General features: G+C 64.5%; 51 protein-coding genes and 1 pseudogene (1 of these 52 only partly in view). 30 read left to right on the forward strand and 22 right to left on the reverse strand.

The features are described 5' to 3' along the window. Positions 1-181 (forward strand): hypothetical protein (locus AC629_RS47825; protein ID WP_210419117.1); only part of this gene is annotated, 181 nt, incomplete at its 5' end. Between the two features lie 209 nt (positions 182-390). Here AC629_RS47825 and AC629_RS27270 read toward each other — a convergent pair. The 4 genes from AC629_RS27270 to AC629_RS27285 are packed head-to-tail and all read right to left on the reverse strand — an operon-like array spanning position 391 to position 5,948. Next, the gene (locus tag AC629_RS27270; protein ID WP_084807994.1) at positions 391-1,128 is read right to left on the reverse strand and encodes a response regulator; all 738 of its coding nucleotides are present in this window, start codon (positions 1,126-1,128) and stop codon (positions 391-393) included. A 24-nt stretch (positions 1,129-1,152) separates the two neighbouring features. Beyond that, the gene (locus AC629_RS27275; RefSeq protein WP_084807995.1) at positions 1,153-2,898 is read right to left on the reverse strand and encodes an ATP-binding response regulator; all 1,746 of its coding nucleotides are present in this window, start codon (positions 2,896-2,898) and stop codon (positions 1,153-1,155) included. Further along, complete coding sequence (locus tag AC629_RS27280) at positions 2,868-4,898, reverse strand: sensor histidine kinase (RefSeq protein ID WP_084808103.1); 2,031 nt, start codon at positions 4,896-4,898, stop codon at positions 2,868-2,870. Before AC629_RS27280 ends, AC629_RS27275 begins: the two co-directional genes overlap by 31 nt. Before the next feature lie 54 nt (positions 4,899-4,952). Further along, entirely contained in the window at positions 4,953-5,948 is a 996-nt protein-coding gene (locus AC629_RS27285) for a TRAP transporter substrate-binding protein (RefSeq protein ID WP_084807996.1), read from the reverse strand. 225 nt (positions 5,949-6,173) lie between these two features. Between AC629_RS27285 and ugpB the strand changes: the two genes are divergently transcribed. From ugpB to AC629_RS27335, 10 genes are all read left to right on the forward strand, one after another. Beyond that, on the forward strand, positions 6,174-7,499 hold the full coding sequence (ugpB, locus tag AC629_RS27290) for a sn-glycerol-3-phosphate ABC transporter substrate-binding protein UgpB (protein WP_168195595.1): 1,326 nt from the start codon (positions 6,174-6,176) through the stop codon (positions 7,497-7,499). A 6-nt stretch (positions 7,500-7,505) separates the two neighbouring features. Continuing rightward, a complete protein-coding gene (locus AC629_RS27295) occupies positions 7,506-8,456 on the forward strand; it encodes an aminoglycoside phosphotransferase family protein (protein WP_084807998.1) in 951 nt (316 codons plus the stop codon). Between the two features lie 278 nt (positions 8,457-8,734). Next, entirely contained in the window at positions 8,735-10,357 is a 1,623-nt protein-coding gene (locus tag AC629_RS27300; protein ID WP_084807999.1) for an ABC transporter substrate-binding protein, read from the forward strand. Between the two features lie 256 nt (positions 10,358-10,613). Next, positions 10,614-11,627 carry an ABC transporter permease gene (locus AC629_RS27305; protein WP_084808000.1) on the forward strand — a complete coding sequence of 338 codons (1,014 nt, stop codon included), beginning with the start codon at positions 10,614-10,616 and terminating at the stop codon, positions 11,625-11,627. Between the two features lie 92 nt (positions 11,628-11,719). Beyond that, a complete protein-coding gene (locus AC629_RS27310) occupies positions 11,720-12,619 on the forward strand; it encodes an ABC transporter permease (protein WP_084808104.1) in 900 nt (299 codons plus the stop codon). A 291-nt stretch (positions 12,620-12,910) separates the two neighbouring features. Next, a complete protein-coding gene (locus tag AC629_RS27315) occupies positions 12,911-14,749 on the forward strand; it encodes a dipeptide ABC transporter ATP-binding protein (protein WP_084808001.1) in 1,839 nt (612 codons plus the stop codon). A gap of 19 nt (positions 14,750-14,768) precedes the next feature. Beyond that, positions 14,769-14,948: a DUF4089 domain-containing protein gene (locus tag AC629_RS27320; RefSeq protein ID WP_084808002.1), complete on the forward strand. Its 180-nt coding sequence runs from the start codon at positions 14,769-14,771 to the stop codon at positions 14,946-14,948. Positions 14,949-14,955: 7 nt separating this feature from the next. After that, positions 14,956-16,350, forward strand: a complete 1,395-nt coding sequence (locus tag AC629_RS27325; RefSeq protein ID WP_084808003.1) for an AtzE family amidohydrolase — start codon at positions 14,956-14,958, stop codon at positions 16,348-16,350. 1 nt (position 16,351) lies between these two features. Beyond that, positions 16,352-16,744: an oxalurate catabolism protein HpxZ gene (gene hpxZ / locus AC629_RS27330; RefSeq protein WP_084808004.1), complete on the forward strand. Its 393-nt coding sequence runs from the start codon at positions 16,352-16,354 to the stop codon at positions 16,742-16,744. A gap of 4 nt (positions 16,745-16,748) precedes the next feature. Further along, on the forward strand, positions 16,749-17,471 hold the full coding sequence (locus tag AC629_RS27335; RefSeq protein WP_084808005.1) for a GntR family transcriptional regulator: 723 nt from the start codon (positions 16,749-16,751) through the stop codon (positions 17,469-17,471). A 177-nt stretch (positions 17,472-17,648) separates the two neighbouring features. Here the strand turns inward: AC629_RS27335 and atzF are convergent, their stop codons facing one another. Further along, complete coding sequence (atzF, locus tag AC629_RS27340) at positions 17,649-19,457, reverse strand: allophanate hydrolase (protein WP_084808006.1); 1,809 nt, start codon at positions 19,455-19,457, stop codon at positions 17,649-17,651. 195 nt (positions 19,458-19,652) lie between these two features. Next, on the reverse strand, positions 19,653-20,159 hold the full coding sequence (locus tag AC629_RS27345) for a MarR family winged helix-turn-helix transcriptional regulator (RefSeq protein ID WP_084808007.1): 507 nt from the start codon (positions 20,157-20,159) through the stop codon (positions 19,653-19,655). 148 nt (positions 20,160-20,307) lie between these two features. On the opposite strand from AC629_RS27345, the gene AC629_RS27350 reads away from it, so the two are divergent. Both AC629_RS27350 and AC629_RS27355 read left to right on the forward strand, forming a co-directional pair. Next, positions 20,308-22,155 (forward strand): feruloyl-CoA synthase, encoded by a 1,848-nt coding sequence (locus AC629_RS27350; protein WP_084808008.1) that lies wholly within the window; start codon positions 20,308-20,310, stop codon positions 22,153-22,155. Between the two features lie 229 nt (positions 22,156-22,384). Next, positions 22,385-22,855, forward strand: a pseudogene (locus tag AC629_RS27355) (ABC transporter substrate-binding protein); the annotation flags it as partial. A 153-nt stretch (positions 22,856-23,008) separates the two neighbouring features. Here the strand turns inward: AC629_RS27355 and AC629_RS27360 are convergent. Continuing rightward, positions 23,009-24,274 (reverse strand): NAD(P)/FAD-dependent oxidoreductase, encoded by a 1,266-nt coding sequence (locus tag AC629_RS27360; RefSeq protein ID WP_084808105.1) that lies wholly within the window; start codon positions 24,272-24,274, stop codon positions 23,009-23,011. Positions 24,275-24,574: 300 nt separating this feature from the next. On the opposite strand from AC629_RS27360, the gene AC629_RS27365 reads away from it, so the two are divergent. Continuing rightward, positions 24,575-25,747 carry an ABC transporter substrate-binding protein gene (locus tag AC629_RS27365; protein WP_084808009.1) on the forward strand — a complete coding sequence of 391 codons (1,173 nt, stop codon included), beginning with the start codon at positions 24,575-24,577 and terminating at the stop codon, positions 25,745-25,747. Between the two features lie 311 nt (positions 25,748-26,058). On the opposite strand, the gene AC629_RS27370 is transcribed toward AC629_RS27365, so the two are convergent. From AC629_RS27370 to AC629_RS27405, 8 genes are all read right to left on the reverse strand, one after another. Further along, positions 26,059-27,930: a bifunctional sugar phosphate isomerase/epimerase/4-hydroxyphenylpyruvate dioxygenase family protein gene (locus AC629_RS27370; protein WP_084808010.1), complete on the reverse strand. Its 1,872-nt coding sequence runs from the start codon at positions 27,928-27,930 to the stop codon at positions 26,059-26,061. Then, positions 27,927-28,664 carry an ABC transporter ATP-binding protein gene (locus AC629_RS27375; protein ID WP_084808011.1) on the reverse strand — a complete coding sequence of 246 codons (738 nt, stop codon included), beginning with the start codon at positions 28,662-28,664 and terminating at the stop codon, positions 27,927-27,929. The genes AC629_RS27370 and AC629_RS27375 overlap by 4 nt, the downstream gene beginning before the upstream one ends. A gap of 12 nt (positions 28,665-28,676) precedes the next feature. Further along, positions 28,677-29,420, reverse strand: coding sequence for an ABC transporter ATP-binding protein (locus tag AC629_RS27380; RefSeq protein WP_084808012.1), 744 nt, complete (start codon positions 29,418-29,420; stop codon positions 28,677-28,679). Then, positions 29,417-30,415: a branched-chain amino acid ABC transporter permease gene (locus AC629_RS27385; RefSeq protein WP_084808013.1), complete on the reverse strand. Its 999-nt coding sequence runs from the start codon at positions 30,413-30,415 to the stop codon at positions 29,417-29,419. Before AC629_RS27385 ends, AC629_RS27380 begins: the two co-directional genes overlap by 4 nt. Then, on the reverse strand, positions 30,412-31,287 hold the full coding sequence (locus AC629_RS27390) for a branched-chain amino acid ABC transporter permease (RefSeq protein WP_084808014.1): 876 nt from the start codon (positions 31,285-31,287) through the stop codon (positions 30,412-30,414). Before AC629_RS27390 ends, AC629_RS27385 begins: the two co-directional genes overlap by 4 nt. Positions 31,288-31,463: 176 nt before the next feature. Beyond that, entirely contained in the window at positions 31,464-32,594 is a 1,131-nt protein-coding gene (locus tag AC629_RS27395; protein ID WP_084808015.1) for an ABC transporter substrate-binding protein, read from the reverse strand. A gap of 56 nt (positions 32,595-32,650) precedes the next feature. Then, positions 32,651-33,529 carry a shikimate dehydrogenase gene (locus tag AC629_RS27400; protein ID WP_084808016.1) on the reverse strand — a complete coding sequence of 293 codons (879 nt, stop codon included), beginning with the start codon at positions 33,527-33,529 and terminating at the stop codon, positions 32,651-32,653. 144 nt (positions 33,530-33,673) lie between these two features. Further along, positions 33,674-34,603, reverse strand: coding sequence for a LysR family transcriptional regulator (locus tag AC629_RS27405; RefSeq protein WP_084808017.1), 930 nt, complete (start codon positions 34,601-34,603; stop codon positions 33,674-33,676). Between the two features lie 202 nt (positions 34,604-34,805). Between AC629_RS27405 and AC629_RS47110 the strand changes: the two genes are divergently transcribed. From AC629_RS47110 to AC629_RS27440, 8 genes are all read left to right on the forward strand, one after another. Then, positions 34,806-35,072: a hypothetical protein gene (locus AC629_RS47110; RefSeq protein WP_168195594.1), complete on the forward strand. Its 267-nt coding sequence runs from the start codon at positions 34,806-34,808 to the stop codon at positions 35,070-35,072. Positions 35,073-35,199: 127 nt separating this feature from the next. Continuing rightward, positions 35,200-35,928: a LuxR family transcriptional regulator gene (locus AC629_RS27410; protein ID WP_084808018.1), complete on the forward strand. Its 729-nt coding sequence runs from the start codon at positions 35,200-35,202 to the stop codon at positions 35,926-35,928. An 85-nt stretch (positions 35,929-36,013) separates the two neighbouring features. After that, on the forward strand, positions 36,014-36,670 hold the full coding sequence (locus AC629_RS27415; RefSeq protein WP_084808019.1) for an acyl-homoserine-lactone synthase: 657 nt from the start codon (positions 36,014-36,016) through the stop codon (positions 36,668-36,670). Position 36,671: 1 nt separating this feature from the next. Beyond that, a complete protein-coding gene (locus tag AC629_RS27420; RefSeq protein ID WP_084808020.1) occupies positions 36,672-36,890 on the forward strand; it encodes a hypothetical protein in 219 nt (72 codons plus the stop codon). Positions 36,891-37,194: 304 nt separating this feature from the next. After that, the gene (locus AC629_RS27425; RefSeq protein ID WP_084808021.1) at positions 37,195-38,112 is read left to right on the forward strand and encodes a branched-chain amino acid ABC transporter permease; all 918 of its coding nucleotides are present in this window, start codon (positions 37,195-37,197) and stop codon (positions 38,110-38,112) included. Next, entirely contained in the window at positions 38,109-39,053 is a 945-nt protein-coding gene (locus AC629_RS27430) for a branched-chain amino acid ABC transporter permease (protein ID WP_084808022.1), read from the forward strand. The genes AC629_RS27425 and AC629_RS27430 overlap by 4 nt, the downstream gene beginning before the upstream one ends. Beyond that, the gene (locus AC629_RS27435; RefSeq protein WP_084808106.1) at positions 39,046-39,813 is read left to right on the forward strand and encodes an ABC transporter ATP-binding protein; all 768 of its coding nucleotides are present in this window, start codon (positions 39,046-39,048) and stop codon (positions 39,811-39,813) included. The genes AC629_RS27430 and AC629_RS27435 overlap by 8 nt, the downstream gene beginning before the upstream one ends. Further along, positions 39,806-40,534 carry an ABC transporter ATP-binding protein gene (locus AC629_RS27440; protein ID WP_084808023.1) on the forward strand — a complete coding sequence of 243 codons (729 nt, stop codon included), beginning with the start codon at positions 39,806-39,808 and terminating at the stop codon, positions 40,532-40,534. The genes AC629_RS27435 and AC629_RS27440 overlap by 8 nt, the downstream gene beginning before the upstream one ends. Before the next feature lie 116 nt (positions 40,535-40,650). Here AC629_RS27440 and AC629_RS27445 read toward each other — a convergent pair whose 3' ends face one another. The 3 genes from AC629_RS27445 to AC629_RS27455 all read right to left on the reverse strand — a co-directional run bounded on the left by AC629_RS27445 (position 40,651) and on the right by AC629_RS27455 (position 44,238). After that, positions 40,651-41,013: a hypothetical protein gene (locus tag AC629_RS27445; protein ID WP_084808024.1), complete on the reverse strand. Its 363-nt coding sequence runs from the start codon at positions 41,011-41,013 to the stop codon at positions 40,651-40,653. Positions 41,014-41,312: 299 nt separating this feature from the next. Then, positions 41,313-42,749, reverse strand: a complete 1,437-nt coding sequence (locus tag AC629_RS27450) for a glutamine synthetase family protein (protein ID WP_084808025.1) — start codon at positions 42,747-42,749, stop codon at positions 41,313-41,315. A 130-nt stretch (positions 42,750-42,879) separates the two neighbouring features. Continuing rightward, positions 42,880-44,238 carry an aromatic ring-hydroxylating dioxygenase subunit alpha gene (locus tag AC629_RS27455; RefSeq protein WP_084808026.1) on the reverse strand — a complete coding sequence of 453 codons (1,359 nt, stop codon included), beginning with the start codon at positions 44,236-44,238 and terminating at the stop codon, positions 42,880-42,882. Positions 44,239-44,571: 333 nt separating this feature from the next. Here AC629_RS27455 and AC629_RS27460 point away from each other — a divergent pair, with 333 nt between their 5' ends. The 5 genes from AC629_RS27460 to AC629_RS27480 all read left to right on the forward strand — a co-directional run bounded on the left by AC629_RS27460 (position 44,572) and on the right by AC629_RS27480 (position 50,307). Further along, on the forward strand, positions 44,572-45,357 hold the full coding sequence (locus AC629_RS27460; protein ID WP_084808027.1) for an IclR family transcriptional regulator domain-containing protein: 786 nt from the start codon (positions 44,572-44,574) through the stop codon (positions 45,355-45,357). A gap of 183 nt (positions 45,358-45,540) precedes the next feature. Then, on the forward strand, positions 45,541-47,763 hold the full coding sequence (locus tag AC629_RS27465) for a putative bifunctional diguanylate cyclase/phosphodiesterase (protein WP_084808028.1): 2,223 nt from the start codon (positions 45,541-45,543) through the stop codon (positions 47,761-47,763). A 178-nt stretch (positions 47,764-47,941) separates the two neighbouring features. Then, positions 47,942-48,274, forward strand: a complete 333-nt coding sequence (locus AC629_RS27470) for a PRC-barrel domain-containing protein (protein WP_084808029.1) — start codon at positions 47,942-47,944, stop codon at positions 48,272-48,274. Between the two features lie 85 nt (positions 48,275-48,359). After that, positions 48,360-50,093 (forward strand): YbaL family putative K(+) efflux transporter, encoded by a 1,734-nt coding sequence (gene ybaL / locus AC629_RS27475; protein ID WP_084808030.1) that lies wholly within the window; start codon positions 48,360-48,362, stop codon positions 50,091-50,093. Continuing rightward, positions 50,047-50,307 (forward strand): hypothetical protein, encoded by a 261-nt coding sequence (locus AC629_RS27480; RefSeq protein WP_143199482.1) that lies wholly within the window; start codon positions 50,047-50,049, stop codon positions 50,305-50,307. Before ybaL ends, AC629_RS27480 begins: the two co-directional genes overlap by 47 nt. Before the next feature lie 102 nt (positions 50,308-50,409). On the opposite strand, the gene AC629_RS27485 is transcribed toward AC629_RS27480, so the two are convergent. Together AC629_RS27485 and AC629_RS27490 are read right to left on the reverse strand one after the other, a co-directional pair. After that, complete coding sequence (locus tag AC629_RS27485) at positions 50,410-51,090, reverse strand: transglutaminase-like domain-containing protein (RefSeq protein WP_084808032.1); 681 nt, start codon at positions 51,088-51,090, stop codon at positions 50,410-50,412. Positions 51,091-51,195: 105 nt separating this feature from the next. Then, positions 51,196-52,260 (reverse strand): aromatic ring-hydroxylating dioxygenase subunit alpha, encoded by a 1,065-nt coding sequence (locus AC629_RS27490; protein WP_084808033.1) that lies wholly within the window; start codon positions 52,258-52,260, stop codon positions 51,196-51,198. Between the two features lie 101 nt (positions 52,261-52,361). Here AC629_RS27490 and AC629_RS27495 point away from each other — a divergent pair, with 101 nt between their 5' ends. Continuing rightward, the gene (locus AC629_RS27495) at positions 52,362-53,267 is read left to right on the forward strand and encodes a LysR family transcriptional regulator (RefSeq protein WP_084808034.1); all 906 of its coding nucleotides are present in this window, start codon (positions 52,362-52,364) and stop codon (positions 53,265-53,267) included. Positions 53,268-53,281: 14 nt separating this feature from the next. Here AC629_RS27495 and AC629_RS27500 read toward each other — a convergent pair whose 3' ends face one another. Both AC629_RS27500 and AC629_RS27505 read right to left on the reverse strand, forming a co-directional pair. Next, the gene (locus AC629_RS27500) at positions 53,282-53,674 is read right to left on the reverse strand and encodes a group II truncated hemoglobin (RefSeq protein WP_084808035.1); all 393 of its coding nucleotides are present in this window, start codon (positions 53,672-53,674) and stop codon (positions 53,282-53,284) included. Positions 53,675-53,815: 141 nt separating this feature from the next. Beyond that, positions 53,816-54,724 (reverse strand): helix-turn-helix transcriptional regulator, encoded by a 909-nt coding sequence (locus AC629_RS27505; RefSeq protein WP_084808036.1) that lies wholly within the window; start codon positions 54,722-54,724, stop codon positions 53,816-53,818. A 136-nt stretch (positions 54,725-54,860) separates the two neighbouring features. On the opposite strand from AC629_RS27505, the gene AC629_RS27510 reads away from it, so the two are divergent. Then, positions 54,861-56,402, forward strand: coding sequence for a benzoate-CoA ligase family protein (locus AC629_RS27510; protein WP_084808037.1), 1,542 nt, complete (start codon positions 54,861-54,863; stop codon positions 56,400-56,402). 304 nt (positions 56,403-56,706) lie between these two features. After that, positions 56,707-57,252: the 5' portion of an alpha/beta fold hydrolase gene (locus AC629_RS27515; protein ID WP_143199483.1), read on the forward strand. Its footprint extends 270 nt past the window's final position; the window shows 546 of its 816 coding nt (coding positions 1-546); it begins with the start codon at positions 56,707-56,709; the stop codon falls past the right edge of the window.

The raw sequence follows: 57,252 nt of genomic DNA on the forward strand, positions 1-57,252 counted from the left end.
CGGCGTTTCCTTGGACCAAAGTGTTAATGAGCCAACGTTTCGGGACGTCTGCACGAAAAGCGGAAAATGGTTTCGTGCGCTGCTGAATTGTTTCGTCGGACAAAATGCGACGAAACATTCGGAGCAAAAAAAGCGTGGAATTTCAATGTGCGGACAATGCGGTACCGGCGACTTGGACTAGACGGAACGAATTTCGGGCTGCCGCGTTCGGTCGCGCCACACGCTCAGCTGTCGTCCCGGGGCGCGCGCAGCGCGAGCCCGGGACCCATAGCCACAGGGAGGGGTGTAGCGCGGGCTAACCACCACGAGCCTTCGCCAAACCACACCCTGCGGTTATGGGGCCCGGATCGGCGCTCCGCTTGCCCGGGACGACAGCGGGGCGTGACGCGCCTAAGCCTTCTCGCCGGCCGGTGAGAACAGATAGCCGCCGCCGCGGATGGTGCGGATCACGGCGGGCTTGGCCGGGTCGGGTTCGATCTTGCGGCGGATGCGCATGATGCGGAGGTCGACGGCGCGATCGAAGGCTTCAGCGTCGCGCGCATTGGCCAATTCGAGCAGGCGCTCGCGCGACAGCACGCGCTTCGGATTGGCAGCAAACACCTTCAGCAACCCGAACTCGGAGGCGGTCAGCGGATGCTCGTTGCCTTCGTCGTCGCGCAGCGCCTGCGCTTCGAGATCGAGCCATTTGGTGCCGAAGCGGACCAGCTGATCCTTGTCGGATTTCGCACCTGCTGCTTCCGGCGCGGCGGCCCTGGCCGGCGCGCTTCGCCGCAGCACCGAGCGAATGCGCGCCATCAGCTCGCGCAGCTCACAGGGTTTTGCGACGTAATCGTCGGCACCGAGCTCGAGTCCGACGACGCGATCGATTGGACTCGCGGTCGCCGTCAGCATGATCACCGGCACGTTGATGCGGCTCTTGAGGTCGCGGATGATCGAGAGCCCGTCTTCCTCGGGCATGTTGAGGTCGAGCACGACGAGATCGGGCATGCTGCCCTGGATCGCGGCGCGCAAGGACTTGCCGCCGTCGCACAGCGTCACGGTGAAGCCGTGCATCTTGAGGTAATCGCCGACCATCTCCCTCGCAGGAGCCTCATCGTCGACAATCATGATGTGCTGGCTTTGGGTCATATCACTCAGATCTCGGCACTCGGATCATGGCAGTTCGGTCGCGGGCAGCGCGATGGTGAAGGTCGATCCCTTGCCGGGGCCGTCGCTCTCGGCAGTGATCTCGCCTCCATGCATGTCGATAATACGCTTGACGATGGAAAGCCCAAGCCCCGTCGAGCTCTCGCCGGCGGTCGGCTTGGCCGAGAGCCGCTGGAACCGGCCGAACAGGCGGCCGAGATCTTCCGGCGACAGGCCGGCGCCGTCGTCGCTGACACGGACGATGGTGTCGTTGCCCTCATGCGTGACCGCGACGCCGATCTTGCCGCCGATCGGGCTGTATTTGATGGCGTTGCTGATGAGATTGTCGATCGCTTCCCGGATGCGGTCGGTGTCGCACATGGTGACGATGTTTGGCGGCGCGGTGACGCTGATCGCCTGCTGCTTGTTGACGGCGAGCGGCTGGTTGGCCTCGGCGACCTCTTTCACCAGGGCCGCGACATCGACCGGCTCGCGGCGGATGGTGATGTCGAAGGCGTCGGCCATTGCGTCCGAGATCAGATGATCGACCATCGTGGTCAGGCGCTTGGTAGCGTCGCGGATGTGGTCGACCTGGGAGACCACGCCATTTGCCGACGCGCCGGTCGAGATCAGCTCCTTCAGCATCTCGGTGCGGCCGAGGATGACGCCGAGCGGGTTCTTCAGGTCGTGCGCGACGGTGCCCAGGATCTCGTTCTTGAAGCCGTTGGCGCGCTGCAGCCGCAGCCATTGCGCAGAGAGGCGGCGGTTGGCCTGCATAAGTGCGCGGGTGCGCTGGGCGACGCGGTCCTCGAGCTGCGTGTTGGCGTCCTGGAGCTGCTGGTAGAGAATCACGTTGTCGAACGCGATCGAGAGCCGGCTAGAGAAGATCTCGACCAGCGAGCGGTCGGTTTCCGACAGCTCGCGCTCGGCCTGGAGCAGCACCACGACCTCGCGTCCGCTGCCGGTGCGCAGATAGATCACGCTGCGATGGTCGACGAATTCGTTCTTGCGGCGCTGGAAGGCGGCTTCGACCAGCTCGCGCAGATCCGGATCGAGCGCCCGTGACGAGGTCGTGCCGATGAAGCGGCTGTAGCAGCCGCTGCAGGCGAGCACCGCGAGTTCAGGGTCTACGCCGCCGCTGTCGCGCAAAACCAGTATACCGGCGCAATCGACATTGAGCAGCGAGGCGAGCTGGGTCAGCACGCCCTCGGCGAGCCGCTGCATCGACTTGAAGTCGTACAGCGTCGAGGCCGCGTCGATGATGATCTCGAGCCCGCGGCGCGTCTGCACCATGCGCTCGAGCTGCTGATAGGAGCGCAGCGCCGCGGTCAGCGAGGTGAACAGCTTGTCGGCGGTGAGCTCGGTCTTGGCCTTGTAGTCGTTGATGTCGTACTGCACGATCACGCGCCGCTCGGGCGCCTGGCCCGGCTGGCCGGTGCGCAGGATGATGCGCACGGTCTCGTTCTTGATCTCGTTGCGGATGAACTCGACCAGCTCGAGGCCGGCGACGTCGGTCTCCATGATGACGTCGAGCAGCACGGCGGCGATGTCGCTGTGCTCGGCCATCAGCTTGCGACCTTCTGCCGCGGAATAGGCCGAGAGGATCTCCAGGCTCTGGCCGTTGAGACTGTAGTCAGACAGCGCAAAGCGCGTGCCGTCATGCACGGCCGGATCGTCGTCGATAACGGCGATCTTCCATTTCCGGGCGTTGGTATCCTCCGACGCGGCGCCGGTGTCGTCGATCAGGTGGAGGACATCGTCCTGTTCGGCCATTGAGAAGTCCCGTCAGTCTCTGTGCTTTGCGCGCCGCCCTTGGCGATCCGGGGCATGATAATGCGAAAAGTGGTGCCTTGTCCCAGCTTGGATTCCAGCATCATCCGCCCGCCGAGCTGCTGGGTCACCAGATTATAGACGATATGGAGGCCGAGACCGGTGCCGCCTTCATTGCGCCGCGTGGTAAAGAAAGGGTCAAAGGCTTGGCGCTGCACGTCGGGGGTCATGCCTGCCCCGTCATCGGTGAAGATGATCTCGATGTCGTCGGTCCCGCGCGGCCGCGCCGAGATCGTGATCGTGCCGGCGCGACCGTCGGCGAAGGCGTGGTTGGCGGCGTTGAGGAAGAGGTTGGTCAGGATCTGGCCGTAGGAGCCGGGATAGCCGTCGAGCAGAAGCCCCTCGGGCACGTCGACCTGGAGCGTGATCGGCGATCGCTTCAGCACGGGACGCAGGCTTGCGATGATCTGGTCGGTGGCTTCGCTGAGTGAGAATTGCCGCCGCTCGGCATGCGAGCGGTCGACCGCGACCTGCTTGAACGACTGGATCAACTCGCCGGCGCGCTGCAGATTGGCGACGAGCTGCTGCGAGGCATCGCGCGAGGACTGCACGAACTCCTCGAGCTGCGAGCGGCGCAAGCCGCCTTCGCCCTTGAGCTGGGCCTCGAAGATCTCGGTGCGCCGGGCAAAGCTGGACGCAACGGTCAGGCTGATGCCGATCGGGTTGTTGACCTCGTGCGCGACGCCGGCGACGAGTCCGCCGAGCGCGGCGAGCCTCTCTGCATCGATCAGATTCTGCTGCGCCGTGTTGAGCTCGAGCAGCGCGCTCTCGGCCTTCTCCTTGGACGCGCGCAGCTCGTCCTCGGTCTGGCGCTTGGCGATCGCGTTCTCGCGGAATACTTCCACCGCGCGCGCCATGGCGCCGACCTCGTCGCGCGCCTTCGTGCCCTGCACCTCGCGGTCGAGGTTGCCGAGCGTGATCGCGCGCATCGCGGTCATGATCTGCTGCAGCGGCAGCCGGATCGACAGCGCGATCAGCACGCCGGCGGAGAGGATGATGCCGAGGAAGATCACGGCGATCGAGAGCACGCGCCGCGAAATATTCGCCAGCGTGTGGTCGAAAGTCTCCTGCGCCTTCTGCTCGCGCTGGCGCATCTTGGTGGAGAGATCGTCGATGGCGCCAATCGCCTCGGCCTGGCTCGCGTCGATGGTATTGCGCAGCAGTTCGGTGCGGTTCATGAGCTGCTCGGAAAGCTTTGCGAAGCCCTCGCGCAGCGCCATGGTGCGGGCGCGCAGCCGTTGCAGCGCCATGCGCTGGAGATCGTTGTCGGCGAGATCGATCATGACCGGAATGGTCGTCTCGATCGTCTCGGTGTTGCGGCGCGCATCGTCCGCCGCGCCCGGCGACAGCGACAGATAGTAGGAATTGGCCGCGACCAACATCGCGGTAAAGGCCTCGCGGGATTTGCCGAGCGACGGCCAGATCAGCGCGTCGCGATGGCCGGTGGCGCCTTCGATGATGGAATAGAGGCCCGCCATGTCCTTGGCCGGACCCTGCACCTGCTCCTCATAGGTCTTGGCGATGGTGGCCTGCACGCTGCGCAGTTCGCCGAAGCCGTTGAGGAAGCGGTCGGTGGTGCGCTCGAGCTCCTCGACCGAGCCCGATAGCATCGGGTCCTTGGCGGCACGGTCGGTCAGCGTGCCCAGCACCGCCTCGCGCAGCAGGAGGATCTCGGCGAACAGGTCCGGGCTCGGCTGGTTGATGTAGCGGTGGATAAGGTTCTGCAGCCGCCCGGTCTCGCTTTCGAGCAGCGCCAGGATCCGGTCGGACTCGCGCACCTGACGCACGTCGTCCCACGCAGAGCTCAGCACCTGCGTGCCGTTCCAGATCAGCGCCACCAGCACCACCACCACGGCGGAGTTCAGCGCTGCGATCGACAGGATGCGCCAGCGGATCGGCACGGCCCGGAGCACGCCGACGAGCCGCGCGCGCAGCCGCCCGATCGGGCTGGCCTGCCGCTCTGCGTGCTCGCTGTGTCCAGGCGTCGTCAACGCAACTCACTCCACCTTGCGAATGCGTTCGATCAGCGCGGCCGCGGCGGGATTGCGCCCGGCCTTGGCATAGATCGCTGCCATCGCATCCTCGAACGGTTTGCGGTCGACGTTCCTGATGATGGTGACGCCAGCGACTTCCGCCTTGCGCTGCGACTGTTCCTCGAGGTCGCGCCACTTCTCGCGCATGAACCGGCTGGAGCGCTGGGCGGCCTCCCGGAACGTGGTCTGGTCGTCTGCCGACAGGCTCCGCCAGGCCTTGAGCGAGATCACAAGCACCTCGGGGCTCATCGTGTGCTCGGTGAGCGCAAGGTAGCCGGCGTATTTGTAATGGTCTGTCGTCACGAAGGATGGCCAGTTGTTTTCGGCGCCGTCGATCAGATGGTTGGCAAGCCCCGTAAGCACTTGCCCATAGGGCAGCTCCACCGGCTCGGCGCCGAGCGAGCGAATCATTTCGCTCATTAACTCTGACTGTTGCAGCCGGATCCGCAACCCCTTGAGGTCGGCGACGCTCTTCACGGGGCGGACGGCGTTGTAGATGGACCGGGCACCTGAGTCGTAAAAGGCGAGCCCGACGAAGCCGTAGGGCTCGAAGCTGCCAAGGATCTCGCTGCCGATCGGCCCGTCCAGCACCTTCTGCATGTGCTCGATGGACCGGAACAGGAACGGCATGGCGAGCACGCTCATCGCCGGAACGAAGTTGCCGATCAGCGCCACATTGGTGCGGTTGAGGTCGATCGCACCGGCACGAGTCTGCTCGATGGTTTCCTTCTCCTCGCCGAGCTGGCGGGAGTGAAACACCTTGATCTCGTGCCGGCCGCCGGTGCGCTCGGCGATCAGGGCGCCCATGTAGCGTAGCGCTTGGACGGTCAGGTAATCCTCGGACTGGGTGTCAGCGGCGCGGAATTCGCGAGCAACGGCGGCCGTCGCGCACATCATGAACAGAAGCGCGACGAAAATCACCCCGGTCCGCGAGAGTTCGGCACGGTTCAACACTGGCACACTCAACCCCTCAGTGGTGAAGTCTATGGCGGGGACCAAAAGGTTCAACGCAATCTAACAAATGATTAAGAGAAGGCCATCCCGACGGGGCCGGCACCGATTGTGCGGCGCGGCCGAATCCCATTCCTGCGAATTTCATTCCTGATTGAATCCGCGAAGACGGCGTTTTAAGCAGGTAACAGGCAAGGATCGCCTTTTGTTCGCGCGAGACGGGATTCTTCGATCGTGACTTCAGCATGGCGCCTTTTGCAGATCGTTGCGGCCGCCGCGGCCCTCACATTCACCGGGCGGGCCAGCGCCGCCACCGACATCGCGCTGTGGCACGCCATGTCAGGCGAGCTCGGCCGGCAGCTCGACAAGCTCGTCTCCAATTTCAACGCCTCGCAATCCGATTACCGGATCGTGCCGAGCTACAAGGGCAACTACACCGAGACGGTGACGGCTGCGATCTTCGCCTTCCGCTCGCGCAGCCAGCCCGCCATCGTCCAGGTCAACGAGGTCGCCACCGCCACCATGACCGCGGCCAAGGGTGCCATCTATCCGGTGTTCAGCCTGATGCGGGACCAGGGCGAGCCGTTCGCGCTCAATGATTACCTTCCCGCCGTCTCCGGCTATTACACCGATGCTGCCGGCAATCTGCTGTCCTTCCCGTTCAATTCCTCGACGCCGATCCTCTACTACAACAAGACCATGTTCCGCGATGCGGGCCTCGATCCGGAGCAGCCGCCAAAGACCTGGCCCGAGCTTGGTGCCGCCGCAAAGCGCCTGCGCGAGCACGGTGCGGTGTGCGGCTTCACCACCTCGTGGCCGTCCTGGATCCATGTCGAGAACCTGTCGGCCTTCCACAATCTGCAGCTTGCGACTCGCGCCAACGGCTTTGCGGGGCTCGATGCCGAGCTGACCATCAACAACCCGGTCGTTGTCAAACACATCGCCCAGCTAGCTGAGTGGCAGAAGACCAAGGTGTTCGACTATAGCGGCCGCGGCCAGTCGGCCGAGCCGCGCTTCCAGAACGGCGAATGCGGCATCTTCATCGGCTCGTCGGCCACGCGTGCCGACATCAAGGCGAATTCGAAGTTCGAGATCGGCTACGGCATGATGCCGTACTGGCCCGATGTGAAGGGCGCACCGCAGAACTCGATCATCGGCGGTGCCACGCTGTGGGTGCTGCGCGACCGCCCGCGCGAGGAATACAAGGGCGTGGCGCGGTTCTTCGCCTATCTGTCGCAGCCCGGCGTCCAGGCCGCCTGGCACCAGAACACCGGCTATTTGCCGGTCACCCGCGCCGCCTTCGAGCTCACGCGCGCGCAGGGCTTCTACGAGCGCAATCCGGGCTCGGAGATCTCGTTCGAGGAGATCACGCTGCATGCGCCGACGGCGAATTCGAAGGGCGTCCGGCTCGGCTCCTTCAATCTGATCCGCGGCGCGATCGAGGAAGAACTCGAGCAGGCCTTTGCCGGCCAGAAGAGCGCACAGGTCGCGCTCGATTCCGCGGTCGAGCGCGGCAACAAGCTCTTGCGCCAGTTCGAGCGCGCCAGCCCGGAACGGTAGCAGGCGATGACCAGCGCTGCGTTGCCGGCTTTAGCCGACGCGGAAAGCTTTCGCGCCTGGCGTTCCGATCCGCCCCGATGGTTGCCGATCGCGCTCGATATCGCGCGCGAGCACGGCCTCGATATCAGCTCGCCGCAGGTGTTTGCGATCGGCACCAATCTCGTGGTTGGTCTCAGTGAGCGCCTGATCCTGAAGATCTTTCCGCCGCTGCTGCGTGCGCAATTCGTCTCGGAGCGCGGCTCGCTGATGCAGCTCGCAGGCCGCCTGCATTTGCCGATCCCCGGGATCGTCGCGGAAGGGATGCGCGACGGCTGGCCCTATCTCGTCATTACGCGCCTTGCCGGCACGCTCGGCTCGGACGTGTGGCCGTCATTGCCGGAAGAGCAGAAGGAACGCCTGCTGCGCCAGATCGGCGAGACCATCGTGGCCGTGCAGCGCGCCCCGCTCGGACCGCTCGCAAGAATCGAGCCGCGCTGGGACGCATTCATGCGCCAGCAGATGGAAGGCTGCCGCGCGCGGCATGAGCGTCTCGGCCTCGCGCCAAAATTCCTCACCGGCCTCGACGATCTCCTGCGCGAGGCCGCCGACCTCATTCCGATGGATGCGCCGCCGGTGATTCTGGTCGGCGAATACATTCCGCAGAACTTTCTGCTCGGCTGCCACGACGGCGAGTGGTCGCTCACCGGCCTGTTCGACTTCGGCGACGTCTTGGCAGGATGGCGCGACTACGATCTGCTCGGTCCCTGCGCGTTCATGGCTGCGGGCCGGCCGGGCCGGGTGCGCAGCCTGCTCGAAGGCTTTGGCTATGCGAAGCTCGATTTCGCGCTCAAGCGCCGCTTGATGGCCTTGATGCTGCTGCATCGCGCCAGCGACCTCAACAGCCACCTCTGTATCGAGGGCTGGCAGCAGCAGGCGAACGATCTCGTCGAGTTGCAGGACCTGATCTGGCCGGGGTGAACGGTCATCTGGTCGGGGTGGGCGTTCGGCCGTTCGATTTGGCGCACTCGATCTGTCGCTGCCCAATTTGGCGGCGATTAAACTTCGTAGCCCAACTTATAATCATAATTGCATCTTTGTATGCAATTCGCGTATTTGGCTAGACCGCGGGCATGCCGCTTTAGAGGGAAAATTTTTGATAAGTCATGGACTTAGGCCGGAAGGACGCTTCCGCTAAGCCTTGGCACGAACCTTGCGAAGCCTGTTCCAACCAGAAAACCCTGTGTTGGAGCAGTCTCATGAAGCGCCGCGATTTCCTCAAGTCCGTGTCCGGATTGGCCGCTGGCGCGGCGCTTCCCGCGATGCCGTCGGTGATCTCGTCAGCCCAGGCCGACTCGCGCTCCGAAACGCTGTTGATCGTCTCGGAGGGCGGCCCGAACAATCTCGACATCCATGGCGTCGGCACCAACGTGCCCGGCTATGAGGTGTCCTGGAATTGCTACGACCGCCTGATCAGCCATGAGATGAAGAGCGGTCCCGGCGGCGTGCCGTATTACGACCGCGACAAGTTCAAGGGCGAACTCGCCGAGGACATGAAGATCGACGACATGTCGGTCACCTTCAAGCTGCGCAAGAATGCCAAATTCCACGACGGCACGCCTGTCACCGCCAAGGACGTAAAGTGGTCTCTCGACCGCGCGGTCAGCGTCGGCGGCTTTCCGACCTTCCAGATGAGCGCGGGCTCGCTGACCAAGCCGGAGCAGTTCGTCGTGGTCGACGACACCACCGTGCGCGTCGATTTCCTCAAGAAGGACAAGCTGACGATTCCCGATCTCGCGGTGATCGTGCCCTGCGTCGTCAACTCGGAACTCGCCAAGAAGAACGCGAGCGAGAAGGACCCCTGGGGGCTCGAATTCACAAAGCAGCAGACCGCGGGCTCCGGTGCCTACAAGGTGACGAAATGGACCGCCGGTACCGAAGTTATCATGGAGCGCAACGACGATTGGGCCTGCGGTCCGTTGCCGAAGATCAAGCGTGTGATCTGGCGCATGGTGCCGCAGGCCGGCAACCGCCGCGCGCTGCTCGAGCGCGGTGATGCCGACATCTCCTACGAGCTGCCGAACAAGGACTTCCAGGAGATGAAGGCGAACGGCAAGCTTAACGTGGTGTCGCTGCCGTTCTCCAACGGCATCCAGTACATCGGCATGAACGTCACCAGGCCGCCTTTCGACAATCCCAAAGTACGTCAGGCGGTGGCCTACGCGCTTCCCTATCAGAAGATCATGGATGCCGTGATGTTCGGGCTGGCGAACCCGATGTTCGGCGCACCCAAGGACAAGCCGACCGAAGTCGCCTGGCCGCAGCCGCACAAATACAACACCGACATGGAGAAGGCGAAGGCGCTGCTGGCTGAGGCCGGCTGCGCCAACGGCTTCGAGACCACGATCTCGTTCGACCTCAACTTCGCCGGCGTCAACGAGCCGCTCTGCGTGCTGGTGCAGGAGAGCCTTGCTCAGCTCGGTATCAAGACCACCATCAACAAGGTGCCCGGCGCCAACTGGCGCACCGAGCTCAACAAGAAGGAGATGCCGCTCTTCACCAACGTGTTCTCGGGCTGGCTCGATTACCCCGAGTACTTCTTCTACTGGTGCTATCACGGCAACAATTCCGTCTTCAACACCATGAGCTACAAGTCGGCGGAGATGGACAAGCTCATCGACGGCGCGCGCGCTGCCGCCGCAATCGGCGACGTCGCGACCTACGACACTGATGTGAAGGGCTTTGTCGATCTCGCCTACGCCGACATCCCGCGCATCCCGCTGTACCAGCCCTTCGTCAACATCGCGATGCAGAAGAACATCAGCGGCTACCAATACTGGTTTCACCGCCGCTTGGATTATCGCGCGATGGCGAAGGGGTGAGCGGTCATGCTGATAGCCGGCGACGCATCGGTATCTGTTGGCTGCGCTGATTTCAGTGAGGTGGGCACCACTCTCTCTTTCCCTACCCCCTTGCGGGGGAGGGGCAGGGAGGGGGGGTAGCCACGAACTCAGACCTCTCCCGGAGCCCACCCTTCTCCCTAACCCTCCCCCGCAAGGGGGGAGGGAACGCAGCGGAGCGCGGGGCGGCGTCCTCGCGAACCAGCGAGAGCGATCCGTCAGCTCGGAGCACCACACCATGCTGACCATGATCGGCAAGCGCCTGATGTTCGCGATTCCCTCGCTGATCGGCGTCGTCATCGTCACCTTCCTGCTCACGCGCGCGCTGCCGGGTGACCCCGCTGCGTATTTCGCCGGGCCCGCCGCGACCAAGGAAGCCGTCGAGCAGATCCGCAAGAAACTAGGCTTCGACAAGCCGCTGATCGAGCAGTTCTTTCGCTACACCAACGATCTCGCTCATGGCGATTTCGGCAATTCGCTCACGACAGGTCAGCCGGTCGCGACCGAGATCCGTAATCGCCTGCCGGCCTCCGCCGAGCTGACGCTGCTTGGCCTCATCGTCTCCATCGCAATCGCGATCCCGCTGGGCGTGTTGGCTGCAACGCGGCCGGGATCATGGATCGATCATCTCTGCCGGGTGACGACGACAGCCGGCGTCTCGCTGCCGGTGTTCTTCACCGGCCTCGTGCTGGTCTACGTTTTCTATTTCCGGCTCGGCTGGTCGCCTGCGCCGCTCGGCCGTCTCGACGTGTTCTACAGCGCTCCGCCGACGGTGACCGGTTTCTACCTGATCGATACGTTGGTCGCGCGCGACTTCGAAGCGTTCCGTTCGGCGCTAAGCCAGCTCATCCTGCCGGCCACGACGCTTGCGATCTTCTCGCTGGCGCCGATCGCGCGCATGACACGCGCCTCGATGCTGGCGGTGCTCGCCTCCGAATTCGTCCGCACCGCGCGCGCCAGCGGCCTGTCGCCATCGACCGTCATCGTCACCTACGCGTTTCGTAACGCGATGCTGCCTGTTATCACCACGCTCAGCATGGTGTTCTCGTTCCTGCTGGGCGCCAACGTGCTGGTGGAGAAGGTGTTTGCCTGGCCCGGCATCGGCTCTTATGCGGTCGAAGCGCTGATCTCGTCGGACTTCGCGCCGGTGCAGGGTTTCGTGCTGACCATGGCGGTTATGTATGTGCTGCTCAATCTCTTGATCGACATTCTGTACGGCGTGATCGATCCGCGCGTGCGGCTGGAAGGGTAGCGCATGATCCGGAAAAGTGTAGGCCGGTTTTCCCTCGCGACAAACGCGGAACGCGTTTGCGCGGAGATCATGCGCAAAACGAGGGGTAGATGATGAGCTCCGTTGCGCCTGCTGTTGAACCGGTCGGTCCGGCCCGCACTTCAGGACTCGTCGCCATTCTCGAACACGCACGCTACGTGCTGAGCGAGAACAAGGTCACGGGCTTTGCCTTCGCGCTCCTGGTCCTGATCCTCGTTGCCGCGATCTTCGGTCCATATGTGGTGCCGTATGATCCGCTCGCCTCCGACACCGCCGCGGCGTTGAAGCCGCCGTCGGCTGCGCACTGGTTCGGCACGGATCAGCTGGGCCGCGACATCTTCAGTCGCGTCATCGTGGCGACGCGGCTCGATACGTTCATCGCGGTCGCCTCCGTCGTGCTCGTGTTTCTGATGGGTGGACTCGCCGGCATCGCGGCGGGCTATTTCGGCGGCTGGACCGATCGCATCGTCGGCCGCATCGCCGATACCATCATGGCCTTCCCGCTGTTCGTCCTGGCGATGGGCATCGTCGCCGCACTCGGCAACACCGTGCAGAACATCATCTTCGCCACCGCGATCGTGAACTTCCCGCTCTATGCCCGCGTCGCACGCGGCGAAGCTAATGTCCGCCGCAACGCCGGCTTCGTGCAGGCCGCGCGTCTCTCGGGTAACGGCGAATTCCGTATCCTTCTGGTGCACATCCTGCCCAACATCATGCCGATCATGATCGTGCAGATGTCGCTGACCACGGGCTACGCCATCCTCAACGCCGCCGGCCTGTCCTTCATTGGTCTCGGCGTTCGACCGCCGACCGCCGAATGGGGCATCATGGTCGCCGAAGGCGCCGGCTTCATGGTCTCAGGCGAATGGTGGATCGCGCTGTTCCCGGGCCTTGCTTTGATGATCGCGGTGTTCTGCTTCAACCTTCTTGGCGACGGCCTGCGCGACATCGTCGACCCGCAGCGGAGGACGTGAGTGATGGTTGGTGCCCGGTGCTGGAAGGGAAACGCGAAGCTCACATGTGAGGAGGGCGCCATTCTCTCATTCCCTCCCCCTTGCGGGGGAGGGGCAGGGAGGGGGGTTAGCCACGAACTCAGACCTCGCTTGGGGCTACCCCTCTCCCCCAACCCTCCCCCGCAAGGGGGGAGGGAGCGAGACAGGTTTGCCCGCCTTACACCGAAGTTTGTGGCAGAAATTCTCCAATGATTCCAATCCCATTCTACTGTGCATGGGGTTGTTTTCGACATATTTGAGTGGGAGCCGTCCATGACCGCCCAGCCCCTGCTCGACGTCCAGGACCTCACCGTCGAATTCACCACCCGCCGCGGCATCGTCAAGGCGGTGCAGCACGTCAACATCTCCGTCGCCAAGGGCGAGACGCTCGCCATCGTCGGTGAGTCCGGCTCCGGCAAGTCGGTGACCTCCTACGCGGTGATGCGCATCCTCGACCGCGCCGGCAAGATCGCCGAGGGCTCGGTGATGTTCTCCGGCATCGACGTGAAAGCCGCGACCGAAGCCCAGATGCGCGACCTGCGCGGCCGCGAAGTCTCGATGATCTTCCAGAACCCGCGCGCCGCGCTCAATCCGATCCGCAAAGTGGGCGACCAGATCGAGGACGTCTTGCGCACCCATGTGCAGCAGGCCCAGGTCGCCGATCGCGGCGAGAAAGCGATCGAGGCGCTGGAGCAGGTCAAGATCGCCCGCCCGCGCGAGCGCTACCACGCCTATCCGTTCGAGCTCTCGGGCGGCATGTGCCAGCGCGTCGTCATCGCGCTCGCGCTCGCCTGCAATCCGCAGCTGCTGATCGCCGACGAGCCGACCACCGGCCTCGACGTCACCACGCAGAAGGCGGTGATGGACCTGATCGTCGAGCTGACGAAGCGTCGCGCGATGTCGACCATCCTGATCACCCATGATCTCGGCCTTGCCGCGGCCTATTGCGACCGCGTTGTGGTGATGGAGAAGGGCCGGGTGGTCGAGACCGCCAATGCCGCCGACATCTTCGCCAACCCGCAGCACCCCTATACAAAGAAGCTGATGCGCGCGACACCGCGGCTCGGCGTGAGCTTGCGGGATCTGTTGCCGGAAGAAGAGGGCGCTGCCTTCGCCTCTCCCCGCACGCGGGGAGAGGCCGACGCACGAAGTGCGGCGGGTGAGGGGGACTCTCCAAGCACTCCGCCCGTGGAGAGTCCCCCTCACCCCGACCCTCTCAGCGCGAGCGAAGCTCGTCGCGACCCCGTGAGGGACGGGGAGAAGGAGAAAGACCAGGCACCCCTCCTCCTCGTCGAAAAGCTGGTCAAGGAATATCCCCGTCAGGGCGCCACCGCGACGCTCGGAAAGCTGTTCCGCCGCAAGCCGCCGGTCGAGCCGGACGTGTTCCGTGCCGTCGACGGCATCAGCTTCTCGATCGGCCATGGCGAGAGCGTCGGTCTCGTCGGCGAGTCCGGCTGCGGCAAATCGACGACGTCGATGATGGTGATGCGCCTCCTGGACCAGACCTCAGGCCTGATCCAATTCGATGGCGAGGACATCGGCGGCGTCGCGCCGGCGGCGTTTGCCCGGCTGCCACAGCGCAGCCGGATCCAGATGGTGTTCCAGGACCCGACCGACAGCCTCAACCCGCGGTTCACCGCCGCGCGCGCCATCGCCGACCCGCTGCTGCGGCTCGGCGACATCAGGGGTGGCGACGCGCTCCGCGCCCGTTGTGAGGACCTGGCCACCATGGTCGGCTTGCCGCACAACCTGCTCGACCGCTTCCCGCACCAGCTCTCCGGCGGCCAGAAGGCCCGCGTCGGCATCGCCCGTGCCATCGCCCTGCATCCGAAGCTCGTCATCCTGGACGAGCCGACCGCGGCGCTGGATGTCTCGGTGCAAGCTGTCGTCCTGAACCTGCTTCAGGACCTCAAGCAGCGCCTGGGGATGAGCTATCTGTTCGTCTCGCATGATTTGAATGTGGTGCGCTTGCTGTGCGATCGTGTCATTGTCATGCGGGCGGGGCGGATCGTCGAAGAGGGGACCGCCGAGAAGGTCCTCAGCGATCCCAAGGACGACTACACCAAGGAGCTGCTGACGGCGATTCCGCATCCGCCGTTGCCGGTGCACTGAGATATTGTTTGGGAGTGTGATGGCTGAGCCGTTGGACGATTATATCAACGCCGTTTCGAAAGCGCTGGCGTTGCCGGTCGAGGAGGCCTGGAGGCCGGCTGTTCGGGCCAACCTCGAAGTGTCGCTGCGGCTCGCCCGCCTTGTCGACGAATTCGCGCTGCCGGACGAGACCGAGCCGGCGCCTCTCTTTACGGCTTGATGTTGCCATGACCACTAAGCCAGAGATGACGGCCTCCGATATCGCGAGCGCGGTTGCCGGCGGCAAGATGTCCGCGATCGATGCCACTGAAGCGGCTCTCGCGCGCATCAAGCGGCACGACACCATTTTCAACTCGTTCACTGACGTCACCGCCGAGCGCGCCCGCGCAAGGGCGCTTGCAATCGATGCCGACATTGCCGCAGGCAGGAAGGTCGGCCCGCTCGCCGGCGTCCCCTTCGCAGTGAAGAACCTGTTCGACGTCGCGGGCCTCGCAACGCGTGCCGGCTCGAAGATCAACCGCGACCTCGCGCCGGCGAAGCGCGACGCGACCCTGATCGAGCGCATGGAGGCGGCCGGCGCCGTGCTCGTCGGCGCGCTCAACATGGGCGAATACGCCTACGACTTCACCGGCGAGAACGTCCATGACGGCCCCTCGCGCAATCCGCATGACACCACGCGGATGACCGGCGGCTCCTCCGGCGGTTCGGGGAGCGCCGTCGGCGGCGCGCTGGTGCCGATCGCGCTCGGCTCGGACACCAATGGCTCGATCCGCGTGCCGGCCTCCTTCTGCGGCGTCTTTGGATTGAAGCCGACCTATGGCCGGCTGTCGCGCGCGCGCTCCTTCCCGTTCGTCGCGAGCCTCGATCATCTCGGTCCGTTCGCGCGCTCCGTCATCGATCTCGCGCTCGCTTATGACGCGATGCAAGGGCCGGATGCCGATGATGCCGCCTGCACCACGCGCGGCGTCGAGCCGGTCTTGCCGCTGCTGGGCGAGTCCATCGCGGGTCTTCGCGTCGCGATCGCCGGCGGGCATTTCCAGACGAACGTGTTTCCCGAGGCCGTCGAAGCGGTCGGTCGCGTTGCCAAGGCACTCGGCGCCACGCAAGTGGTCGACGTTCCCGAAGCCTCACGCGCCCGCGCGGCGGCCTATGTCATCACCACGACCGAGGGCGCCTCGCTGCATCTCGATCGCCTGCGCAAGCGCCCGAACGATTTCGATCCGGCGGTTCGCGACCGGCTGATCGCGGGCGCCATGGTGCCGGCGCCGCTGGTCGACCGCGCACAGAAGTTCCGCCGTTGGTATCGCGCGCAACTCGCCGAGATCTTTAAGTCGGTCGATGTGCTGCTTGCGCCGGCAACGCCCTGCACGGCGCCGAAGCTCGGCCAGGTGAATTTCAATCTCGACGGCGTGGAGCTGCCGGTGCGCGCCAATATCGGCATCCACACCCAGCCGATCTCGTTCATCGGCCTGCCCGTGGTCGCTGTGCCGGTGCCGCTCGAACCGCTGCCGATCGGCGTGCAGATCATCGCTGCGCCCTGGCGCGAGGACGTCGCGTTGCGTGTCGCGTACGCGTTGGAACAGATGGGCGTGGTATCGGCGCCGTCGCCGAAAGGAATTTGAGATGGAGATCGATTTCCCCGACGTCATCGCGGAAGTCAAAGCCGCATTCGAGCGCTACGAGCAGGCCCTCGTCACCAACGACGTCGCGGTGCTCGGCGAGCTCTTTCGCAACGATTCCCGCACGCTCCGCTACGGCATCGGCGAGAACCTCTATGGCTACGAGGCGATCTCCGGCTTCCGCGCCGCGCGCTCGCCGGTCGGCCTGAACCGCCGCACCGCCAAAACCGTCATATCGAGCTATGGCCGCGACACGGCCGTGGCTTCCACCTTGTTCTATCGCGACACCGCGCCCGGCAAGGTCGGCCGGCAGATGCAGACCTGGATCCGCTTCCCGGAGGGCTGGCGCGTCGTCGCCGCCCATGTCAGCATTATCGACGAGTCGAAAGAGACCTGATCGTATGACGCTTGACGACTTTCCGCAGGGGACAGTGTCGGCCGAGCCGGTGCTGCCGCGCGTCGACCGGGCGCAGCCCAGCGTGAACAAGATCACGCGCGCCGAGGAACTGCGCCTGCAGCTCGCCGACGAGATCGTGCGCGGAACCCTGGCCCCCGGCGCGCCGCTGGACGAGACCGACATCGCGCGCCGCTTCAACGTCTCGCGCACGCCAGTGCGCGAAGCGCTGCGCCAGCTGGTGGCGAGCGGTCTCGTCGAATCGCGGGCCCATCGCGGTGCGGTGGTGGCGCGGCCCTCGATCGAGCGGCTGAAGAGCATGTTCGAGGCCATGGCGGAGCTCGAGGCGCTGTGCGCCGGCCTTGCCGCCGAACGCATGTCCGCGGCCGAGCGTCACGGCTTGGAGGCCATCCACGAAGAACTGCGGGTGTTGAGCTACACCGGTAATCCCGATCGCTTCCACGAGGTCAACGAGCGCTTCCACAATGCGATCTATGCGGGATCGCAGAACGGCTACATCGCCGAGATCACGCTGGCGACGCGCGTGCGCGTCCAGCCGTTCCGCCGCGCCCAGTTCCGCAACCTCGGACGTCTCGCCAAGTCGCAGGCCGAGCACGACCGCGTCGTCGTCGCGATCATGCGCGGCGACAAGCAGGGCGCCGCGGTGGCGATGCGCGCGCATATCGAGCTGGTGCGCGGGGAGTACGAGATCTACGCGGTGTCGGTCTAGGTGCGTCCGTGTCCCGGACGCGGTGCAGCGCCATAGCGCGTCTCAGACGCGCGTAAACGCGCTTTCGGCGCTGCTCCGCAGAGCCGGGACCCATCCATCCGTTTCGTATAGCCAGCTCCATGGGTCCCGGTTCAGCAGCGCACCACTGCGTGACGCGCTGCGCCCGGGACACGAGACCTACCCCGTCGCCGCTTCCGCCATATACGCGCGCCAGCCACCGTACGCTGTAATGTCGCGGGCAGCGCCCAACACTTCAGGCTCGACGATGAACCCCTTTACGCGGCGGCCGTCAGCAAGTCGAATCGTGCCGATCGACAACGGCGCGGGGATCGCGTTGACGAACTTGCCAAAGGCAGCTGACGACAGCGACCATATTTCCAGCTCGATCGCAGCGCCCTTGCCGGCCTCGACCCGCAGCATGCCCGGCTTCGGTGGCGTGGTCTTGAGTGCGTAGAGCTTGTAGTCGGGCGCGGTCCTGGTCGCCTCGATGAGGTGTCCGTTCAATGCTTTCAATTCGCCGTTCAGCGCCATGCCGGAGAGATGTGCGCCGACGACCGCGATCGGGATCTCGTCGCCTGTGCTTGCAGGCAGCGGCGCGAGCGGTGCTTGCGCCACGCCTTTCGCTCCGACGGTCAGCTTTGTATCTGCATGGAACACGCGGCCGATGCTCGCGAGCAGCGCATCTCGTCCCGCGGGCGCGAGCAGCGTGATCCCGAACGGAATGCCGTCGGCACGCATCTCTGCCGGGACGGCGAGGCCGCAGAGGTCGAGCAGGTTGACGAAGTTTGTGTAGGTGCCGAGCCGGCTGTTGAGCTCGATCGGATTGGCCAGCACCTGCGCGGTCGTATAGGCCGTCGGCGCTGTCGGCAGCACCAGCGCGTCGATATTGGCAAAGGTGCGCTCGGCGATCTTGCGCAGGCCCTGCAGGCGGTAGAGTGCGGAGAAGGTCTCCGCCGCTGTCAGCCGCGCGCCGGCCGCGGTGATCTCGCGCGTTACGGGATGGATTGCATCTGGCGCCGAGGCGAGCAGATTGCGGATCACGAGGTAGCGCTCGGCGACCCATGGTCCCTCGTAGAGCAGCCGCGCAGTCTCGTAGAACGGCTCGAGGTCGAACTCGACCAGATCAGCGCCAAGTGCGGTCCAGCGCTTCAGCGCATCGGCATAGGCGGCTTCCGCCTTCTTGTCGCCGAAGAAGATCAACTGCCCGTTGCGCGGCACGCCGAGGCGCAGGTTCGCGGGGAACGGCGTGATCGGCCCCAGCGGCCGGTCGCGCGAGAATGGATCGGCCCGGTCGGGGCCGGCCATCACCGACAGTGCGAGTGCGGCGTCGTCCACTGTCAGCGCGAACACCGAGATGCAGTCGAGCGTGCGGCAGGCCGGCACGAGACCGGCGGTCGAGATCATGCCGAGGCTTGGCTTCAGCCCGACGATGTTGTTGAGCATCGCCGGCACGCGTCCGCTGCCCGCGGTATCCGTGCCCAGCGACAGCGGCACCAGCCCGGCGCCGACGGCGACCGCCGATCCCGAACTCGAGCCTCCGGGAATGAGATCTTCGCGGATCGCGTTCCTGGGGATGCCGTAAGGCGAGCGCACGCCGACGAGGCCGGTCGCGAACTGGTCGAGATTGGTCTTGCCGATGATGATGGCGCCCGCGGCGCGCAGGCACTCCACCGCAGTCGAGTCATGTGCCGGCGTGTAGGAAAAGGCCGGGCAGGCCGCGGTGGTCGGAAATCCCAGCGCGTCGATATTGTCCTTCACCGCGACAGGCACGCCGTAGAGCGGCAGGCTCGCGGCACCCTCGCGCGTGGCAAGCTTCTCGGCCTCCGCGATCGCGTCCTTCTCGTCGCGCAGGCTGATGAAGACGGCGGGATCTCTGTGGTCGCGGATGCGCTGATAGGTTCGCGCGATCGTCTGCGCCGGCGTCAGTGTACCCGCGCGATGCGCGGCCACAATCGCGGCGATCGTTTCAGGCTGCTCAGCCCCCATGTCGACAAAACTCCGGCAACTTGTGTTCACCCGGACTTGAAGCAAGCGGTGTGCCATTGTGTACAATATCCGGGCACAGCGGTTGGCTTCAGATATTATCGAGGCATCAGTGGCTTGTGTAAAATTCGATAATTGAACGGGCCGCCATGCCCACGCCCTGTTGCGGGCATTTGCGCAAATATTGGGCGGCCTGGATCAGGTGAAGCCGGCGAGGATCTGGAGCAGCCGCTCCCGGTTCTCCTTGCCGATCTTCGCCTCGACATGGCGCTCGTGCTCGGCGGCGAGGCGCTTGAATTTCGCTAGCGCCGTCTCGCCCTGCGTCGTGAGATGCAGCGCGTGGGAGCGTCGGTCCGCCTTCGACTTGACCCGCTTCACGAGTTTGCGCTGTTCGAGGCTGTCGAGCAGATGCACCAGCCGGGCACGCTCGATGCCGAGGCGTTTTGCCACCGCCATCTGCGACAGGCCCGGATTGGCGCCGATCACCGTCAGCACCGAATATTGCGTCGGCCGGATGTCGACATCGCCGAGCGTCTTGACGAAGTCCTGGAAGATCCAGATCTGAAAGCGCCGCACCGCATAGCCGGCGTGGCCAACCAGTGCGTCGAGGCCGATCTCGTCCGCGTCGATCCGCCGCGCCGCGCCGTTGCCGGCGCGTTTGCGCGGGGAGATGCGGGTGTCGGCTCGGGCTGCGCTGGCTGTCACATCGTGTCTCCTGCCATGCAACCTTAGCGCCTCAGCCGCCGAAGCGGAAGATTGTTGTTGACGACAACAATTGTCATGCCCACCATTATGGCCAACGCAGCCCGGAACGAGGCTGCGATCGATCCCCGGTTCGGGCGAGGAGGAAACCATGACAACCGCCCCACGCGGTGACGCCGCAAGCCTGTTCGCAACGCCGAAGACCGTCGCCGAACATCGGGCGGACGGCAGCATCGTGCTGCGCTCGCCCGAGCCGTTGCGCGATAGCGGACGCTGCGTCGGCGACTGGCTGGAGCAGTGGGCGCAGCAAACGCCTGATACGATCTTCCTCGCCGAGCGTGGTAATACCGAAGCGCCATGGACCACCGTCACCTATGCGCAGGCGCTGCGCCAGGTTCGGGCGGCGGCGTCGTGGATTCTGGCACAGGGTCTCAGTGCCGAACGCCCGCTCGTGATCCTCTCCGACAACAGCATCGACCATGCGCTGCTCGCACTTGCGGCCCAGCATGTCGGCGTGCCCTCGGCCGCGATCTCGCCGGCCTATTCGCTGATGTCGAGGGATTTCGACAAGCTCAAGAGCATGATCGCGTTGCTTGATCCGGGGGCGATCTATGTCTCCGCGACCAAACCATTTGCGACGGCGCTGGCCGCGATCAAGCCGCTGCACAAGGCGCAGATCATCAGCGGCAATGACGACGCCGACGCGCTTTCCTTTCGCGCCATTGCGGCAACGCCCGAAACGCTAGACGTCGCAAAGGCCTTCGCCGCGGTGACGCCGGACACGATCGCAAAATTCCTGTTCACGTCAGGCTCGACGGGCACGCCCAAGGCGGTCATCAACACCCAGCGAATGTTGACCTCGAGCCAGCAGGCCAAGGCGCAGACCTGGACCTTCCTCGAGCAAGCTAGCTGCGATCTCGTCATTCTGGACTGGCTGCCCTGGAGCCACACCTTCGGCGCCAACCACAATTTCAATCTCGTGCTCCGCAACGGCGGCTCGCTCTATATCGACGGCGGCAAGCCTGCACCCGGCCTGTTCCCGACGTCGCTAGCCAATCTGAAAAGCGTGATGCCGACGGTCTATTTCAACGTGCCGCGCGGCTTCGACATGTTGATCGCGGCGCTGCGCGGGGACGAGGAGCTGCGCCGTCGCTTCTTTGGCGAAGTGAGATTCGCCTTCTATGCCGGCGCCGCGCTGCCGCAGAATCTCTGGGACGCGCTTGAGCAGCTTTCCATCGAGACCGTCGGCCGCGCGCTGCCGATGGTCTCGGCCTGGGGGTCGACCGAAACTTCACCCCTGGCGACCGACTGTCATTTCCTCGCCGAACGCTCCGGCAATATCGGCGTGCCGATTCCCGGCACCGAATTGAAACTCGTCACCTCCGGCGACAAGCTGGAGGTACGCGTGCGCGGTCCGAACGTCACGCCGGGCTATTGGAAGGCGCCGGAGCTGACGAAGCAGGCCTTCGACGAAGAGGGTTTCTATCTCATTGGTGACGCCGTGAAGCTCGCGGACGCCGAGCGGCCGGAGCGCGGTCTGTTCTTCGACGGCCGTGTCGCGGAAGACTTCAAGCTCAATTCCGGTACCTGGGTCAGCGTCGGCACGCTGCGTGTCGCCGGCATCGCGGCACTGGCGCCGCTTGCGCAGGACATCGTCGTCACCGGTCATGGCGGCGACGAGGTGCGCTTCCTGGTGTTTCCGAATCTTGCTGCCTGCCGCGCGCATGCCGGCATAGGTGAGGCGGCGGGCGTGAATGACGTGCTGGTGCATGACAGGGTGAGGTCGGCAATCGCGGAGGGCCTGGTGAAGCTGAAGCAGCACGGCGCCAACTCCTCCGGCCACGCCACGCGCGCGCTGTTGCTCACTGAGCCACCGTCAGTCGATGGGGGCGAGATTACCGACAAGGGCTACATCAACCAGCGTGCCGTGCTGACCCGGCGTGCCGATGCCGTGGCGCGGTTGAATGACGATGCGTCGACCGAGTGGGTGGGCCTTTAACGGCTGAATGGTGGCGCTAGCTGCTCCCGTGCCCCGGACGCAGCGCAGCACCGTAAGCGCGTTCACGCGCGTCTTCAACGCGCTATGGTGATGCGCTGCAGAGCCGGGGCCCATTTATCCTAGTGCGCGCGGTCGCATGGATCCCGGCTCTGCGCAGCAGCGTTTCACGCTGCAGCGCGTCCGGGACACGAGCTGTAGGCGCACCTGTTTCCACATCGTCACAGCTGTGCAGGGCGGGCAGAAGCTCGTGGCCTTCCTGCTCTTCATCAACGACATCCACGGCATGGGCATCAAGGTGGCCCAGGGACTCCAACTCATGGAAGCCTTTTACTGGGACATGAACGACGACACCCGCGCCTTCGCAAAGCGGCGACCCGGCATGAACGGCAAGATGCCGAGCGGTAACCAGGCCGGCGTCTATGCCTCCACGCTCGCTTACCTCAACGCCGTCGCGGCGGCCGGCAGCGACAACGCCAAGGACGCCGTGCCGGAGATGAAGAAGTTCAAAGGCAAGGACAAGCTGTTCGGCGACACCACGATCCGTCAGGACGGCCGCGTCGTGCACCCGATGTATCTGTTCGAGGTGAAGAAGCTGGAGGAGTCGAAATACCCGTACGACTATTACAAGCTGGTTTCGGCGATCCCGGCGGACCAGGCGTTCCGGCCGCTCACGGAGGGTGGGTGTGAGCTGGTGAAGTAGGTGGTCTTCACCTCTCCCCGCTTGCGGGGAGAGGTCGGATCGCTCTTGCGATCCGGGTGAGGGGGTACAGGTCTCGCGGCCATCTCATTCGCGGAGAGAGGCCCCTCACCCCAACCCTCTTCCCGTAAGAACGGGGGAGAGGGAGAAGTGCCCTCACCCCACCACCTTGCTGCTTCCCTGCGTGATCAGCCGCGCGGCGCGCTGGTCGCGGGCGTAGATCCAAAGCCAGCTCAGGGCGACGCTGAGGCGGTGGCGCAGGCCGATCAGGAAGTAGATGTGGGCAATGCCCCAGATCCACCACGCGATCGCGCCGCGCAGCTTGATGCGGCCGAAATCGATCACGGCGAGCCGCTTGCCGATCTGCGCGAGGCTGCCGGCATGCTTGTAGCGGAACGGGCCCGTTGGCGCGCCGCGCAGCCGCGCCTTGATGGTATCGGAGACATGGCGTCCCTGCTGCTTGGCGGCGGGCGCGATGCCGGGCACCGGCTTGCCGTCCCAGGCGTTGATGCTCACGGTGTCGCCAATCGCGAAGATCTCGGGATGGCCGGGAATCGTGAGGTCGTCTTCGACCTGCACACGTCCGGCGCGATCGGCGGGTGCCCCCAGCCACTCCGCGGCGGGCGAGGCGCGCACGCCGGCGGCCCAGATCCGGGTTTTTGCGTCGAGCCGCGTGCTGCCGAAGACAACGCCGTCTCGGTCGATCTCGGTCACGGCTTGCCCGAGCACGACCTCGACGCCGATCTTCTCCAGCGAGGCCTGCGCATAGGCCGAGAGATCGTCGGGAAAGCCCGCGAGCACGCGCGGGCCGGCCTCGATCAGCACGACGCGCGCCTTGGTCGTATCGATGTTGCGGAAATCGCCGGGCAAGGTGTGGTGCGCCATCTCGGCGATGGTGCCGGCGAGCTCGACGCCGGTTGGACCGGCACCGACGATGACGAAGGTCAGCCGCGCCGCGCGCTTTGCCGGATCTGTCTCGCGCTCGGCACGCTCGAACGCCACCAGGATGTGCCGGCGCAGCGTGGTCGCGTCCTCCAGCGTCTTCAGACCCGGCGCGAACTGCTCCCATTCGTCGTGGCCGAAATAGGCATGGCGCGCGCCGGTCGCAAGCACGAGCGTGTCGTATGGCACCTCGCTGCCGTCATCGATCAGCACGCAGCGCCTGCTGGCATCGACGCCGCTGACCGTCGCAAACAGCGTCGTGACTTCGCGCCGGTCGCGCATGAGGTGGCGGACCGGCCAGGCGATCTCGCTGGTCGCCAGCGAAGCGGTCGCGACCTGGTAGAGCAGGGGCTGAAACAGATGATGGTTGCGGCGGTCGATCAGCGTGATCTCGACCGGTGCGCCCGCGAGGCGGTAGGTCGTCTCCAGCCCGCCGAAGCCGGCTCCGACGATGACGACGTGATGCGGTGTCGTGGTCATGATGCGCCCTCGAATCTCGCTGCTGTACTCCTTCATTTAAGTGCGGATCGGGTGCCGCGGTCCAATAACCGTCATCAATCGGGGAATAGGCCGGATGTATCGATCGCCCGCGAAAAAGCGCCGCAGCCTTCGTCGAAATGAGTAGAATTATATTTCTTGCCATCCCCGATCGGCGCGAAATATGGTGCAGGAGCAGGCGCTGAGCCATTGGCGGCTCGACAGATTTTGCGTTCAATAGAGACAGGCCCCGGGGCGGCGATCACCCCGTTTCCGGGAGCAATACTTAGGAGGGGAGTGGTTATGAGGACGGCATTCTGGCTGGCGGGCGCGGCTGCGCTCGCGCTGGCGAGCCCGGCATTCGCCGGCGACACCATCAAGATCGGTTTCGTTTCGACCTTCAGCGGCCCGACCGCCGTGATCGGCAACGACATGCGTAACTCCTTCGAGCTCGCGCTCGACCATATGGGGCGCAAGATGGATGGCAAGCCGGTCGAGGTGATCTACGAGGACGATGGCCAGAAGCCCGACGTCGGCAAGCAGAAGACCGAGAAGCTCGTGCAATCCGACAAGGTCGACTTCATCGTCGGCTACATCTGGTCGAACGTGTTCCTGGCCTCACTCAAGACCGCGGTCGACTCGAAGACTTTCATGATCTCGGCCAATGCCGGCCCGTCGCAGGTCGCTGGCGAGCTGTGTTCGCCCTACGTGTTCTCGACCTCCTGGCAGAACGACCAGACGCCGGCCGCCATGGGCCTCTACATGAACCAGAAGGGCGTCAAGAGCGTCTTCCTGATCGGGCCGAACTACGCCGCCGGCAAGGACATGCTCGCGGGCGTGAAGAGCACCTTCAAGGGCGAGATCAAGGGCGAGGAATACACGGTGTGGCCGAGCCAGCTCGACTTCTCCGCCGAGCTCTCCAAGGCGCGCGCCTCCGGCGCGGAGTCGATCTTCGTGTTCTATCCCGGTGCGGCCGGCGTGCAGTTCCTCAATCAATATGCACAGGCCGGCCTGAAGAGCACGATGCCGCTCTACACCGCCTTCACTGTCGACGAGCTCTCGCTGCCGCTGCAGAAGGAGAATGCGCTTGGCGTTCCCGGCGCGCAGGAATGGGTGCACGACCTGCCCAACGAGCAAAACAAGCGCTTCGTCGCCGACTACCGCAAGAAGTACACGGGCCTGCGTCCGACCTATTACGGCGCGCAAGCCTATGACGCGGCGCAGCTCATCAACAGTGCTGTGGTCGCGGTGAAAGGCGACACCAGCAAGAAGGACGCGATGAAGGCCGAGATGGAGAAGGCCAACATCAAATCGCTGCGCGGCGCCTTCAAGTTCGGCAACAACCACATCCCGGTGCAGAGCTTCTATCTGCAGGACGTGGTGAAAGACGCCGAAGGCCAGCTCGCGCTGAAGACGGTCGCCACCATCGTCGAGAACGACCAGGATCGTTTCCACGACAAGTGCCCGATGAAGTGAGGCTTTGCCTCTCCCTCTCCCCGCTTGCGGGGAGAGGGTCGGGGTGAGGGGGAGTCTCCGCAGAGACGGAGAGAGTTGAATTCCTCGATGCTTCCGACACAGTCATTGCGAGCGCAGCGAAGCAATCCAGAGTTTTTCCACGGAGGGATTCTGGATTGCTTCGCTGCGCTCGCAATGACGTGTTGAGAGAGCGCTGTCCGAGCGGTCACTTGACTCGCGGAGACTCCCCCTCACCCGCCGCGCTACGCGCGTCGGCCTCTCCCCGCAAGCGGGGAGAGGCGAAGAGCTCGCAAGGGGAGAGGGTAAGAGACCTACACCCGCGGCATGCTCGCGAGGCGCACTTCTCGGGCCTGCGCTGCGAGCCTGATTCCGGCATTAGCCGCACCAAACCCCTGATAGTTCCTTCGCTCGACGATCTCGAAGAAGAAGCGCTCATCGAAGATGTGAGTGTAGACCTGGAAGAACTCGCCGTCGCCTTCGCGGTCGTAGAGGATGTGGTTGGCGCGAAGCTGCGCCATCAGCTCGGGCGCGAGGTCGTATTTGGCTTCGATATCGTCGTAGTAATTATCGGGAATATCCAGGAAATCCGCCCCGCGCTTGCGCATCGCGGCGACCGTCGCAAAGATGTCCTGGCACGCAAATGCGACGTGCTGCACGCCTGAGCCGAAGAACTCCGAGATGAAGCGCGCCGGCAGGGTGCGGTTGGCGGAAGAACCGTTGAGCACGAAGCGCAGGCTCTGGTCGGGATTGACGATGGCCTGGCTTTGCACCAGGCCTCTGGGATCGGCGATCTCCATCTGCGGCAACCGCTTCAGGTCGAGGATGCCGGTGTAGAACAGCAGCCAGGACAGCATCTCGTCATAGGGCATCGACTGCGCGATGTGATCGACTGCGAGCAGCGCGTCTGCACTCGCCTCGCTCGGAACCGGTTCGAAATCCGTGTCCCAGTTCTTGCCGGCCTGGTCGAGGAAATAGAGGAGGCTGCCGCCGACGCCGTGGATCGCGGGAATCTCGAGCTCGCCCGGTCCGACCGGCTGGTAGAAGGTGCGCGCCTTCAGCGTCTCGGCGCGCTGCATGGCGAGGCCGGCATTGTCGACCTCGAGCGCAATCGCGCAGACGCCGGGGCCATGTGTCACGTAGTGGGAATGCGCAAAGCCGTCGGTCTCGCAATTGATCACGAGCTCGACCTTGCCTTGCGACCAGCGCTCCACCGCCTTGCTGCGGTGCTTGCCGGTCCTGCGGAAGCCGAGCTGCGCGAACAGACCGGCGAGCTCGCCGGCCTTGGTCTCGTTGACGGCAAACTCGATGAACCCCGTACCGCGACCTTTGGCCTTCGGCGCCAGCGGCTCGCGAACAAGCTTCGGCCAGTCCGATGCGAGCTGGTCCTCGAGCAGGATCAGCGAGCGCAGGCCGTCGACCGCGGTCTGGGTGGCCGAACCGGCGCGGAACTGGTCGTTGAAGATTTCCAGCGATAGCGGCCCAGCATAGCCGGTCGCTGCGACCGCCGTCATGAACTCGCTGACCGGAAGATCGCCCTGGCCGGGGAAGGAGCGGAAGTGCCGGCTCCACGACAGGAGGTCGAGCTCGAGCTTCGGCGCGTCGGCAAGCTGCACCAGGAAGATCTTGTCGCCGGGGATCGAGGCCATCGCGCGGGTCGGAAAACCCGGCGCCAGCGCGTGAAAGCTGTCGAGGATGATTCCGATTGCGGGATGATCGGCGCGCCGCACGATCTCCCAGGCGTCGCGATAGTCGTTGACATGGCGGCCCCAGGCCAGCGCCTCGTAGCCGACGCGCAAACCGCGCTTGGCGGCGCGTTCGCCGAGTTCGTGGAAATCGTTCGCGGCGCGGTCGATGCCGCCGAGCGAGCTTGGGGCGACGTTGGAGCAGATCAGCAGCAGGTCGGTCCCGAGCTCCTGCATGAGATCGAACTTGCGCTCGGCGCGGGCAAAGTTGCGCGAACGCTGCGGCTCCGGCATTCCCTCGAAATCGCGGAACGGCTGGAACGCACAGATCGCGAGATTGAGGTCCTTACAGAGCTGCGCCACCTCGCACGGGCTCGCGCCGAACGACAACAGGTCGTTCTCGAAGATCTCGACCGCGTCGAAACCCGCTGAGGCGATGGCGCGGAGCTTTTCGTCGAGCGCGCCGGAGAGGGAGACCGTTGCGATCGAACGCTTGTTCATGCCGGGCTCTCCTCCATGGCGCCGCCGAGGAAAAGCTGGCCGATCCGGGGATCGTTCAGGATGCGCTCAGCCTTGTCGACCATCCGGGTCTGGCCGAGCTCCAGCACGATGCCGATATCGGAGATCTCCAGCGCCGATCGCGCGTTCTGCTCGATCATCAGGATCGTGACGCCGCGGTCGCGCAAGGATTTCAGGATGTCGAACGTCTGTTGCACCATCAGCGGCGACAGGCCGATCGAGGGCTCGTCGATCAGGACGAGCTTCGGTTCGAGCAGCAGCGAGCGGGCGATTTCGAGCTGCTTCTGCTCGCCGCCCGAGAGCGTCGAGGCCTGCTGCGCCGACCTTCGGCGCAGCGCCGGAAACAGGTCGAGCGCAGCCTCGATCCGCCCCTGCAGGTCGATGCCCTTTCCGGCGGCGACGCCGCCGAGCTCGATATTGTGGCGTACCGACAGCTCGGGAAAGATGTTGCGGCCCTGTGGCACGTAGCAGATGCCGGCATTGAGCAGTGCACGCTGGCTCAAGTTCGTGACGTCGCGGTTCGCAAAGCTGATCTTGCCTTCGCGCAGCTTGAGCAGGCCGAAGATGGCCTTGAACACGGTGGACTTGCCGGCGCCGTTTGGGCCGATGATGGTGGTGATGGTCGCCGGCGGCACCGCGAACGTCGTGCCGTTCAAGATCGTCATCTTGCCGTAGCCGCCGACGAGATTGTGAACCGAGAGGATCGGGTCACTCATGGCGCGCGCTCCCTAGTGTCCCAAATAAGCTTCGATCACGGCGGGGTTTTTGCGGACCTCGTCCGGTCGTCCCATTGCCAGCACCTTGCCTTCCGCCATCACCATCACGCGTGAGCACAGCGACATCACGAATTCCATGTTGTGCTCGATCACGACGAAGGTGGCGTTCTTCTCGCGGTTGATCGCGACCAGCCGCTCCTTCAGGTCCGCCAGCATCGACGGGTTGACGCCGCCCGCGGGCTCGTCGAGCAGCACCAGGCGCGGGCCGCCCATGAAGGCCATGGCGGCGTCGAGCAACTTCTGCTGCCCGTAGGAGAGACCGCCGGCCGGCTCGGCAGCGAGATGATCCAGCTTGAAGAAGCCGATCATCTGGTTGGCGGTCTCCGTCAGCCCGGCATCGGAGCGGCCGACGAGGCGCGAGGCCATGCTGCCCTGATGCTCCTGGCCTGCGAGAATCAAGTTCTCGCGCACCGAGAGCTTTGGAAACACCTGCAGCAGCTGGAACGTGCGGCTGACCCCGAGCTTGTTGAGCTCGGCGGGACGCAGGCCGGTGACGACCTTGCCGTCGAGCTTGACCTCGCCATCGCTCGGGGTGAGCTGGCCGAGGATGCAGTTGAACAGGGTGGACTTGCCGCAGCCGTTCGGGCCGATCAGGCCGAGGATCTCGCCCTCGCGCACGTCGAAGGAGACGCCGTCGACGGCGCTGATGCCGCCAAAGTTCTTCTTGATATTGGTGACTTCCAGCACCGCACTCATTGCACCGTCTCCATGCGCGATTTCGCAACGGCGCGCAGCGCGGAGGCCGCCTTGGTACGGCGCGCGGCCATGGTGCGATCGAGAATTCCCAGAATGCCGGTCGGCGACCAAATCAGGAGCAGCATCACCGCGACCGCGTAGAGCATCAGATAATAGCCCTCCGTGAAACGCAGCCATTCGGGCAGCAGCACTGCGATCATCGCCCCTAAGAAGGGGCCGAAATAGAAGCCCGCGCCGCCGACGATCACCATCATCAAGAGGTCGAGCGAGAGCGACAGGTTGAACGGCACGGGATCGATGTATTGCGTCAGCGGCGCATAGAGCGCCCCGGCGACGCCGCCGAGCGCCGAGCCGATCGCGAAGGCCATCAGCGTGTAACGCCTTGTGTCGATGCCGAGCGATTGTGCGCGCAAGGGGTTTTCGCGCAGCGCCATGAAGGCGCGGCCCCAGGGCGAGCGGATCAGCCACCAAACCGCCAGCGAGACGATCGCGAGCGAGCCGAGGCAGACATAGTAGAAGGGCAGCGGCTTGTTGGTCGCCAGCCCAAAGATGTGCGGGCGCGGAATATTGGAGATGCCGTAGATGCCGCCGGTGAGCCAGCTCTCGTTGCGGAACACGAGAAAGGCGAGGGTGGAGAAAGCGAGCGTGACGAAGGCGAGATAGTGGTGCTGCACGCGCAGCGCAGGATAGCCGAGCACCCAGCCGACCACGAAGCTCAGGGCGATCGCGACCACGATTGCGGCCGGCAGCGGCCAGCCATGGGTGGTCATGATCGCGGCGGCATAAGCGCCGATGCCGACGAAGGCTCCCTGCGCCAGCGACACCTGGCCGGCATAGCCGAGCGTAAGGTTGAGGCCCATCGCGGCGATGGTCATCACCGCCCACTGGCTCAGGATGAACAGGCCGTAGCGGTTGAAGTTCATGGGAACAATGATCAGCGCCGCGATGACGGCAAGGCCGAGCGCGATCTTCAGGGGGGTGCCAAAGCCGCTCATAGCGTGCGCTCCTCGGCACGGCCGAGCAGTCCTTGCGGCCGGAACAGGATCACGACGATCAGGAAGATCAGCGGCACCGCCGCGCGATATTGGGTGGAGACGTAGCTCGCAGCGAGATTGTCGAGCACGCCGATCAAGAGGCCGCCCGCGATCGCGCCGCGCACCTGGTTGAAGCCGCCAACGATCGCGGCGATGAACGCCGCCTGGCCAAGCACCTCGCCGGAGGAAAATTTCGCGAGGTAGATCGGCGTGATCAGCAGCGAGGCGAGCGCAACCAGGAAAGCGTTGATCAGGAAGGTCAGGAGAATCATGCGCTCGACCGGTACGCCGATGATGCGCGCCACCGTCGGGTTCTGCGCCGCCGCCTGCATCTGGTGGCCGAGTGAAGTGCGGTTCAACAGCGTGGTCAGGCCGACCACGGCGAGGATGGCGACGACAAGCACGCCAATGCTTTGCAGCGAGACGGCATGTCCGAGGATGGAGATGTCACCGGTCGGCACGATCGAAGGGAAGGGCGAGGCCTCGGCGCTGAAGAACTGCTTCACGGCCTCCTTGATGCCGATCGCGAGCGCCATGGTGGCGATCGCCAGCGGAAGCACGCCATGGCGCATCATCGGATCGACCAGGAGGAGCTTGAAGGCGAGTCCGAGCAGGATCATCGACAGCAGGATGCCGAGTATGATCGCAAGCCACAGCGGCGCGCCGACATGCATTGCCGCGAGCATCAGGAACGCGGGCAGCATCACGAACTCGCCTTGCGCGAAGTTGATGGTCTGCGAGGTCTGCCACAGCAGCGTGAAGCCGACCGCGACCAGCGCGTAGATCGCGCCGGTGGCAAGTCCCGCGACCAGAAGATCGAACAGATTGGACATTTTCTCCTCTCGCGGCTCTTTCTTTCCCCCTCCCCGTTCTTACGGGGAGAGGGTAGGGTGAGGGGCTTCTCTCCGCGAGGACGGTAGCAGTTAGACTCGCGGAGACTCCCCCTCACCCGGAATTTGCTGCGCAAATTCCGGCCTCTCCCCGCAAGCGGGGAGAGGCGAAGGATCCCTCACTTCACCTTCGGCAGCACCTGCTTCACGACCTGCTTGCCTTCGACTACCTCGACCAGGAAGCTCTGGCGATCGATGTCGCCGTTCTGATCGAAGGTGACGTCCATCAGGATGCCCGGCTCGTCAGCAGCCTTGATGGTGAGGCCGTGCAGCGTGTCGGCGAACGCCTTGGAATCGACCTTGCCCATCTTCTCGGTGGTGGCCTTCACCATGTAGACCGCGAGATAGCCCTTCAGGCCGTTGTGATCAGGCACGTAGTTGTACTTCTTGGAGAAGCGGTCACGGAATCCCTTGATCAGGTCGACTGGGGCGTCCGTAGTGAGGCCGACATGGCCGCGTGCGCCATTGGCGGCATCGCCCGCGAGCTCGATCACCTTCTGACCGATCAGCGTGGTCTCACCCATCAGCGGCGCGGTGACGCCCTGGCGCTTCAGCTCCTTCAGGATGCGGGCGCTCTCTTCCTCGTTGAGATAGACAAACACCGCGTCGGGATTGGCAGCCTTGATCTTGCCGACGTCGGCGGCGAAGTCGGCCTGGCCGGCTTCGGTCGAGAGGTCGGCGACGACCTTGGAGCCGAGGCGGTCGAGCTCCTTGACGACGACATCGCGGCCGCCGCGGCCGAAATCATTGTTGACCCAGACCACGGCGACCGACTTCGCCTTCATGTCGTCGTGGATGTATTTGGCGACCTTCGGCATCGAGGATTGCTGGCCGAAGGACGTGCGGAACAGGAATTTGTTCCCGGCCTGCGTCAGCTCGGCGGCTTCGCCGCCCATGATCTGCGTGATGCCGGCCTCTGCCGCGAGCGGCGCGGTCACCTTGACCGAACCGGAATAGCCGGGTCCGAGCAGTACATAGGGCTCGGCGTCGAGCGCCTTCTGGACTTGCGCGCGCGCCACGCCAGGGTTCGACTGCGAGTCGGCATGGGTCACTTCAAGCTTGCGGCCGAGCACGCCGCCCTTGGCGTTGATCTCCTCGATCGCGAGGTCGATGCCGTTCTTCCAGTTGGTGCCGACGGTGGCGCCGCCGCCGGATAGCTCGGCGACGTCGGCGAGCTTGATCGCTTGTGCGTAGGCGCTGGTGGCAGTCGCGAAGGCAAGCAAGGCGCCCGCCAGCAGGGTCGATTTCATGGTCCATCCTCCCATTTCCGTTGATGTTGTCCGCGGCCTGTGTTCGGCCGCTTCGGTTACGCTGCGTGATAGGCCGGACTTCGCGCCGCCATCACCTCGTCGAAAGCCTCTCCCATGACTTCGGTCGATGGGGCAAGGCCCGTGAACAGTTCGAAGGCGTCCGCGGCCTGATAGATCGCGAGCTCCCGTCCGGTCATGATCCGCGCGCCGCGCTCCTGCGCTGCGGCGAGCAGCGGCGTGATCAGCGGTGAATAGACGGCATCTGCGACCCACAATTTCTCATGCAGCAGCGTGGGCGTAACAGACATGCCCCGGTTCGGCAGCATGCCGACCGGCGTGCCGTTAACGAGGCCGGTTGCACCCTGGAGCGCATCTTCGACGCTCGCGGCGACCCTCGCGCCGCCCCGCGGGGCAAGCAGGGAGACGAGCGTCGCGGCACGCGCCGGCTCACTGTCAAAGATGCGGATGTCGGAAACCTCAAGGCTCGCCAGTGCAAACGCGATTGCCTTGCCGACGCCGCCGGCGCCGATCACGGCCACGGCGTTCCCGCTCGGCGTCAGCAGCGGTGCCACCGCGCGCGCAAAGCCGGTCGTATCGGTGTTGTGGCCGGTCAGGCGGAGGTTCTTGACGACGACGGTGTTGACCGCGCCCATCGCAGCCGCGCCCGGCGCAAGCTCGTCGAGCAGCGGGACCACCGCTTCTTTGTAAGGGTAGGTGACGTTGACGCCGGCAAAGCCGAGCCGCCGCACGCCCTCAAGCATCATGCTGAGCCCGGTCGCATCGGCGCCAGCGACCTCGATGAGCTGGTAGTGGCCGCGCAGGCCGAGGGCCTCGGCGGCGCGCTCATGCATGGCGGGGGAGGCGGAATGCGCGATCGGCGCTCCGATCAGGCCGGTGAGGAGCTTCTTGCTGGCGGTGTATCCGCGCTTCGACATGATTTCGCTATCGTCTTGTTAGGAGCGTTCGGTCCCGGCCATTAGCGGGGAAATCCGCGCAATTCCAAGGGGCTTCCAAGTGCGACGATAGCCTTTCCCCCGCCTAACACAATTACCCATTTATCCGGCAAACCTAACACAATGTTATTTCTTCCGCGCGGGTGCCTTGCCGTTACTGCGGGACGGCTCGACCGCACGCATCTCGGCGCGCAGGGATTCGATGAAATGCTCGACATGAAGCGACAGCGGCGCGCCGCGCTTCACCGCGATGTAGGTGTCGAAACGCGTCGGCTCTGTGATCTTCAACAGCTCGATCCCGGGGTAGCCGCCATGCGCCACTGTGAACTGGTCGATGATGGCGATCCCGAGGCCCGCCTTCACCAGCGCGCATACCGTGGTGCCGAAGCGCGCGCGGATGGTGATGTTGTAGTCGAGCCGGTTGCGCGTGAATATCTCGGCCATGATCCGTCCATAGGGGTCGTTCGGGTCGATGCCGATCAGCGGATAGCGGGTGATCTCGGCGGCAGAGACCTGCTTGCGCCCGGCAAGCTCGTGGCCGGGTGGCACGATGCAATAGAGCTCGCCGGAGGCGAGCGGCATGAAGTCGAGGCCGGAATGCTCGAGCCGGTAGCTCATCGCGACGCACTCGCCGCGGCCGAGCATGAGATAGTCGATGGCTTCCTCGAGCTTGAGGATGTTGATGTCGATGCCGAGATCGGGATAGCGGCGCCGGACGCGCTCGATCGCACGCGGCACCATCACCTGCGCGATGCTCGGCACCGAGCCGATGCGCAATTCCGACAGTCCACCGCGGCCGATCTTGGAGATGATCTCGGAGAGATCGTCGACTTTCTTGTAGACGCCGTTGATCTGCTCAAAGATGTTCTCGGCTTCCGGCGTCGGAAAGTAGCGGCCGTTCTGGCGCTGGAAGAAGCGGATGCCGAGCGAGCGCTCGGTGTATTTGACCAGGCGGCTGATCCCTGGCGCTGACACGTTGAGCAGCTTCGCCGCGCCGCCGATGGTGCCCGTCACCATTACGGCACGGATCACTTCCACCTGGCGCAGCGTCATCATTTGCGGATATCCCGGACAGTCTCCGGAGATCATCTCACGGGAGCGGCCGCATCATCCAGCGGCAAATGTTCCGGGCCTGATCGATCTCAGAAGCAGATCGCCAGGCCAGGCGGCTCTGCCGCTTCGATCCTTTACTGGAGGCAGTTGAGGCTCACGATCAGATCAATTCAACTATGCCGCCACATGCGAATGGTGAAGCGGCATGCAAAAGCGGCTCGTGTCGCTGACGCGCAATTGCTGCAACAACGTGGCTCAGCTCGCCGGTCCCTCCGGCGAGGCGGTGTCGGCTGGCTTCGCGCGCTCACTTTCCAGCACGTCGCGCGCGAATTCGATGATTTTCTGTTTGTTTGCCGTTTCGCGCACGGCGAAAAAAAACGCGGTTGAGCTCCAGGCCGAGCACACTATTGAGGGCGATATTCTCGTCTTCCATCGTGGCCCTCCGCTTTGGACGCCGTCAGGTGCATCTTGACCCAATTTCCTCCACAAGTAGATTAAATCTTCGGCGCACGGGGAATACCGGGAAACTACGGGAACGGCGAATTGAGGCAGTCCCCAAAGGCATGCTATACCGGCGACAAGGGTCAGGAAACGCACCGATGTCCGCCGTAGATTATGGCCGGGAGGCGCTCGACTTCATCGAAGGTCTGGGGACCTATCGCAAGGTTCCGGATGCCATGGATGCGCTCGAAGTAGCCTTTGGCCGCTTCGGCTTCGAAACCATCATTCTAACGGGATTGCCGAATCCCGACCAGCAGTTTGCACAGATGGTCCTCGCCAAGCGCTGGCCGGCGGGATGGTTCAGCCTCTACACCGAAAACAACTACGATCGCTTCGATCCGGTGGTGCGGCTGTGCCGTCAATCCGTCAATCCGTTCGAGTGGTCGGAAGCGCCCTACGATGCCGAACTCGAGCCCTGTGCGGCCGAGGTGATGAACCGCGCCACCGATTTTCGCATGTCGCGCGGCTTCACCGTCCCGATCCACGGGCTTACCGGTTACGAGGCCGCGGTGTCGCTCGGCGGTGTCCATCTCGACCTCAATCCCCGCAGCAAGCCGGCGCTGCATTTGATGGCGATGTATAGCTTCGACCACATTCGCCGTCTGCTCGACCCGGCGCCCGATCAGTCGACACGCCTCACGCCGCGCGAGCGCGAGGTGATCGCCTGGGCCTCGCAGGGCAAGTCGGCCTGGGAAATCGGCGAGATCCTGCACATCACGCAGCGTACCGCCGAGGAGCATCTTGCAACCGCAGCGCGCAAGCTCGGCGCCGTCAACCGTACGCATGCTGTTGCGCTGGCGATTCGCCACAAGATCATCAGTCCCTGAGCGACATACTGAATGGAATTCCCAGTACCGAACGTTCCCCTTTTCGCGGAGGCTTCCCCCATTAAGCGCGAATGGGGTGGAGGCCATGATTCACGCAATTTCTGCGGTCAATCGCCACCTCTACGAAGACGTGCTCGAGCAGCATTTCCGGCTGCGTCACGACATCTTTGTCGAGGAACGGCGCTGGGAGGCGCTGCGCAAGCCGGATTGCCGCGAGATCGACTCCTATGACAACGAAGACGCTGTCTATCTGCTCGCGCTGGAGGGGCGCCGCGTCATTGGCGGTCACAGGCTCTACCCGACGACCAAACCCTCGATGATGAGCGAGGTCTTCCCGCATCTGGCTACGGTTCGCGGTTGCCCCGCGGATCCGCTGGTCTGGGAATGGTCGCGCTATTTCGTCGTACGCGATCGCCGCGACGGCGCTCTCAATCTGCAATTGATGGCGGCGGTCCAGGAGTTCTGCCTTGGCCAAGGCATCGCGCAGGTCAGCGCGATCATGGAAACATGGTGGTTGCCGCGCTTCCATGAAGCCGGCTTCGTCGTGACACCGCTTGGTCTGCCGGCGCTGGTGGAGAACGCGTGCACCATGGCGGCGACCATCGACATTCGACAGGACACGCTCGCTGCCCTGCACAATCGCATTGGCATGACTTCGGTCGTGCGCCAGGACGGCCCACGTCTGAACGCCGTCGCCCGTGCCAACCTCTGCGGCCTCGCCGCGCAACGAAAGATCGCCTGAAATGTCGAACATGATGCGAGACAGCCAGATCATGGCGCAGACCAAGGACGATAATCTCGGCTACATGTCCGACATGGCGCTTGAACTGGCGCAGATGGCGGAAGACTCCGGACTGGCGACGCTCGCCTATCTGTTCCGGATGGCCGCGCTGGAGGCCTCGACGGCAAGCAGCGGGCTCGCCGAACCGGATGATCTTCCCCGGTCGATGACGTCGCACTAGACTAGGCGCACCCTCCTTTCATACCCACGACGTTCGCGCCCTCTCCTCGGCTTGCTCGCCGGGAAGGGCGATCATTTGGGTGCGGCAGCTTGCCCCATCCGCGCGGCAGCCTTCTTGCAGGGTGGATTTCGACCGCACCGGCCTGGATGCAACAAAGTGCATATCTGGCGCCAAATCGCTCTTGCCTCGGAACGATACTGCCATTACCCATTTTTCTGCCTTGAAGAGGCGGGGGGAGCTCTTTCACTGATGGCGACCGTGTTCGAACATCGGCGCGGCACTGCGTGCGCCTGAAAGAGTTTTGATGCTGCTCGTCGTCGAACAGTTCTTGAACGGATTGCAGTTCGGCCTGCTCCTGTTTCTGCTCGCCGCCGGCCTGACGCTGGTGTTCGGGATCATGGATCTCGTCAACCTCGCGCACGGCTCGCTCTACATGATGGGCGCCTATTTTGCGGCGACCTTCGCGGCCTGGACCGGCAGTTTCCTGCTCGGCGCTCTGCTGGCGCTCGGCGCTACGCTCGTGCTCGGCATCGTGCTCGAGATGAGTGCGCTGCGGCATCTCTATGGGCGAGACCATCTCGACCACGTGCTCGCGACCTTCGGCCTGATCCTGTTCTTCAATGAAGCCGTGCGGCTGATCTGGGGCCCTGCCGGTCTTGCGCTGCCGCTGCCAGCCTGGCTCACGGTGCCGGTGCCGATCCTGCCCGGCATTCACTATCCCGCCTATCGCCTCGCCATCATCGTCGTCGCGCTGCTGGTGGCGCTGCTGCTTTATCTCGGCGTGATGCGCACCCGCGTCGGCATGCTGATCCGAGCCGGCGCCTCCAACCGCGAGATGATCGGTGCGCTCGGCATCAACATCAAGCTGCTCTACACGCTGGTGTTCGGCCTCGGCGCTGCGCTCGCGGGGCTCGCCGGGCTGATGCAGGCGCCGATCCTCACCGTGCAGATCGGCATGGGCGAGAACATCCTGATCCTCGCCTTCGTCATCATCGTGATCGGCGGCATCGGCTCGATCCGCGGCGCGTTCCTCGCCGCGATCTTCGTCGGCATGATCGATACGCTCGGCCGCGCCTTCCTGCCCAACCTGTTGCGGCAGGTGCTGAGCTCGGCTGCCGCCTCCACCGCCGCGCCCGCGCTGTCCTCGATGCTGATCTATCTCCTGATGGCGATCGTGCTGGTGGTGCGGCCGGAGGGGCTGTTTCCGGCCAGCCGTCGATGAAGGGTTTTGGCGTGAGCAAAGCCGTCACGGCCCTGATGCTGGCCGGCCTCGTGCTGCTGCCGCTCTATTCGCAGCTCTCCGGCAACATCTTCATCCTGACGCTGTTTACCCGCATCGTCATCCTGGCGCTGGCGGCCGCAAGCCTCAACCTCATCATGGGCTATGGCAGCATGATGAGCTTTGGCCACGCCGCCTATCTCGGCATCGGCGGCTATGCGGTCGGGATTCTCGCGCAGGAAGGCGTCGGCTCCGGCTTCATCCAGTTTCCGGTCGCGCTGGCCGCCTCGGCGGCTTACGCGCTCGTGATCGGCGCGCTCAGTTTGCGCACCCGCGGCGTCTATTTCATCATGATCACGCTCGCCTTCGCGCAGATGGCTTATTACGTCGCCTCCGGCCTTGCGCGTTACGGCGGCGACGACGGCCTTACAGTCTACAAGCGCAGCGACTTCTCCGGGCTGATCAACCTGTCGAACCGCACGCAGTTCTACTATCTCTGCCTCGCCTGCCTCCTCGGCGTGATCTTCCTGATCTGGCGCATCGCCAATTCACGCTTCGGCCTCGTCGTGCAGGGCCTGCGCTCCAACGAGCAGCGCATGCAGGCGATTGGTTTCCCCGCCAAGCGCTACCAGCTCGCCTGCTTCGTCATCTCAGGCACCATGTGCGGCCTCGCCGGCGCGCTGCTCGCCAACAACACCGATTTCGTCAGTCCCGCCGTGATGTACTGGACGCGTTCCGGCGACCTCATGGTGATGGTGATCCTCGGCGGCATGGGAACGCTGTTCGGCCCGGTGATGGGCGCCGTCGTCTATCTGCTGCTGGAAGAGTTTCTGTCGCAGATCACCGAATATTGGGCGCTGTTCATGGGCCCGTTGCTGCTGCTGATCGTGCTGTTCGGCCGCGGCGGCATCATGGGTCTGCTCGGGAGGGTTGGCCGTGGCTGAACCCCTGCTCCGCGTCGAAAAGCTGGTGCGCCGCTTCGGCGGCATTACCGCGACGGACAACGTCTCGCTCGACGTCGCGAGCGGTGAGCTGCACGCCATCATCGGCCCGAACGGCGCCGGCAAGACCACGCTGATCGCCCAGCTGACCGGCCATCTGGAGCCCCATTCCGGCAGCGTCTCGCTCGGCGGCCGAGACATCACTTACCTGCCGGCCTATCGCCGCTGCGCGCTAGGCCTTGCCCGCTCGTTCCAGATCACCTCGCTGCTGCTCGACTTCACCGCCGCCGACAATGTCGCGCTGGCCGCGCAGGCCCATGCCGGCACGTCGTTCCGCTTCTTCGCCAACGCCCGCAAGGAGAAAGCCCTGCGCGATGCGGCGCGTGCCGCGCTCGATCGCGTCGGCCTGTTGCACCGCGCCGACGTCGTGGTCAGCAGGCTCAGCCATGGCGAGCGGCGTGAGCTCGAGCTCGCGGTGGCGCTCGCGAGCAAGCCGAAGCTGCTGCTGCTCGACGAGCCGATGGCGGGCCTCGGCGTCACCGAGTCACAGCGCATGGTGAAGCTGCTCCAGGAGCTGCGGAAAGACGTCTCGATCGTGCTGGTCGAGCACGACATGCCCGCGGTCTTCGCGCTCGCCGACCGCATCTCGGTGCTGGTCTATGGCCGCGTCATCGCCTCGGGCGATCCCGCCGCGATCCGCCAGAACGAAGAGGTCAAGCGCGCCTATCTCGGCGATCAGCATGTGGTGACGCACCATGGCTGAAAAGGTGATGGCTGACACTTTGCTCGACGTCGACAGCATCGAGACCTGCTATGGGCTCTCGCAGGTGCTGTTCGGCTTGTCCCTGTCGATCAAGTCCGGCGAGATGGTCTCGCTGATGGGCCGCAACGGCATGGGCAAGACCACCACCATCCGCTCGATCATGGGCCTGACGCCGGCGCGTGCCGGCGCGATCCGTTTTGCTGGCGCCGAGGTGCGACAGCTTCCGTCCTACCGGATCGCGAAGCTCGGCGTCGGACTCGTGCCCGAAGGACGCCAGATCTTCCCGAACCTCACCGTGCGCGAAAACCTGGTCGCGGCCGCGGCCGATCGCTTCGGCAGCAGCAATCCCTGGACGCTGGCCGCCATCTACGTCATGTTTCCGCGCCTCGCCGAGCGCGCGTCCAACATGGGCAACCAGCTCTCCGGCGGCGAGCAGCAGATGCTGGCGATCGGCCGTGCGCTGATGACCAACCCAAAACTCCTGATCCTGGATGAAGCGACCGAGGGGCTGGCGCCGCTGATCCGCGAAGAAATCTGGCACTGCCTGTCGCTGCTGAAGAGCCGGGGACAGTCGATCCTGGTCGTCGACAAGAACGTCGACCACCTCGCCCGCATCTGCGACCGCCACTATATCATCGAGCGCGGCAAGACGGTGTGGAGCGGCACGTCGGACGAACTCATGGCCGAGCCCGACCTGCAGCACAAATATCTCGGGATTTGAGGTCCCGCTCGATCAGCTTCGTTGCGAGCGCAGCGAAGCAATCCAGGGCCTTTCCGCAGTGGCGGTCTAGATTGCTTCGCTGCGCTCGCAATGGCGGGAGGAGAGCTGTCCTTCCCTCACCAATAAATCCCATGCCGCTGCAGTTCACGGATCAAGCGGGCCTCGTCGGACAGTTGGCGGCGCTTCGGCTTGGCGACTTCGCTCGTGCGGGCAACAGGCGTGCGCGTTGCGGCTGGAACTTTCGCTGTTTGCGGCGCGGCGGCCGGTTGATCTGAAGCGGGGGTCGTGGTGGCCGTCTGGACATTTGCTGACGGCGCTGCCGCTGGGGCTTGCGTTGCCTGCGGGGTGACTGTTGCGGCCGGGGGCTCGGCCCGTTGCTGGCTTGCATTTGTTGCCGCCAGGCTGAGGCTCCGCGAGCCTCCGGCAAAGGCCTGTGTTGCGAGCAGCGACATCGCAGCAATCATGATCAACTTGCGCATGGGAGCACCCCTTATCTGGTCAATCCGCCTTACCCAATTGGCGCTGGTCGGTCACTACCGCGCCAGATGGTGCGTGCCGATGCTGATCAGGGTGGCCCGACAGGACAGACGATAGATCAGGCTGAATAATTGACCCCACATGACCGAACTCCATTGTTCATCATGGGGTGAGATTATGGGCCGGGTGTCTTTCAGGCGGTTTTCGCGGCGTGAGGAAAATGGCTTCGTCGGCCGCCTCCAACATGTCGTCGGAATAGAGCTGATGAAGTCGCCTCACGGCGGCGTGAGGCGTATCTCCGTCAAAACACCTCGAAGTATTCGCGATGCTCCCAGTCGGTCACTTCGGCCAGGAAGCGGTCGATCTCGGCGTTCTTGATGTGGGTATAGTAGTCCACGAACTCGGCACCTAGCTTCTCGCGGAAGAACGGATCGTCCTTCAGCGCGCTGACGGCTTCCCGCAGCGATTTCGGCAACAGCGGCGCCTTGGTCTCGTAAGGCGTGTCGGCGGAAGGACCGGGATCGAGCTTGCGGTCGACGCCGTCGAGGCCCGAGAGAATTTGCGAGGCCATGTAGAGGTAGGGATTGGCGGCGGGCTCGCCGACGCGGTTTTCCAGGCGCGTCGCGGCGTCGTTCGCCCCGCCGAGCACGCGGATCATGACGCCGCGATTGTCGCGGCCCCAGATCGCGCGATCAGGTGCCAGCGAATAGGTGCGGTAGCGCTTGTAGCCGTTGATGGTCGGCGTGGTGAACACGGTCGATGCGCGGGCGTGGTCGAGCAGGCCGGCGAGATAGGCGCGGCCAAATTCGCTCAGCGGCTCGCCGGCATCTTTCGCCATGAACAGATTCTCGCCGCTCGCGCGCGAGACGATCGACTGGTGCAGGTGCCAGCCGCTCGCGAACAAATTCGCAAGTTTCGGCCGGCACATGAAGGTGGCGTGATAGCCGTGACGGCGCGCGATCTGCTTCACCGCGGATCGGAACAGCACCATGTTGTCGGCGGGCTCCAGGCCCTTCTTCGGCTGGAAGGTGAATTCGCACTGGCTGGGGCCGAACTCGACCTCGACCGAGCGCAAGGGCAACCCAAGCACGACGATGTCGCGGCGCAGGATCTCAAGCACCGGCTCCATCTGATCGAAACGTTGCTCGGTGAGGTATTGATAGCCGTGGCTGAGCAGGCTCACCGAGGGCGGCGTGCCGGGCTGGCCGGCGTCTTCCGCGCGCATATGCGGGTCGTCGAGCTTGAAAATGTGGAATTCGACCTCGAGGCCCGCGACGAAATCGTGGCCGCGGCTGCTGAGCTCATCGAGCACCTTGCGATAGAGCCCGCGCGTCGCGAAGGGCACGGGGCGGCCGTCGTTGAAATAGAGGTCGCACAGCACCCAGCCCGTCGCCGGCGCCCACGGCAGCACGCGGAACGTGGTGGGATCGGCGACCATCAGCACGTCGGCCGCGCCCTCCATCTCCTTCATGCCGAAGCCGCCGCCTGATGTGAACACCGGAAACACCGTGCGGTGCGAGGTGTCCTTGGCGAGCATGGTGGTGGTGATGGAGCAGCCGCTTTCAAGCGAGGCGATCGCCTCGGAGGCGATGATGGTCTTGCCGCGCAGGATGCCGTGCTGGTCCGGGAAGGCGAGGCGGATGACCTCGAGGCTCTTCTCCTCGACGATGCGGCGCATGCGCGTCGCCGCGTCCTTCTGTTCATCCGACCACAGCGCATGACGCGCGACGAAAGTCACTTCACCACTCCCTTGACTGCCGTAGGGTGGGCAAAGCGTAGCGTGCCCACCTCGTCTATCGTCCGAACGGAAACATGGTGGGCACGGCGCTCTGCGCCTTTGCCCACCCTACGGGCCTGGTTCAAGTTCGTCACTCCGCCGCCGTCAGCCGATGCACGTTATCGGCGATCTCCTTCGGCACCGGCGCGGTCCACGGCGCGCCGCGGCGGCGCTTGACGTCGACTTCCATCCAATAGGTTTCCCAGCCCCGGGTCGGTCCGATGCCGTCCATGGTCGCCGGTCCCTGGATGCTGCGCGCGTTAGCTTCGTCCAGAAACAGCATCGGCTTCTCGCCGCCGGCGACCTTCTCGATCTCCTGCCGCAGCAGGCGGCGATACTGCACGATCGCCTTGTCGCTCTGGCCGAGATGCTCCTTGGTGCGGTCCTGGATCGCGCCCATCGACTCCACCGCCCACTGGTCGTGGACATTGATGTCGTTGCCCATGCCTGTATAGGTCGCCGTCTGCTGCTCGTGCGGATCGAAGCCGTAATCGTTGGTCTTGTTCTTGCGCGACTTGTAGTCCGGTAGCTCATAGAGCTCGAGCCGCTGGTCGCGCATCTTCTTCTTGTCGACCGGGTTCGTGTAGCTGGTGAAGATCGCGTACCAGTAGCAGTTCTCGTCGTCGACCGGCACGTGCCACTGCGTGATCGTCATCTCCGTGCTCATGGGGATGACGAAGCCGTGCGGGAAGAGCTGGTTGGTGACGCGCACATGGGTGCGCTCCTCGTCGATCTCGCGCAGCGCGATCAGCCGCAGGCCGTATTCGGTGTGCTCGACATTGATGATCGGGCGGTCGTATTCGCGCAGGATCTTCGTCATCGGCAGATCCGAGCCGGCGGAGGCGCCGCGGAATTGCTTGCCGTAGGCGGTAGAAGTGTCCTCGTCCTCGAAGAAGCGATGCAGGTAGGAGGCGTGCGCGGGATCGATGCCGACTTCGAGCGCCTGGAGCCAGTTGCAGGCCATGTGGCCCTTGAACGCAAAAGTGTGCGTGCCCGGCGCAACAAAGCAGTCGATCTCCGGGAACGCCGGCGGCTCACCCTCGCCGAGATAGGCCCAGAGGATGCCGCTCTTCTCCACCACGGGATAGGAACGCTGCCTGATGTTCTGGCAGAGCTTCGAGTCCTTCGGCTCGGCCGGCGTCTCGATGCACTGGCCGGTCGCGTCGAACAGCCAGCCGTGGAAGGCGCAGCGCAGGCCGCCATGCTCGAGCCTTCCGAAGGCGAGGTCGGCGCCGCGATGGGCGCAGTGGCGATCGATCAGGCCGTAGCGTCCAGTCTCGTCGCGGAACAGCACCAGGTTCTCGCCGAGCAGTCTGACGGGACGGATCGGCCGCTCGCCCTCGAGTTCATCGACCAGCGCCGCCGGCTGCCAATAGCTCCGCATCAGCTTGCCGCAGGGTTCCTTCGGACCGGTGCGGGTGATCAGGTCGTTCTGCTCCTGGCTCATCATGGCGGTCGCGTCCTTCTCGATGAGGATCGTTGTCGATCAGGTCAGCGGAGCACGTTTTTCTTCGCCTCGCCCCGCGTGCGGGGAGAGGCCGGATCGCATCGAAAGTTGCGATCCGGGTGAGGGGGACTCTCCGCGAGGGAAATCATCACCGTCCCTGTGGAGACTCCCCCCTCACCCCACCCTCTCCCCGCAAGCGGGGCGAGGGTGCGTGAGACCGGGCTAACCTAACCGAAACTGCCCAAAGCGTTTTGTTCGCCTATTGAACGAATGGGCGAATTATGACATGACTGGGATCGACAGCAAGCACTATTTTGCAGGATTGTCCCGAGGACCATGCCCAAGCTGAAGCGGAGCGAGACCGACGAGCGCGCGACGGATTTCGTCGAGAGTCTCGATCGCGGCCTGCGCCTGCTTCAGTGCTTTGGCGCGACGGCGGGCCCGATGACGCTGAGTGACCTTGCCCGTGCCGCCGATCTGCCGCGCGCCACCGCGCGGCGCATGCTGTTCACGCTCCAGCGTGGCGGCTTCGTCAGCGGCGACGGCAAGCTGTTCTCGCTAACGCCACATGTGCTGACGCTTGCGGCATCGTATTTGCGATCGAGCCAGCTCGTCGCCGTGCTTCAACCCGTGCTCGATCGCATCGCAACCGCCGCGCAGGAGATCTCCTCGCTCGCGGTGCTCGACGGCGATGACGTCGTGTTCATCGCGCGCGGCGGCCCCACGCGGGTGTTCTCGGGCGGATTGGAGATTGGCTATCGCCTCCCGGCCTTCTGCACCTCGGTCGGCCGCGCCATGCTCGGCCAGCTCGACGATTCCGATCTTGCTGCACGGCTGAAGGCGATGAAGCGGGAGGCGCTGACGCCGCAAACGGAGACCGATCCCAAGGCGCTGCTCGCGCGCATCATCGCCGACCGCGCACAGGGTTACTCGCTGGTCGATCGCGAGGCCGAGCCCCATTTCCGCTCCATCTCCGTTCCGGTGCGCCGCTACGACGACACCATCGTCGCCGCCATCAACATGGGCGCCCATGTCGACCGTGTGCCGACGGCCGAGATGATCGACCGCTTCCTGCCGTTGCTGCGTGATGGCGCCGGGTCGGTGCGCTCTCAATTGCTGTAGGTGGTAATCCCGTAGCGTACGTCGCGTGTCACGACGTCGCGTGCCTTGGCTTCAAAGAACCGTTAACGCCAGTTGCGTGGCGAATGACGTGTTCCGGCTTTCTTAACGGCTTCACGGGCACGATTGATTGGTTGAATTCATCCAACTTCCGAATTGCCACGCAACAGCCGCTGATTGTATCCCATGATCTCTCGAGACACAGGTGGAGCGATCGAACCGCAGATACGTCACCTGGCGTTCGTGGTCGCGGCTCTCACGGCGTTGCTTCTTGCCGCACCGCTCTTGCCGATCGTGCATTTCTTCACGCCGCTGTCCTACCTGCCGGTGCACACTGCGCTCGAATTCACCGCCATGGCGGTGTCGCTGATGGTGTTCGGACTCGGCTGGAATCTGCGCGGGGAGAAGCTCAACAGTCACATCGTGCTGCTCTCCGCGGCCTTCCTTGCCGTGGCGGTGATCGATTTCGCTCACGCCATGACCTATCCCGGCATGCCGTCGGCGCTGGGCGAGAGCGGGCCGCAGTTGACGATCGAGTTCTGGCTTGCCGGCCGCGCATTCGCCGCGCTGGCGCTCATCGCTGTTGCGCTTCTGCCAGCGCGTAGCTGGGCGCCGAATACTGCGGTCGCTGCCGTGGTGGTCGCGCTCGCGGCCAGCGCACTGGTGTGGTGGATCAGCCTCGCCCATGGCGACATGCTGCCGCGGAACGTCACGTCGAACGGCAGCCTGACCGCCTTCAAGATCAGCGCCGAGTGTGGCCTGGCCGGAACCTATTTCCTCGCAGCGCTGCTGCTGCTGCGCCGGCGCAAGAGCTGGCGGAATGCCAACCTCTGCTATCTTGCTGCGGGCTCCTGGGTGCTCGGGCTTGCCGAGCTCATGCTGACGCTCTACGTCAGCCCCGGCGACCTCCTGAACCTGCTCGGGCACGTCTACAAAGCGGTCGCCTATGCCATGCTCTACCGCGCGCTGTTCGTCGCCGGCGTGGTGGCGCCGCAGCGGGCGTTGACGCGCAGCAGGGGCGAGCTTGCCTATCTCGCGCATCACGATGCGCTGACGCGATTGCCTAACCGTCGCATGATCGAGATGCGGCTCGCGGCGCTGCTCAGCGATGCCGCCGGCCCCCAGGGTTCGCTGTTGCTGCTCGATCTCGACGCCTTCAAGAACGTCAATGACAGTCTCGGGCACGCAGCAGGCGACGAGCTGTTGCGCCTCGTGGCCGAGCGGCTCCAGCTCGGATTGTCGTCGGAGGCGCTGCTCGGGCGCGTGGGCGGCGACGAGTTCGTGGTGCTGACGCCCGGCCTGCTCGACGATGTCGCCATTTCCGAGCTCGCGCAGGGCCTGATCGATGCGCTGGTGTCGGTCTTCGTGCTCAGCGGCGGCCAGGAGATCTACATCGGCACCAGCATTGGCATCTGCCGCTTTCCCCGCGACGGCCGCACCGTCGACCAGCTAGTCCGCAATGCCGATGCCGCGCTCTACGAGGCCAAGGCCGCGGGCCGCGGCGTGTTCCGTTTCTACACCCCCGCGCTAACCGAGGCCGCGAACAGGCGTGTCAGCCTGGAAAGCCGCCTGCGTCGCGGCCTCGAGCGCAACGAGTTCCTGCTGTACTACCAGCCGCTGGTGAACGCGACCGACGGTCGCCTCAACGGTGTCGAGGCGCTGCTGCGCTGGGCGCCGCCGGGCGAAGGCGTGATTCCGGCGGGGGCATTCATCAAGGTCGCCGAGGATACCGGCTTCAGCATCGCGCTCGGTGAATGGGCGCTGCGCGAGGCCTGCCGTCAAATGAAGGATTGGCGCGCCGAAGGCCTCGCGCTCGACATCATGGCGGTGAACCTGTCGTCGCAGCAGTTCCAGCGTCCGGACGTCGCCAGGACGATCGCCGGCGTGCTGGCGGAAACCGGTCTCGAGCCGCAGGCGCTGGAGCTCGAGATCACCGAGAGCAGCCTGATGGCACAGGGCACCGATGTCGAAGCCACGCTCGCCGCGCTGAATGAACTCGGCGTCAAGCTCGCGATCGACGATTTCGGCACCGGCTACTCGTCGCTCGCCTATCTGAAGCGCTTTCCGGTCGACAAGCTGAAGGTGGACCAGAGTTTCGTCCGCGATATTCCCGATCATGCCAAGGGCATGGAGATCTGTGCCGTGGTCGTCAATCTCGGCAAGGCGCTCGGGCTCGAGGTGCTGGCCGAAGGCGTCGAGACCGAGATCCAGCTGGCGCATCTGCGCCGCCTCGGCTGCGACTCCGTGCAGGGTTATCTCCTTGGCCGGCCGATGCCCGCCGAGGAGATGGCCGCCCAGCTCCGCGGCAACGCCGCCTCGCTGCGACGGTTGCAGCTCGTTGCGAGCGCAGCGGCAGCGCCGGCCGTGCCGGGCATGGAGCGGACGGAGCTGAACGCTCGATCCGCGTGATCCCAAGATGGGTTGGCGCCCCTCGATCTCGGCGCGTGCCGTGACCGAAACTGCAAGGCGTGACCCGCCAGGCCACAAGCGATAGCGGAATTGGCGACGGACGTGGCGGGTTAAGCTTCGCTATCCCGCCCAACGCCGTTATAATATCGCGCAACACCAGAGACCCGGGAGGACAGCCATGCAGCACACCATGGTTCCCAGTGATCGCGTGGAGCACGTCGCCGTCATCGGGCGCGACGGCATGAAGCTCGGCACGATCGAGCGACTGATGCTCGACAAGGTGAGCGGCACGGTCGCCTATGCAGTGATCAAGACCGGCGGGCTATTCGGCACCCACCATCATTATCCGGTCCAGTGGAGCGCGCTGCGCTACGATCCGGCGCAGCAGGCGTTCCGGGTCGAATTGATCGAGGATGACCTGCGCAGCGGCCCCTGCGAGTTCGACGGCGATGCCTTCGACTGGGGCGATCGTTCGCAGCCCTATGCGCACCCGAATTACTGGTCGATCTGACGGAGCGATTGCGGCAGGCTTCGCGCGTTGACCCGCGCGCACGGGTCGCGGTGCGCCAGCGCGTTCGCTGTGTCAAAAGGTAAAAATGCCGCATGACACACCCCTCATCGCCACCATCGTCGTTGGACTTGGACTAGCTTTCGTACTTGGAACTATTGCGCAGCGGTTCCGCGTGCCGCCGCTGGTCGGTTATCTCCTTGCCGGTGTTGCGGTAGGCCCCTTCACTCCCGGCTTCGTCGCCGATCAGCCGCTCGCGACCGAGCTTTCGGAGCTCGGTATCATCTTGCTGATGTTCGGCGTCGGCCTGCATTTCTCGCTTCAGGATCTGCTGAGCGTTCGCAACATCGCCGTTCCCGGTGCCGTCGTGCAGATCGCGGTGGCGACTTTGACGGGTCTCGGCTTCTCGCTGCTGATGGGCTGGAGCGCCACCGCCGGTCTCGTGTTCGGACTGGCCTTGTCGGTCGCAAGCACCGTCGTACTGCTTCGCGCGCTGCAGGAGCGCCGCCTCATGGAGACCGATCGAGGGCGCATCGCCGTCGGCTGGCTCATCGTCGAGGACCTCGCGATGGTTCTCGTGCTCGTGCTGTTCCCGGCGATCGCGAGCCTTCAGGGCGGCGCGGATGGCAAGCCGACGTTCGAGCCGCTCGCCGCGCAGCTGGGCCTCGGGCTTGCCGGCGTCGTGATGCTGACCATCGTCAAGATCATCGTGTTCATCGGATTGATGCTGGTCGTGGGCCGCCGGGTGATCCCCTGGATCCTGCATTACATCGCCCATACCGGCTCGCGCGAATTGTTCCGCCTTGCCGTGCTCGCAATTGCGCTTTGTGTCGCGTTCGGGGCGACAAAGTTGTTCGATGTCTCGCTGGCGCTGGGGGCGTTCTTCGCCGGCATGATGCTGCGTGAGTCGCCACTCAGCGCACGCGCCGCGCAGGAATCGCTGCCGCTGCGCGATGCCTTCGCCGTGCTTTTCTTCGTCTCGGTCGGAATGATGTTCGATCCGGCGAGCGTGGTCCGCGAGCCCTGGCCGCTGGTGGCCACGCTCGCGATCATCATGCTCGGCAAGTCGATCGCCGCGTTCCTGATCGTGATCCTGTTTCGCCATCCGGTCGCGACCGCACTGACGATCTCAGCCAGCCTGTCGCAGATCGGCGAGTTCTCCTTCATCCTGGCCGAGCTTGGCGTCGCCTCTCAGATCCTGCCGCGGGACGGCCGCGACCTGATCATGGCCGGAGCGATCCTCTCCATCATGCTCAATCCTCTGATGTTCGCGATCGCCACCTGGCTCGCGCGGCGTCTCGATCCGCGGCGGAATTCGTCGGAAGCGGCAGCCGCAGTGCCTGAACCGATCCGGACCACCGACCTGACCGACCATACGATCGTGATCGGCTATGGTCGCGTCGGGGCGCTGGTCGGCGACGCCTTGAAGCAGCGGCAACTGCCCTTTCTCGTCGCCGAGGTCGGGGAGGGGGCGCTGGCGAAGCTGAAGCAGGGCGGCATCGAGATCGTGATGGGCAACGCCGCGCAGCCCGAAATTCTCAGCGCCACCAATCCGTCGCGGGCGCGGCACCTCGTGATCGCGATCCCCGAGGCGTTCGAGGCGGGACAGATCGTGCAGCAGGCGCGCGCGGCCAATCCGGATATCCGCATCATCGCGCGAGCGCATGCGGATGCCGAGGTCGATCATCTCAAGGGGCTGGGGGCGGATGTTGTCATCATGGGCGAGCGGGAAATCGCGCGCGGCATGATCGAGGAGCTGGAGAGGAGATATCCGGATGCTGCCGAAGATCCCCACGCGCTCGCGGTTGGTTCGGTCGCTTGACCTAATCACGCTCGATGGCCGGATCTACCACTTTTCGCCCCCGTCGTTGTTGCAGCGCTTGTTGCGGGGCGCGTTCGCGCATGCGGAGACGATTGCGATCTCCGCGGCCATTCTCGCGCTGATCTATATCGCGGGCTTCGCCGCCGAAGCGCTCGACCGTTCCGTGTTTGACGCGTGCAATGATCGGCTCGCGCGGTCGGTTGGGATGTCCTAGACAGGAAGTGCCTTCGTAGCCCGGGTGAGCGAAGCGATACCCGGGACGTGTTGCCAAGAGTCCCGGATGTCGCTTCGCTCATCCGGGCTACGCACCTCGCCTCTACCGCTCCGCCGCCTCGCGCTCCATGTCGCGGCCGGCGAGATCTTCGCCCTGCATGTTGGCGTACTCGCGCGCCATTTCGCGCATCAAGAACTTCGCCGGCACATCGTGATAGGTGCCGCGGTCGTTGACATATTGCATGTAGGCGCGGCCCGCGCCGTCGAAGGGATGCAGCAGCGCATCGGTGTGGCCGTCGAAATCGAGCGGCGCCACGCCGACCTTGGCGCAGAGCGTGTCGTTGAAGGTCGGCGTCGCCTTGCGCCAGGCGCCGTCGACATAGACCTCGGTAAAGCCGTGCCAGGTGAACATGTCCGTGCCCATGCTCTGGCGCAGCTTCTCGGTGGTGAGATGGTTCTTTACATCGGCAAAGCCGACGCGGGCCGGAATGCCGTGGACGCGGCAGGCGGCGGCATAGAGCGCGGCCTTGCCGACGCAATAACCTTGCCCGGCGGCGAGCACGCTCGAAGCACGAAAGGTCTCCGCGACGCGCATGCTGACATAGGGATTGTAGCGGATGCCGTCGCGCACCGCCTTGTAGAGCACGCTCGCCTTCTCGCGATTGCTCGCATCGGCGCGCACGGCGGTCTCGGCGAATTGCCGCACGGCGGGATGATCGCTGTCGATGTACTCGCCGGGATCGGTGTAGAGGCGGCGGATGGTATCGGGGAGGAGCTCGGTCATTGCGGCAGACTAGCAGGCAAGCGGCGTCAGTTGCAATTCGACAAGTGCGATCCCCTCTTAGGACTTTGAGCGGCGCGGCGACTCCTGACCGCCGCGCCGCTCGGATTACGCGGCCTGCGCTGCGTTCTTCTCCGCCTCGATCCGCCGCGACAACGCCCAGCGGAAATAGGTCAGCGGCGCATCCGCGCCGATGGCAAGCAACTGATAGTCTGGATCGGCATCGAACACCTTCTGCTGCGCTTCGATGATGTCCTTGTCCTCATTGAACCCTTCTTCCAGCGAGTGCCGCAGCGAGAGCGTGATGTTCGGATTCTCGATGTCGAAGTCATGCAGGTAGTTCCAGAAGAAGTGAGTCGTGCTGCGCGTCTCCGGAGTCATGAACTGCGCGTTGCGGTATTGCCGCGTGCCCGGGACCGCGACGCCCTTCTCCGCACCCTTGCCGGCCGGCGCAAACAGGGTGTCGAGCGTGAAGATGCCGGGGATCAGCATGCGGCCGATATTCCGCCGGTCGATTCTGTCGGTCTTGTTGGAAATGACTTTCTTGTGGTAGGGCGGCGGCTCGGCGTTCATGTGCCAGCGCTCGACGCGGAAACCGTCCTCCAGTTTCTCGATCGCGACCGGCTTGGTCTTGTAGGCGTATTCCTCCGAACCACCGAGCGTGTTGGTGTGCACGAAGGCCAGGTGAGCGAAGTCGCTCAGATTGTCGACGATTAAAAGCCAATTGGCCTTGTAGTGCATGTAGCCGGGCAAGCCGCGCCACCGGGAATCGGTGAGAGGCGGATAGTCGAGGATCAGGTTCGGATCGGCCTTCTCGGGATCGCCGGTCCAGATGAAGATCAGATTGTAGCGCTCGACCACTGGATAGCTGCGCACGCCGAGCTTTGCCGGAATATTGTCCTGGCCGGGAATCTGGATGCATTTGCCGTCGGCATCGAACTTCATGCCGTGATACATGCAGCGGATGTCATCGCCCTCGATCCGGCCCATGGAGAGCGGCGCCGCGCGATGGCAGCAGCGATCGTCGAGCGCGACGACCCGCCCGCTCGCGCCGCGGTAAAGCACAATTGGTCGCTCCAGGATCGTGCGGGCGAGCTTCTTGCCGTCGATCAATTCGTGATTCCACGCTGCGACGTACCAGGTGTTGTAGAGAAAGATCCCGTCGTGGTTCATGTCGTCCTCCCTGCCGGATGATCCAATTTAGATCATGGGCATTCGCCCGAGAACGCGTTTTGTCTGGACACACTGTACCGGCGCATGGACAATCGCTGGTCATGGAATGGCGTGATTGGGAGCTGTTTTGCGAGGTTGTCGAGCATGGCGGCTTCAGCGCCGCCGCGCGCGTACTCGGCCATCCCAAATCGAGTCTTAGTGCTGCGGTGCAGCGGCTGGAAGGCAATCTCGGCCTCAGGCTGATCGAACGCACCACGCGGCACCTGCGCCTGACCGACGCCGGCGAGATCATTTATCGCCGGGTGCGGCCGCTGTTCGCCGCCCTGCATGACACGCATGGCGAAGCTCTTGCCATGAGCAGTGTGGTCGCCGGCACCTTGCGCATCAAATCGCCCTACGAATTCGGCGCACATCATGCCGGGCCGGTCGCCTGCGACCTGATGAACCGCTACCCCGATCTGACCATCCGCATCGACGTCGAGCACGACATCGTCAATCCTGTCGCCGAGAACTACGACATCGTGTTCGCGATGGTCGAGGCGCCGCTGCCGTCGAACGGGATCGTGATCCGTCGCGTGTACTCGCTGGAGCGCGGCTTGTATGCGGCTCCGGCCTTGCTCAAACAACTCGGCGAGCCCCGCACATGGGAGGACCTGCTTGGATTCCCCTTGTTGGCGGGGTCGAGCGATGCGCCCTGGTCGATCACGACGCCTGAGAAGACCGTGGAGCATCTCGACGTGCAAAAGGCGCGGCTCGTTAGTTCGAACGCAGATATCCGTCTCCAGGCGGCGCTTGCCGGCCACGGCGTGCTGCGCGTAACCGCGAGCTACACCAGAGCGGCTGTCGAAGCCGGCCTCCTGGTGCGGCTGCTGCCGGACCACGTCTGCGAGCCGCTTAACGTCCATGCGCTGCTGCCGGCCCGGCAGTTCGTTCCGGCCAAGGTGCGGTGTTTCCTCGACGAGTTGGAGGCACGTGCGCGCGCTTCGCCGACGCTCGTCGGTCCGTGAAGGCCGCGTCGCCGCTACCGGTTGCGCATCCAGTCGGCGAGGCGCGACAGTGCCAGGTCGAGTTCGCGGCGCGCAGCCGCGTCAGTCACCGTCTCGTCCAGCGCACCGCGCATGCAGAGTAGCCACGCGTCGCGTTCGGCATCGCCGATGGCAAAGCCGATGTGTCGCTGGCGCAGCCGCGGATGCCCCTTCTCTACCGAATAAAGTCGCGAGCCGCCGGTCCACTCGGTGAGATAGCGCTTCAGCACGTCCCTGATCAGGCCAAGGTCGGCGGCATGCATGGCGCGGATGATTTGCGCCTCCGGCAGCGTATCCATGCGTTCGTAGAAGCGATCGACCAGTCGATCGATCGTGGCGCTGCCGCCGATCCGCTCGAACATGGAGATTGCGACGTCACTGTCGGTCATGATTTGCGCCCAAGGCTCACTGCTGCGCTCGGATATATGGTCATTGGAGGTCGCGCACAAACCTCCGCTGTCGTCCCGGATCTGCGCTTCGCTTGTCCGGGACGACAGCGGTGGGTGTAGGTGTCGCGCGGTCTAATCTTTCTACAGCGCCACGCTGCGCAGCCCAAAGCTGCGGGCCTCGTTCTGCAGCACCGGGCGCACCGCATCGATGAGACGTGCGGCGGCCGCATCGACACTGAGCCCCGCAGTATCCACCACCGCTGTCGCGCGCGAGTACAGGGGCTCGCGGCTCAAGAGGATGTTGCGCAGCTCGGTCATGGCGGAGCGGTCGTCGGCCATCGGTCGCAGATCGCCCTGGCGGCGTACGCGCGCCATGTGCTCCTCGGGCTCGGCCTTCAGCCAGATCGTGTAGAACGACGTCAGGATCTGGTCGAAGGTTAGCGGCTCCGACACGATGCCGCCGCCGGTCGCCAGCACCATCAGTTCGTTGCGGGCGAGCAGCTGCTGCAGCGCAGCCTGCTCCATGCGGCGAAAACCTTCCTGGCCGTACAGCGCGATGATCTCGGCGACCGAGAGGCCGTTCTGCTGCTCGACCTCCTTGTTGAGCTCGACGAAGCTCCAGCCGACCTTCTTCGCCAAAATTTTACCGAGCGTGGATTTGCCGGCGCCGCGCAGGCCGATCAGCGCGATGCCGCAGAACGGCGCGCGGCGCGATGCGGTTGCACTGCCGCCGGCGAGCAGATCCTTCGCCTGTGCGATCTGGGCAGGCGTCGCCTTGCGCAGGAGATCGCGAAACATCTGCCAGTCCGGCGTCGGATCGGCGCTCGGAAGCAGGTCTTCGAGATGCGCGCCCATCGCGTCGGACACGCGGCGCAACAGCACGATGGAGACATTGCCCTTGCCGCTCTCGAGCTGCGCGATGTAGCGCTCCGAAATTCCTGATACCTTGGCGAGCACCTTGCGCGACATGCCGCGCAGTGCGCGCATGGTGCGCACACGCTGGCCGAGCTGTTCGAGAAATCGGGATTCGGCGTCGGGACTGTCGGTCATGGACTACAAATCATGGGCCTTCTTTAGCGGTTGTCCTGCGGCGCATTTTAATGAAACATAATGCCTGCTGGCATTGACAGCAAGCCGCGGTGGTGTCTTTCTATGAATTATAATTCAAAATTCGGGGGAGAAGTCCGTGAGCGAGGGATGCTATAATGCGGTGACCTGGCTGCTCGACCGTAACGTCGAGGAGGGCAGGGGCAACAAGCTCGTCTTCGACGACACCGTCTCGCGGCTCACCTATGGCGAGCTCGCGCGCGAGACGCGGCGCGCTGCCAACATGCTGCGCCGTCTCGGCGTCCGCCGCGAGGAGCGCGTGGCGATGATCATGCTCGATACGGTGGACTTCCCGGTCGTGTTCCTGGGCGCGATCCGCGCGGGCATCGTGCCGGTGCCGTTGAACACGCTGCTGACCGCGGACCAGTACGCCTACATCCTCGCCGACTGCCGCGCGCGCGTGCTGTTCGTGTCGGAAGCGCTCTATCCCGTCATCAAGGACGTCGTCGGCCGCATGCCCGATCTCGAGCACGTCGTGGTCTCGGGCGCCAAGCAGAATGGCCACAAGCAGCTCGCCGAGGAGCTCGCAGGCGAGAGCGACCAGTTCACCACTGCCGCGACGCATCCCGACGAGCCGGCGTTCTGGCTCTATTCGTCCGGCTCGACCGGCATGCCCAAGGGCGTGCGTCACCTGCATTCGAACCTGCAGGCAACCGCGGACACTTATGCGAAGCAGGTGCTCGGCATCCGCGAAGGCGACGTCTGCCTCTCCGCCGCAAAACTGTTCTTCGCCTATGGCCTCGGCAATGCGTTGACCTTCCCGATGTCGGTCGGCGCCACCGTGGTGCTGAACAGCGAGCGCCCGACGCCCGCGCGCATGTTCGACCTGATGAACAAATTCAATCCGTCGATCTTCTACGGCGTGCCGACGCTGTTCGCCGCGATGCTCAACGACGAGACGATGAAGGCCGAGCGCTGCGGCAAGTCCTTGCGCATCTGCACCTCGGCTGGCGAGGCGCTGCCGGAATCCGTCGGCAATAGCTGGAAGGCGCGCTTCGGTGTCGACATCCTCGATGGCGTCGGCTCGACCGAGCTCTTGCACATCTTCCTGTCGAACGCGCCCGGCGACATCAAGTACGGCTCTTCCGGCAAGCCGGTGCCGGGCTACGCGGTGCGGCTGGTCAACGAGGCCGGCCAGGACGTGGCTGACGGCGAGGTCGGCGAGCTTCTGGTCGATGCTCCGTCCGCCGGCGAGGGCTACTGGAATCAGCGCCACAAGAGCCGCCGCACGTTCGAGGGACCGTGGACCCGCACCGGCGACAAATATGTCAGGGATGCCGAGGGCCGCTATACCTTCTGCGGCCGTGCTGATGACATGTTCAAGGTCTCCGGCATCTGGGTCTCGCCGTTCGAGGTCGAGAGCGCGCTGATTACGCATCCGGCCGTGCTCGAAGCTGCCGTCGTGCCGGAAGCCGATCCGGAAGGGTTGCTGAAGCCGAAGGCCTTCGTCGTGCTGCGCCCTGGCGCGACAACGGCGGATCTGCAGGAAATGCTGAAGGAGCACGTCAAGCAGAAGATCGGCCCGTGGAAATATCCGCGCTGGATCGCTGTGGTGGAGTCCTTGCCGAAGACGGCGACGGGAAAGATCCAGCGGTTCAAGCTGCGCGAGGGCGCGAACTAGCCGTGCGCATGCAGTGCAGTGCTGTCACCGCGAACTCCGCCGCGCTCCCTCCCCCCTTGTGGGGGAGGCACAGGCCGCCTTCGGCGGCCGTCCTTTTAGTCAACGCCGAAGCGAAGCTTCGGCTATGGGAGAGGGGTCGCCCAGGAAACGGTCTCTCCATCGTCACCACATCGCGTGTTGCGTTTGCTCAAATCGAGAGAGCGTGCCGTGTGGCACCCCCCTCCCTAGCCCTCCCCCACAAGGGGGGAGGGAACGACGGAGCATGTGGAGGCACGCGTTTCCTTCACGAAGAGGAATAAACAGCATGATCCTCAATCCCACAGGCTTCCTCACCATCGGTGGCGCCAGCCTCGAGTACAAATGGCTCGCGCCGCAAGCCGCTGATGCGCCGACCATCGTCATGCTGCATGAAGGTCTCGGCTCGGTTGGCCTCTGGGGCGACTTGCCGGAAAAGCTTCAGCAGGCGACGGGCGCCGGGATCTTCGCCTATTCGCGAGCGGGCTACGGCCAGTCGAGCCCGGTGACGCTGCCGCGGCCGCTCGATTACATGCAGCGGGAAGCGCTGGACGTGCTGCCGACGATCCTCGACGTGATCGGCTTCAAGCGCGGCCTCTTGCTCGGCCATTCGGATGGCGCTTCGATCGCGACGATCTATGCCGGCGCGCATCAGGATCACCGCCTCAACGGCGTAGTGCTGATCGCGCCGCATTTCATTGTCGAAGATATCTCGGTGAAATCCATCGCGGCGATCAAGACCACTTACGAGACCACAGACCTCAAGACGAAGCTCGCGCGCTGGCACAAGGACGTCGACAATGCCTTCTACGGCTGGAACGGCGCCTGGCTCGAT

It is taken from the genome of Bradyrhizobium sp. NAS80.1, assembly GCF_001908205.1.
GTDB lineage: Bacteria > Pseudomonadota > Alphaproteobacteria > Rhizobiales > Xanthobacteraceae > Bradyrhizobium.

Excerpts from the sequence above, each read along its gene's own strand:
- AC629_RS27505 (WP_084808036.1), bottom strand. The coding sequence starts at position 54,724 with ATGACCGACAGTCCCGACGCCGAATCCCGATTTCTCGAACAGCTCGGC.
- AC629_RS27405 (WP_084808017.1), bottom strand. The coding sequence starts at position 34,603 with ATGATGACGCTGCGCCAGGTGGAAGTGATCCGTGCCGTAATGGTGACG.
- AC629_RS47110 (WP_168195594.1), top strand. The coding sequence starts at position 34,806 with ATGCAAAAGCGGCTCGTGTCGCTGACGCGCAATTGCTGCAACAACGTG.
- hpxZ (WP_084808004.1), top strand. The coding sequence starts at position 16,352 with ATGGAGATCGATTTCCCCGACGTCATCGCGGAAGTCAAAGCCGCATTC.
- AC629_RS27360 (WP_084808105.1), bottom strand. The coding sequence starts at position 24,274 with ATGACCACGACACCGCATCACGTCGTCATCGTCGGAGCCGGCTTCGGC.
- AC629_RS27495 (WP_084808034.1), top strand. The coding sequence starts at position 52,362 with ATGGAATGGCGTGATTGGGAGCTGTTTTGCGAGGTTGTCGAGCATGGC.
- AC629_RS27415 (WP_084808019.1), top strand. The coding sequence starts at position 36,014 with ATGATTCACGCAATTTCTGCGGTCAATCGCCACCTCTACGAAGACGTG.
- AC629_RS27325 (WP_084808003.1), top strand. The coding sequence starts at position 14,956 with ATGACCACTAAGCCAGAGATGACGGCCTCCGATATCGCGAGCGCGGTT.
- AC629_RS27335 (WP_084808005.1), top strand. The coding sequence starts at position 16,749 with ATGACGCTTGACGACTTTCCGCAGGGGACAGTGTCGGCCGAGCCGGTG.
- AC629_RS27445 (WP_084808024.1), bottom strand. The coding sequence starts at position 41,013 with ATGCGCAAGTTGATCATGATTGCTGCGATGTCGCTGCTCGCAACACAG.
- AC629_RS27380 (WP_084808012.1), bottom strand. The coding sequence starts at position 29,420 with ATGAGTGCGGTGCTGGAAGTCACCAATATCAAGAAGAACTTTGGCGGC.
- AC629_RS27500 (WP_084808035.1), bottom strand. The coding sequence starts at position 53,674 with ATGACCGACAGTGACGTCGCAATCTCCATGTTCGAGCGGATCGGCGGC.
- AC629_RS27390 (WP_084808014.1), bottom strand. The coding sequence starts at position 31,287 with ATGTCCAATCTGTTCGATCTTCTGGTCGCGGGACTTGCCACCGGCGCG.
- AC629_RS27425 (WP_084808021.1), top strand. The coding sequence starts at position 37,195 with ATGCTGCTCGTCGTCGAACAGTTCTTGAACGGATTGCAGTTCGGCCTG.
- AC629_RS27410 (WP_084808018.1), top strand. The coding sequence starts at position 35,200 with ATGTCCGCCGTAGATTATGGCCGGGAGGCGCTCGACTTCATCGAAGGT.
- AC629_RS27320 (WP_084808002.1), top strand. The coding sequence starts at position 14,769 with ATGGCTGAGCCGTTGGACGATTATATCAACGCCGTTTCGAAAGCGCTG.
- atzF (WP_084808006.1), bottom strand. The coding sequence starts at position 19,457 with ATGGGGGCTGAGCAGCCTGAAACGATCGCCGCGATTGTGGCCGCGCAT.
- AC629_RS27400 (WP_084808016.1), bottom strand. The coding sequence starts at position 33,529 with ATGTCGAAGCGCGGATACACCGCCAGCAAGAAGCTCCTCACCGGCCTG.
- AC629_RS27430 (WP_084808022.1), top strand. The coding sequence starts at position 38,109 with ATGAAGGGTTTTGGCGTGAGCAAAGCCGTCACGGCCCTGATGCTGGCC.
- AC629_RS27485 (WP_084808032.1), bottom strand. The coding sequence starts at position 51,090 with ATGACCGAGCTCCTCCCCGATACCATCCGCCGCCTCTACACCGATCCC.
- AC629_RS27480 (WP_143199482.1), top strand. The coding sequence starts at position 50,047 with ATGCTGCCGAAGATCCCCACGCGCTCGCGGTTGGTTCGGTCGCTTGAC.
- AC629_RS27295 (WP_084807998.1), top strand. The coding sequence starts at position 7,506 with ATGACCAGCGCTGCGTTGCCGGCTTTAGCCGACGCGGAAAGCTTTCGC.
- AC629_RS27420 (WP_084808020.1), top strand. The coding sequence starts at position 36,672 with ATGTCGAACATGATGCGAGACAGCCAGATCATGGCGCAGACCAAGGAC.
- AC629_RS27460 (WP_084808027.1), top strand. The coding sequence starts at position 44,572 with ATGCCCAAGCTGAAGCGGAGCGAGACCGACGAGCGCGCGACGGATTTC.
- AC629_RS27375 (WP_084808011.1), bottom strand. The coding sequence starts at position 28,664 with ATGAGTGACCCGATCCTCTCGGTTCACAATCTCGTCGGCGGCTACGGC.
- AC629_RS27350 (WP_084808008.1), top strand. The coding sequence starts at position 20,308 with ATGACAACCGCCCCACGCGGTGACGCCGCAAGCCTGTTCGCAACGCCG.
- AC629_RS27370 (WP_084808010.1), bottom strand. The coding sequence starts at position 27,930 with ATGAACAAGCGTTCGATCGCAACGGTCTCCCTCTCCGGCGCGCTCGAC.
- AC629_RS27365 (WP_084808009.1), top strand. The coding sequence starts at position 24,575 with ATGAGGACGGCATTCTGGCTGGCGGGCGCGGCTGCGCTCGCGCTGGCG.
- AC629_RS27440 (WP_084808023.1), top strand. The coding sequence starts at position 39,806 with ATGGCTGAAAAGGTGATGGCTGACACTTTGCTCGACGTCGACAGCATC.
- AC629_RS27395 (WP_084808015.1), bottom strand. The coding sequence starts at position 32,594 with ATGAAATCGACCCTGCTGGCGGGCGCCTTGCTTGCCTTCGCGACTGCC.
- AC629_RS27455 (WP_084808026.1), bottom strand. The coding sequence starts at position 44,238 with ATGATGAGCCAGGAGCAGAACGACCTGATCACCCGCACCGGTCCGAAG.
- AC629_RS27300 (WP_084807999.1), top strand. The coding sequence starts at position 8,735 with ATGAAGCGCCGCGATTTCCTCAAGTCCGTGTCCGGATTGGCCGCTGGC.
- AC629_RS27385 (WP_084808013.1), bottom strand. The coding sequence starts at position 30,415 with ATGAGCGGCTTTGGCACCCCCCTGAAGATCGCGCTCGGCCTTGCCGTC.
- AC629_RS27275 (WP_084807995.1), bottom strand. The coding sequence starts at position 2,898 with ATGGCCGAACAGGACGATGTCCTCCACCTGATCGACGACACCGGCGCC.
- AC629_RS27470 (WP_084808029.1), top strand. The coding sequence starts at position 47,942 with ATGCAGCACACCATGGTTCCCAGTGATCGCGTGGAGCACGTCGCCGTC.
- ybaL (WP_084808030.1), top strand. The coding sequence starts at position 48,360 with ATGCCGCATGACACACCCCTCATCGCCACCATCGTCGTTGGACTTGGA.
- AC629_RS27310 (WP_084808104.1), top strand. The coding sequence starts at position 11,720 with ATGAGCTCCGTTGCGCCTGCTGTTGAACCGGTCGGTCCGGCCCGCACT.
- AC629_RS27490 (WP_084808033.1), bottom strand. The coding sequence starts at position 52,260 with ATGAACCACGACGGGATCTTTCTCTACAACACCTGGTACGTCGCAGCG.
- AC629_RS27305 (WP_084808000.1), top strand. The coding sequence starts at position 10,614 with ATGCTGACCATGATCGGCAAGCGCCTGATGTTCGCGATTCCCTCGCTG.
- AC629_RS27315 (WP_084808001.1), top strand. The coding sequence starts at position 12,911 with ATGACCGCCCAGCCCCTGCTCGACGTCCAGGACCTCACCGTCGAATTC.
- AC629_RS27270 (WP_084807994.1), bottom strand. The coding sequence starts at position 1,128 with ATGACCCAAAGCCAGCACATCATGATTGTCGACGATGAGGCTCCTGCG.
- AC629_RS27465 (WP_084808028.1), top strand. The coding sequence starts at position 45,541 with ATGATCTCTCGAGACACAGGTGGAGCGATCGAACCGCAGATACGTCAC.